This is a genomic window from Methanomicrobia archaeon, from assembly GCA_016930255.1.
In the GTDB taxonomy this organism is placed as follows: domain Archaea; phylum Halobacteriota; class Syntropharchaeia; order Alkanophagales; family Methanospirareceae; genus JACGMN01.
The window spans coordinates 1-57671 of the sequence record JAFGHB010000076.1 but is presented as its reverse complement, the minus strand read 5'-3'; the positions used below and the strand labels follow the sequence as shown (position 1 = coordinate 57671).

The 57671-nt window shown below is 50.5% G+C and carries 53 protein-coding genes and 2 pseudogenes (1 of these 55 running past the window's edge); 27 read left to right on the top strand and 28 right to left on the bottom strand.

Annotation, left to right across the window (positions count from 1 at the left end):
• Window positions 1-439, bottom strand: partial view of a permease gene (locus JW878_10345; protein MBN1763452.1) — the 5' portion only. Its footprint begins 71 nt before the window's first position; the window shows 439 of its 510 coding nt (coding positions 1-439); it begins with the start codon at window positions 437-439; its stop codon lies beyond the left edge, outside the window.
• Complete coding sequence (locus JW878_10340; protein ID MBN1763451.1) at window positions 436-855, bottom strand: hypothetical protein; 420 nt, start codon at window positions 853-855, stop codon at window positions 436-438. Before JW878_10340 ends, JW878_10345 begins: the two co-directional genes overlap by 4 nt.
• 150 nt (window positions 856-1005) lie before the next feature.
• Here JW878_10340 and JW878_10335 point away from each other — a divergent pair.
• Window positions 1006-1083, top strand: a pseudogene (locus JW878_10335) (NAD(P)H:quinone oxidoreductase).
• Between the two features lie 169 nt (window positions 1084-1252).
• Here JW878_10335 and JW878_10330 read toward each other — a convergent pair.
• Window positions 1253-2629 carry an MBL fold metallo-hydrolase gene (locus JW878_10330; GenBank protein ID MBN1763450.1) on the bottom strand — a complete coding sequence of 459 codons (1377 nt, stop codon included), beginning with the start codon at window positions 2627-2629 and terminating at the stop codon, window positions 1253-1255.
• A 133-nt stretch (window positions 2630-2762) separates the two neighbouring features.
• On the bottom strand, window positions 2763-3161 hold the full coding sequence (locus JW878_10325) for a class II SORL domain-containing protein (GenBank protein ID MBN1763449.1): 399 nt from the start codon (window positions 3159-3161) through the stop codon (window positions 2763-2765).
• Between the two features lie 274 nt (window positions 3162-3435).
• Between JW878_10325 and cooS the strand changes: the two genes are divergently transcribed.
• The 5 genes from cooS (at window position 3436) to JW878_10300 (ending at window position 8939) form a co-directional block, all read left to right on the top strand.
• Window positions 3436-5340 (top strand): anaerobic carbon-monoxide dehydrogenase catalytic subunit, encoded by a 1905-nt coding sequence (gene cooS / locus JW878_10320; GenBank protein ID MBN1763448.1) that lies wholly within the window; start codon window positions 3436-3438, stop codon window positions 5338-5340.
• 119 nt (window positions 5341-5459) lie between these two features.
• The gene (locus JW878_10315; protein MBN1763447.1) at window positions 5460-5741 is read left to right on the top strand and encodes a glutaredoxin family protein; all 282 of its coding nucleotides are present in this window, start codon (window positions 5460-5462) and stop codon (window positions 5739-5741) included.
• Complete coding sequence (locus JW878_10310; GenBank protein MBN1763446.1) at window positions 5738-6241, top strand: ferredoxin:glutaredoxin reductase; 504 nt, start codon at window positions 5738-5740, stop codon at window positions 6239-6241. Before JW878_10315 ends, JW878_10310 begins: the two co-directional genes overlap by 4 nt.
• 88 nt (window positions 6242-6329) lie before the next feature.
• Window positions 6330-8777, top strand: coding sequence for a copper-translocating P-type ATPase (locus JW878_10305; GenBank protein MBN1763445.1), 2448 nt, complete (start codon window positions 6330-6332; stop codon window positions 8775-8777).
• Between the two features lie 18 nt (window positions 8778-8795).
• Window positions 8796-8939, top strand: coding sequence for a YHS domain-containing protein (locus tag JW878_10300; protein MBN1763444.1), 144 nt, complete (start codon window positions 8796-8798; stop codon window positions 8937-8939).
• Window positions 8940-9049: 110 nt separating this feature from the next.
• Here the strand turns inward: JW878_10300 and JW878_10295 are convergent, their stop codons facing one another.
• The 3 genes from JW878_10295 to JW878_10285 all read right to left on the bottom strand — a co-directional run bounded on the left by JW878_10295 (window position 9050) and on the right by JW878_10285 (window position 10959).
• A complete protein-coding gene (locus JW878_10295; protein ID MBN1763443.1) occupies window positions 9050-9961 on the bottom strand; it encodes a hypothetical protein in 912 nt (303 codons plus the stop codon).
• A gap of 20 nt (window positions 9962-9981) precedes the next feature.
• On the bottom strand, window positions 9982-10389 hold the full coding sequence (locus tag JW878_10290) for a hypothetical protein (GenBank protein ID MBN1763442.1): 408 nt from the start codon (window positions 10387-10389) through the stop codon (window positions 9982-9984).
• Window positions 10390-10659: 270 nt separating this feature from the next.
• Complete coding sequence (locus tag JW878_10285; protein ID MBN1763441.1) at window positions 10660-10959, bottom strand: hypothetical protein; 300 nt, start codon at window positions 10957-10959, stop codon at window positions 10660-10662.
• Window positions 10960-11184: 225 nt separating this feature from the next.
• Between JW878_10285 and JW878_10280 the strand changes: the two genes are divergently transcribed.
• The 13 genes from JW878_10280 (at window position 11185) to JW878_10220 (ending at window position 20176) form a co-directional block, all read left to right on the top strand.
• Window positions 11185-11427, top strand: coding sequence for a sulfurtransferase TusA family protein (locus tag JW878_10280; protein MBN1763440.1), 243 nt, complete (start codon window positions 11185-11187; stop codon window positions 11425-11427).
• A gap of 57 nt (window positions 11428-11484) precedes the next feature.
• Window positions 11485-11847, top strand: coding sequence for a DsrE/DsrF/DrsH-like family protein (locus JW878_10275; protein MBN1763439.1), 363 nt, complete (start codon window positions 11485-11487; stop codon window positions 11845-11847).
• 28 nt (window positions 11848-11875) lie between these two features.
• Complete coding sequence (locus JW878_10270; GenBank protein ID MBN1763438.1) at window positions 11876-13030, top strand: cysteine desulfurase; 1155 nt, start codon at window positions 11876-11878, stop codon at window positions 13028-13030.
• Window positions 13031-13090: 60 nt separating this feature from the next.
• Complete coding sequence (locus JW878_10265; protein ID MBN1763437.1) at window positions 13091-13348, top strand: pentapeptide repeat-containing protein; 258 nt, start codon at window positions 13091-13093, stop codon at window positions 13346-13348.
• Between the two features lie 48 nt (window positions 13349-13396).
• Entirely contained in the window at window positions 13397-14584 is a 1188-nt protein-coding gene (locus tag JW878_10260; GenBank protein MBN1763436.1) for a pentapeptide repeat-containing protein, read from the top strand.
• Between the two features lie 160 nt (window positions 14585-14744).
• A complete protein-coding gene (gene nifU / locus JW878_10255) occupies window positions 14745-15149 on the top strand; it encodes a Fe-S cluster assembly scaffold protein NifU (GenBank protein MBN1763435.1) in 405 nt (134 codons plus the stop codon).
• A gap of 151 nt (window positions 15150-15300) precedes the next feature.
• Entirely contained in the window at window positions 15301-16110 is an 810-nt protein-coding gene (locus JW878_10250; GenBank protein ID MBN1763434.1) for a ZIP family metal transporter, read from the top strand.
• A 71-nt stretch (window positions 16111-16181) separates the two neighbouring features.
• Complete coding sequence (locus JW878_10245; GenBank protein MBN1763433.1) at window positions 16182-16733, top strand: DNA protection protein DPS; 552 nt, start codon at window positions 16182-16184, stop codon at window positions 16731-16733.
• Window positions 16734-16873: 140 nt separating this feature from the next.
• Window positions 16874-17110 (top strand): cytochrome B5, encoded by a 237-nt coding sequence (locus JW878_10240; protein MBN1763432.1) that lies wholly within the window; start codon window positions 16874-16876, stop codon window positions 17108-17110.
• A 145-nt stretch (window positions 17111-17255) separates the two neighbouring features.
• The gene (locus tag JW878_10235) at window positions 17256-17819 is read left to right on the top strand and encodes a manganese efflux pump (protein MBN1763431.1); all 564 of its coding nucleotides are present in this window, start codon (window positions 17256-17258) and stop codon (window positions 17817-17819) included.
• Window positions 17820-17945: 126 nt separating this feature from the next.
• A complete protein-coding gene (locus JW878_10230; protein MBN1763430.1) occupies window positions 17946-18269 on the top strand; it encodes a hypothetical protein in 324 nt (107 codons plus the stop codon).
• A gap of 504 nt (window positions 18270-18773) precedes the next feature.
• Window positions 18774-19601, top strand: coding sequence for a hypothetical protein (locus JW878_10225; GenBank protein MBN1763429.1), 828 nt, complete (start codon window positions 18774-18776; stop codon window positions 19599-19601).
• Entirely contained in the window at window positions 19598-20176 is a 579-nt protein-coding gene (locus JW878_10220; GenBank protein ID MBN1763428.1) for a hypothetical protein, read from the top strand. The genes JW878_10225 and JW878_10220 overlap by 4 nt, the downstream gene beginning before the upstream one ends.
• 9 nt (window positions 20177-20185) lie before the next feature.
• Here the strand turns inward: JW878_10220 and sfsA are convergent, their stop codons facing one another.
• Entirely contained in the window at window positions 20186-20923 is a 738-nt protein-coding gene (sfsA, locus tag JW878_10215) for a DNA/RNA nuclease SfsA (protein MBN1763427.1), read from the bottom strand.
• Between the two features lie 297 nt (window positions 20924-21220).
• Between sfsA and JW878_10210 the strand changes: the two genes are divergently transcribed.
• The gene (locus JW878_10210; GenBank protein ID MBN1763426.1) at window positions 21221-22228 is read left to right on the top strand and encodes a hypothetical protein; all 1008 of its coding nucleotides are present in this window, start codon (window positions 21221-21223) and stop codon (window positions 22226-22228) included.
• A gap of 25 nt (window positions 22229-22253) precedes the next feature.
• Here the strand turns inward: JW878_10210 and JW878_10205 are convergent, their stop codons facing one another.
• The 13 genes from JW878_10205 to JW878_10145 all read right to left on the bottom strand — a co-directional run bounded on the left by JW878_10205 (window position 22254) and on the right by JW878_10145 (window position 36882).
• Complete coding sequence (locus tag JW878_10205) at window positions 22254-23282, bottom strand: prenyltransferase (protein MBN1763425.1); 1029 nt, start codon at window positions 23280-23282, stop codon at window positions 22254-22256.
• A gap of 150 nt (window positions 23283-23432) precedes the next feature.
• A complete protein-coding gene (gene leuS / locus JW878_10200; GenBank protein ID MBN1763424.1) occupies window positions 23433-26255 on the bottom strand; it encodes a leucine--tRNA ligase in 2823 nt (940 codons plus the stop codon).
• 284 nt (window positions 26256-26539) lie between these two features.
• Window positions 26540-27082, bottom strand: a complete 543-nt coding sequence (locus JW878_10195; GenBank protein MBN1763423.1) for an adenylyl-sulfate kinase — start codon at window positions 27080-27082, stop codon at window positions 26540-26542.
• A 30-nt stretch (window positions 27083-27112) separates the two neighbouring features.
• A complete protein-coding gene (locus JW878_10190) occupies window positions 27113-28540 on the bottom strand; it encodes an acetyl-CoA decarbonylase/synthase complex subunit gamma (GenBank protein MBN1763422.1) in 1428 nt (475 codons plus the stop codon).
• Window positions 28537-29814 carry a CO dehydrogenase/acetyl-CoA synthase subunit delta gene (gene cdhD, locus JW878_10185; protein ID MBN1763421.1) on the bottom strand — a complete coding sequence of 426 codons (1278 nt, stop codon included), beginning with the start codon at window positions 29812-29814 and terminating at the stop codon, window positions 28537-28539. The genes JW878_10190 and cdhD overlap by 4 nt, the downstream gene beginning before the upstream one ends.
• A gap of 37 nt (window positions 29815-29851) precedes the next feature.
• On the bottom strand, window positions 29852-30682 hold the full coding sequence (locus JW878_10180) for an isopentenyl phosphate kinase family protein (GenBank protein MBN1763420.1): 831 nt from the start codon (window positions 30680-30682) through the stop codon (window positions 29852-29854).
• Window positions 30669-31268 (bottom strand): UbiX family flavin prenyltransferase, encoded by a 600-nt coding sequence (locus JW878_10175; protein MBN1763419.1) that lies wholly within the window; start codon window positions 31266-31268, stop codon window positions 30669-30671. The genes JW878_10180 and JW878_10175 overlap by 14 nt, the downstream gene beginning before the upstream one ends.
• A gap of 125 nt (window positions 31269-31393) precedes the next feature.
• Complete coding sequence (locus tag JW878_10170; protein ID MBN1763418.1) at window positions 31394-32404, bottom strand: polyprenyl synthetase family protein; 1011 nt, start codon at window positions 32402-32404, stop codon at window positions 31394-31396.
• Window positions 32405-32557: 153 nt separating this feature from the next.
• Window positions 32558-34033 carry a CO dehydrogenase/CO-methylating acetyl-CoA synthase complex subunit beta gene (gene cdhC / locus JW878_10165; GenBank protein ID MBN1763417.1) on the bottom strand — a complete coding sequence of 492 codons (1476 nt, stop codon included), beginning with the start codon at window positions 34031-34033 and terminating at the stop codon, window positions 32558-32560.
• A gap of 107 nt (window positions 34034-34140) precedes the next feature.
• On the bottom strand, window positions 34141-35055 hold the full coding sequence (gene argF / locus JW878_10160; GenBank protein ID MBN1763416.1) for an ornithine carbamoyltransferase: 915 nt from the start codon (window positions 35053-35055) through the stop codon (window positions 34141-34143).
• A gap of 82 nt (window positions 35056-35137) precedes the next feature.
• Window positions 35138-36037 (bottom strand): nitrogenase cofactor biosynthesis protein NifB, encoded by a 900-nt coding sequence (gene nifB / locus JW878_10155; GenBank protein MBN1763415.1) that lies wholly within the window; start codon window positions 36035-36037, stop codon window positions 35138-35140.
• Between the two features lie 172 nt (window positions 36038-36209).
• Window positions 36210-36536: a desulfoferrodoxin gene (locus JW878_10150; protein MBN1763414.1), complete on the bottom strand. Its 327-nt coding sequence runs from the start codon at window positions 36534-36536 to the stop codon at window positions 36210-36212.
• Between the two features lie 64 nt (window positions 36537-36600).
• Window positions 36601-36882: a rubrerythrin gene (locus tag JW878_10145; GenBank protein MBN1763413.1), complete on the bottom strand. Its 282-nt coding sequence runs from the start codon at window positions 36880-36882 to the stop codon at window positions 36601-36603.
• Window positions 36883-37110: 228 nt separating this feature from the next.
• On the opposite strand from JW878_10145, the gene JW878_10140 reads away from it, so the two are divergent.
• The 4 genes from JW878_10140 to JW878_10125 all read left to right on the top strand — a co-directional run bounded on the left by JW878_10140 (window position 37111) and on the right by JW878_10125 (window position 42730).
• The gene (locus tag JW878_10140) at window positions 37111-38499 is read left to right on the top strand and encodes a DUF2254 domain-containing protein (GenBank protein MBN1763412.1); all 1389 of its coding nucleotides are present in this window, start codon (window positions 37111-37113) and stop codon (window positions 38497-38499) included.
• Window positions 38496-38897, top strand: coding sequence for a hypothetical protein (locus tag JW878_10135; protein MBN1763411.1), 402 nt, complete (start codon window positions 38496-38498; stop codon window positions 38895-38897). Before JW878_10140 ends, JW878_10135 begins: the two co-directional genes overlap by 4 nt.
• A 263-nt stretch (window positions 38898-39160) precedes the next feature.
• Window positions 39161-41353, top strand: a complete 2193-nt coding sequence (locus JW878_10130; GenBank protein ID MBN1763410.1) for a hypothetical protein — start codon at window positions 39161-39163, stop codon at window positions 41351-41353.
• 48 nt (window positions 41354-41401) lie between these two features.
• Window positions 41402-42730 carry a hypothetical protein gene (locus tag JW878_10125; protein MBN1763409.1) on the top strand — a complete coding sequence of 443 codons (1329 nt, stop codon included), beginning with the start codon at window positions 41402-41404 and terminating at the stop codon, window positions 42728-42730.
• Between the two features lie 263 nt (window positions 42731-42993).
• On the opposite strand, the gene JW878_10120 is transcribed toward JW878_10125, so the two are convergent.
• The gene (locus tag JW878_10120; protein ID MBN1763408.1) at window positions 42994-44145 is read right to left on the bottom strand and encodes an isocitrate/isopropylmalate dehydrogenase family protein; all 1152 of its coding nucleotides are present in this window, start codon (window positions 44143-44145) and stop codon (window positions 42994-42996) included.
• A gap of 258 nt (window positions 44146-44403) precedes the next feature.
• On the opposite strand from JW878_10120, the gene JW878_10115 reads away from it, so the two are divergent.
• Window positions 44404-45228 (top strand): hypothetical protein, encoded by an 825-nt coding sequence (locus JW878_10115; GenBank protein ID MBN1763407.1) that lies wholly within the window; start codon window positions 44404-44406, stop codon window positions 45226-45228.
• A gap of 56 nt (window positions 45229-45284) precedes the next feature.
• Here the strand turns inward: JW878_10115 and JW878_10110 are convergent, their stop codons facing one another.
• The 3 genes from JW878_10110 to pfkA are packed head-to-tail and all read right to left on the bottom strand — an operon-like array spanning window position 45285 to window position 48430.
• Entirely contained in the window at window positions 45285-46166 is an 882-nt protein-coding gene (locus JW878_10110; protein MBN1763406.1) for a formylmethanofuran--tetrahydromethanopterin N-formyltransferase, read from the bottom strand.
• Between the two features lie 20 nt (window positions 46167-46186).
• The gene (locus JW878_10105; GenBank protein MBN1763405.1) at window positions 46187-47449 is read right to left on the bottom strand and encodes a class II fructose-bisphosphate aldolase; all 1263 of its coding nucleotides are present in this window, start codon (window positions 47447-47449) and stop codon (window positions 46187-46189) included.
• Window positions 47450-47467: 18 nt separating this feature from the next.
• Window positions 47468-48430, bottom strand: coding sequence for a 6-phosphofructokinase (gene pfkA, locus JW878_10100; GenBank protein ID MBN1763404.1), 963 nt, complete (start codon window positions 48428-48430; stop codon window positions 47468-47470).
• Window positions 48431-48669: 239 nt separating this feature from the next.
• On the opposite strand from pfkA, the gene JW878_10095 reads away from it, so the two are divergent.
• Window positions 48670-50340, top strand: a complete 1671-nt coding sequence (locus tag JW878_10095) for a site-2 protease family protein (GenBank protein ID MBN1763403.1) — start codon at window positions 48670-48672, stop codon at window positions 50338-50340.
• Between the two features lie 50 nt (window positions 50341-50390).
• Here the strand turns inward: JW878_10095 and JW878_10090 are convergent, their stop codons facing one another.
• Both JW878_10090 and JW878_10085 read right to left on the bottom strand, forming a co-directional pair.
• On the bottom strand, window positions 50391-50873 hold the full coding sequence (locus JW878_10090) for a CBS domain-containing protein (GenBank protein ID MBN1763402.1): 483 nt from the start codon (window positions 50871-50873) through the stop codon (window positions 50391-50393).
• A gap of 37 nt (window positions 50874-50910) precedes the next feature.
• Window positions 50911-51381 carry a CBS domain-containing protein gene (locus JW878_10085; protein MBN1763401.1) on the bottom strand — a complete coding sequence of 157 codons (471 nt, stop codon included), beginning with the start codon at window positions 51379-51381 and terminating at the stop codon, window positions 50911-50913.
• 100 nt (window positions 51382-51481) lie between these two features.
• On the opposite strand from JW878_10085, the pseudogene JW878_10080 reads away from it, so the two are divergent.
• Window positions 51482-51971, top strand: a pseudogene (locus tag JW878_10080) (flavodoxin family protein).
• Between the two features lie 11 nt (window positions 51972-51982).
• On the opposite strand, the gene JW878_10075 reads toward JW878_10080, so the two are convergent.
• Window positions 51983-57628 carry a hypothetical protein gene (locus tag JW878_10075; GenBank protein ID MBN1763400.1) on the bottom strand — a complete coding sequence of 1882 codons (5646 nt, stop codon included), beginning with the start codon at window positions 57626-57628 and terminating at the stop codon, window positions 51983-51985.
• Between the last annotated feature and the right edge of the window lie 43 nt (window positions 57629-57671).

Genomic DNA, 57671 nt, shown 5'->3' with positions numbered 1-57671 from the left:
CCACGAACACTGTCCCGAAGTAATAGACCATCAACGGCAGATGCGGCATTTTTATCGCCCTATTATAAAGAAAAGCGGCGACCAACCCGCTTCGCATGCCCTGATCCCGAAGCTCCTTTAATAATGGGTACCAGATATAGATAGGACCATGACTCAGCATTCCAGTGGATATGGCTAAAAGCCAGCCTTTGCTCCCCGATCCCTGCCCAACGTACTTTGAAACCGTTTTTGGATTGAGAAAATAATTCAGAAGCCCCATAACGACGATAATGAGAACCAGTACGGGAACGAGCTGTAAAAACACTTCAGCACTTATTCTTAGCGCTTTCTGGATGCCTTCCGGCGTGACCAAAAACAAAACGATGTAGAAAAGGATAACCGCACCTAAGAAGTAACGCCCGTAGCACCTCTCTTTTTTCCCGCTACGCTTTTCGGTCATAAGATCACCTCTACGGTCGTAACCGTAGCGATTGAAACCACTAGGGCGAGCAAGAAAGCGAGTATATTACGAGCCGCAGCGAATCGTCTGCCAAGAATCGCAGCTTCAGCGGGGAATTGAACAACGCCCACAGTAACCCACGCCACGATGAATGCGGCAATGGCGAAGAGGCTCACCCCTTCTTTGAGAAGTTCCCCACCGATTATGTAACTGGCTATCGCATTTCCCGCAGAGATACTACCAAAGAGCGCCCCGATCACCGTATCGCGAAACACTTCGCCACTGAATACTGCCGAAATCAGCTCGGTTGTGACGAATACGCGAAAAAGACCCAGCAGTAAAATAACACCGAGCACTGCCGGGAGTGCAGCTCCAAAAGTTCTGAGTGTCCTTAAAAATGAGTCGATAAACGTTATTGGAGCCTTTGTATCATTTTTCCTGGATTTCATGGCGTTCCTCCCCCATTCTCCCTACTATCCTCTGAGTTAGTATTATCATGTGGGAGCATAAATTTTTGTGTACTGACGAATTATAGTGATGTACGCCTGAAAAAGGAGGTTGTACCTGTGAAGGTTTTAGTTGTCTACTATTCTCTGTATGGCCATATCCATCGTATGGTCGAGGCAGTTGCAGAAGGCGCTCGGCTTGGCCTGTCTTAATCTCGTTGGTCGGCTTGGTATTTTCAGTCCGCGTCTCGGAACACTGGTCATGTTTGTCTCGCTGCTTAATGAGGGTTGGAATTCTCGTGGGGATTGTCTATGTTCTCGTGCTATTAGGGTGGTAAAAAAACCGTAAGATGAATGGACGATATCGCTATTCCTGAATCGCCGGGAATTGGTTAGCGTTCCAGGCTCGCATACTGCCCAGCACATCGCAGCATACATTGGAAAAGCCCGCACGAAGTAGAATACTCGGGGCAAGACTCGCACGATGACCGATGCTGCAGAGAACTGTTATAGGACGATCGCGCGGTATCTCAGCTAATCGATTCTGGAGATGCCCGACAAAAATATGGTGAGCACCCTCGATATGCCCTGCTTTCCACTCAGTGTTATCGCGCACATCGAGAACCAGGACGTCTTCATGACGGTCAAGCCGATATTTGAGTTCGTGCACCGTCGAGAGCCCCATTTGTTCGACCGTGAAACCTCTGTCATACCATGCCGCTATACCGCCCTTCAAATACCCGATGATGTTATCGTAGCCCAGGCGTAAAAGATAATGGACTGCCGTCTCTAATTGGTCACGGCACTCGAGCACAAGCAGAAGCGGGGTTTCGTAGGGCAAGACCCAGCCAGCATATCCCGGTATACCCTCGAGCCAAATGCTGTAAGCGCTCTTGATATGTGCACCGCCAAATGCGGGAGGGGTTCGGGCATCAACAACCACTGCTCCACGTTCCATCTCGTCTTTAAATTCGCGAGGCGATAAAGGTGGCGGAATCGGGAGCCCTCGAAGTAGTGGTGCACCTTCGAGATTATACTTCTCCATCTGTCTGAAATAGGGCGGTCTTTCATGGTATTCATGAACCTTGCGTGTAACGAAGTCATCCTTGTTTGTCATGTGAAGCAAGGGGTTTTGCAATCGCTCGATACCGAGCGTGCTCTCTTCTCGCGCACTGATATGACTGCCACAGACAGAACCTGCGCCGTGGGCTGGACAGAGGATAACACCGTCGCCGAGCGAAAGTAATTTGTTAAAGATGCTCTCGTAGAGGGCGCTGGCCAACCTCGGAGCTTCTTCAGGCCCATAGAGGTCTGTTCTACCCATGTCACCGATGAAGAGCGCGTCACCTGTGAAGACCATCACCGGCTCCTCTCCTGCCTCACGATCAGCTAAGACATACGACATACTCTCATCAGTATGCCCGGGTGTGTGGAGCACCGTAAGTCGCAACTTACCGATCTGAAAAGTAGCACCGTCACGGAGCGTGGTCCCGTATTTCCATTCCAAACAGGGTCCGTGGTAAATTTCAGCCCCCGTCTGATATGATAGCTCAGCAGAACCAATGACATAGTCCTCATTTCGATGCGTCTCGAAGATGTACTTTATGGTCACTTCATCTTGCTGGGCTTGCTTTATATAAACATCACAATCGCGACGCGGGTCAATCACCGCTGCTGTGTCTTCCGAGCCAATGAAATACGAATGATGTGCCAATCCTGGAGATTTAATCCGTTGAAAGATCATGATTCACTTACCACTCCTCCGGTTACTTATCCTTCTTAACCACATTTCACCTCATCCCACTATACGATAAAAAAAAGCATGAGGACGCTTACTCCCCGCTCTCCATCCCCTCCCTTTCCTTCACCGAAGGCCATTAGAGCAGTTTTATCTCTTTCGCACTTTCCCACAAGCCATGGATGTTGCAGAGTGCCAGCGCGTAGAGCGTTCCCGGCTTGGACATTTTCAGAGCGAAGGCGGCCTCGTGATGTGTATAGACCGGTCCTGTGTTCGGGCCATCCGTGGATTCACCGTGCGCGCAGAACTCAAACTGTCCCACCTGATAGCTGAACTTCCCGCCATCCGGATGGAAAAAGACCTGTATCCACCGGATATGATGCTCGGTTGTATTAGGGTGGGCTATCTCCTTCCCAATGGTCACTTTTACCTCGAACAGTTCTCCCGCCCTCACCTCAGATGGACATTCGATTACCGGCACGTGTTTCTCCTTCTTCCAATCCGCAGATTGAAAATGCTCTCCTAATTTCTCAGGCATAATTTTTCACCTCCTCTTTATTAGATTGAATTTGATCCTTAAAGTACTTTCCCGCGCCGCGTTTTTCACGGTAAAAAATCCCGAACACACACGGATTACCAGCCATTTAATGCCCTCATTCGTCAGTTTTACCATGCCATCCGAAGGCTGGTTGACGAAATATTTCTGTGCTCCACAGTCAGTCAGAGGTTAGAAAACTTGTTTTTGGAATAATACAAAGATCTAACAGTAGCACATCAGTTTAGAGGATAGATACGAGGAGGGAGAGGTTGAAATGGAGGAAAATAGAATTTCGTACTATGATTCGATTCGGAGGATGTACCTCCGGATAAAAGAGGATAGCATGGACAATATCTGGGATCGCTATGAGGCGCAGGGCATGGGTGGCGATCCTGATCGACGATGCCCATTCTGTCAGGCAGGGGCACGCTGCGACCTCTGTTCAAATGGGCCGTGTCGAGCAGACGCATTGCAGAATAAGAAGGGAGTTTGCGGCATTACGGCCGATGGCATGGCGATGCGCATGATGCTGCTGCGAAACATCATGGGTGCATCCACGTACCACTACCATACAGATCAGACGATCAGGACCCTTCGGGCTACCGCAAAGGGTCAAACACCCTTCAAAATTCGCGAGTACGAGAAGTTGAAGGATTTTGCTGAACGATTGGGGATCAACACGTCGGGTTCGAAAAATGAACTTGCACTACGCCTCTGTGAATTTGTAGAAGTAGATTTTAACCGAAAGTACTACGAGCCAAGTCAGATCGTAGAGACTTTAGCTCCTCAGGAGCGCAAAGCCCGTTGGAAAGAACTGGCTATTTTCCCCGGTGGAATCTATGGCGAAATGATGCTCGCCACAAGTTCGTGTCTCACCAATGTCGACGGCTATTACGCGAGCCTGGCCCTCAAGGCGATGCGGCTAGGGGTGGCAATGGCATATCAAAGTCAAATTGTGAACGAGTTTTGTCAGGATATCCTCTACGGAATACCCAAGCCGCATATGATGCACGTAGACCTTGGTGTATTGGATCCAGATTATATCAATGTACTCCCGAACGGCCACGAACCATTTCTCGGGTTTGCGATGGTTCAACTGGCCAGAGAGCAGAAATGGCAGGACAAAGCAAAAGCGGTGGGCGCCAAAGGGTTACGGGTCATTGCGAACATTGAGACAGGCCAGGAGATGATCCAACGCTGGGAGATGGATGACGCATTTTACGGCTTTACGGGAAACTGGATCATGCAGGAGGCGATTCTGGCCAGTGGCTGCGTGGATCTCTTCGTAGCGGATATGAACTGCTCGATGCCCATTGACCCGCTATACGCCGAACGATACAAGTTCCGACTCGTGCCTGTGAGTGAACTGGTTGCTTTTGACGGCATAAGCGATCGAGTCAACTACGAGCCGGAAAAGGTTGAAGAGCAGGCGGCACAACTCCTGCAGATGGCGATCGATAACTTCAAAGACCGCAGAGCCTCTACCGAGCCGGCTACGCATTTACCTATGCGAGAAGCCGTGGTAGGCTTCTCTACGGAGAGTATCCTACAAGCTCTTGGCGGCACACTCGATCCGCTCTTAAAGGCTATCAAGGACGGGGCCTTGCGAGGGATCGCCGGTCTCGTTTCGTGCACCACGCTGAGAGATACGGGTCAGGATGTACACAGCGTCCGTATAGCAAAAGAGCTGATTAAACGCGACATTCTAGTGCTCTCGATGGGCTGTGGCAACGGCGCCATGCAGGTTGCAGGTCTCTGTAGTCCCGAGGCAAAAGAACTGGCGGGTACTGGCCTGAAAGAGCTTTGTGAGAATCTGAATTTACCACCAGTCCTCAGCTTTGGCACGTGCACGGATACCGGACGTTTAGCGGACCTGCTGGCTGCAATTTCAGATGCGCTAGGAGGCGTACCACTTCCTGATCTTCCGGTTGTTGCCGCTGCACCAGAATATATGGAACAGAAAGCTACCATTGATGCCGTATTCGCTCTGGCATTAGGGCTATTCACCTATGTTAATCCGGTACCGACGATCACGGGAGCACCACAATTGGTAAAACTCTTAACTCAAGATTGTAAACAGGTGACCGGTGGCCGGCTCAACGTAGAAACAGATCCAGTCAAAGCCGTTGATGCCATGCTGTCCCACATCGAAGCCAATCGCGAGAAACTGGGCATTTAACTCACTCAGACTAACGTGGTGGTAAGAAGGAATGCGGTGGTCGATTAAAAGTAAGGCACATATTTATCCAGTTCGCTTACCTTCTTTTTATACTGTTGAGTTAAGTGGGGGATGATCCTATGTCTCAAGTGCACGTCAAAGGGCAGAATAAAGGGAAGATAATACTCTACGCGTTAAGTACCTGTGTCTGGTGCAAAAAGACGAAGAAACTGCTCACAGAGCTTGGTGTGGATTTCTCTTACGTCTATGTTGACTTATTGAAGGGCGAAGAGCAAGCGAAAGTGATGGCAGAAGTGAGCCGTTTTAATTCCTTACGGTCTTTTCCCACGCTCGTCATTGATGATGAAAAGGTCATCGTGGGCTATCAGGAGAAGAAGATTCGGGAGGTCTTAGGAACATGATGGATACTGAAATAACGGATGAAAAGGTAGAAAAGCTTTATGCACGTTTAGATAGCGAGGCTGAGGCGGCGGGTTACCATCTGAATCCTGATGTTGAACACACCAAAGAACTGGTCAGGGGGCTACTCACCAACGAGGGGCGGTACGGCTACTGGGCCTGCCCGTGCAGGCTGGCATCAGGCGAAAGAGAGGAAGATCTGGATATCATCTGTCCCTGCGATTATCGCGATCAGGATATAGAAGAGTACGGCGCCTGCTATTGCGGCCTCTACGTGTCGGAGCGCGTCTTTAAGGGCGAGGAAGAAGCAGGGTCCATACCGGAACGGAGGCCACCACCTGAAGCGAGGAAGAAGATCGCGCAGGAACCCCTTGCGTTATCAACGCTCTCGCTCCCCGTGTGGCGCTGCCGTGTTTGCGGCTACTTATGCGCACGAGAAGGCCCGCCCGGGGTGTGTCCGATCTGCAAGGCGAAAAAGGACCGGTTCGAACGATTCTTGTAGTATAGCATAGCCTCGTGAAGGGGAGGCACGAGTCTTCATCCATATAGTGCGAGCGGTTCTCGTAACTAACGGTAATTGTACAAGAAAAATGGCGGCAGAAGAGCGTAGTAAAAAAAAGGCGGAATTCAAGATTGCCGGCATGACCTGCGCAACCTGCGCAACGACTATAGAAAAATCGCTGCTGGGCCAAGAGGGCGTTGCTGATGCGCAGGTGAATCTCGGTACCGAGACGGCTACGGTGGACTATGACGCTACGAAAGTAAACCTTGTGGACCTGGAGAACGCAGTAGTCGGCGCGGGCTACGAGGTAATCCACGAGAAGGCAACGCTGAAGATCGGCAGCATGACCTGTGCGATGTGCGTGAAGACCATTGAGAACGCCCTCGGCAGCCTGGATGGCGTCGTCAGTGTGACCGCCAATATCGGCGCGGAGAAGGCGTACGTGACCTATAATCAGCGGATAGTAACGATCGCCGATATGAAAAAGGCTGTTGAAGATATGGGCTATCAGTATCTCGGCGTAGCGGGTGAAGAGGCAGAAGATTTAGAAACCGCAGCACGGGAAAAGGATCTACGAGAAAAACGCAATCGGTTTATTGTTGGATTTGCCGTCAGTATTCCGCTCATGATTCTCATGTACGCCCCGGTCACTCTACCGTTTTCCATGGCGTATTTCATGCTCGTTGTTTCAACTCCTGCTTTTGTGTACGTCAGCCATCCGATATTCAGCGCGGCCTATCGTGCGCTGAAGAATAAGAACCTCAACATGGACGTGATGTACTCGATGGGGATCGGTGTGGCGTTTGGATCGAGCCTGCTGGGCACCTTTGGCATTATACTTACGGGCGAATTTCTCTTTTACGAAACGGCGCTCATGCTCGCTGCATTTCTCATGGTGGGTCGGTACATGGAGTCCCGGGCGAAAGGGAAGACGTCCGAGGCGATTAAGCGATTGATAGGGCTGCAACCAAAGACCGCAACGGTTCTCCGTGATGATCAGGAGCTGGAAATACTGATCGAAGACGTCCAGATAGACGACCTGATACGCGTTAAACCGGGCGAAAAAATACCCGTGGATGGTGAAGTGATCGACGGTGAAAGCTACGTCGATGAAGCAATGATTACCGGGGAGCCGATTCCCGCATTGAAGCAGAAAGGAGCTGGTGTTGTGGGCGGCACCCTGAACAAGAACAGCGTGCTCACCTTTCGCGCTACCAAAATCGGGAAAGATACCGTCCTCTCGCAGATCATTCAGCTTGTGGAAGAGGCGCAGGGCTCGCGACCGCCGGTGCAACGCATTGCGGATAGGGCGGTGAGCTATTTCATCCCAACGGTCTTAAGCATCGCGCTCCTCGCCTTTGCGGTATGGTATTTTATCATCGACAATACGCTCCTCTTTTCGCTCACGGCCCTCATTTCGGTGCTCGTTATCGCGTGTCCCTGCGCACTTGGGCTTGCCACACCGACTGCGGTAACGGTGGGCGTTGGCAGGGGTGCAGAACTGGGCGTGCTCATTAAGAACGGCGAGGCGCTTGAAATCGCGGAGAAACTGACCACGATCGTCTTTGACAAAACAGGCACGTTGACGAAGGGAAAGCCGGAGGTGACGGATATCATCGGATTCAGCATCGGGGATCGCGCACTGCTGACGTTGGCAGCGAGCGTCGAGAAGGATTCACAGCATCCGCTTGCAGAGGCGATCGTGCGAAGAGCAGCGGAAAAAGGCATTGAATTGAAGGGAAGCACGAATTTCGACACCTTCAGCGGCAAAGGTGTAATCGCAACCGTTGAGGGAAACGAGGTGCTCATCGGGAATCGAATTCTCTTTGAAGAGCGCAGTAATTCGTACCCGGAATCGAGGGGGGAGCAGGTCGTTCAGCTTGAGAACGAGGGAAAGACCGCCATCCTCATCGCGCGCGATACCAAAATCGTAGGCGTCATCGCAGTAGCGGATACGCTCAAGGAAAGCACAGAAGAGGCTATTAAGGCGTTCAAAGCGATGAAGCTGAACGTCGTCATGATCACGGGCGACAATGCACGGACGGCGCATGCGATCGCGGAGCAAATCGGCATCGACCGGGTGTTAGCGGAAGTGTTGCCGCAGGATAAAGCGGAAGAGGTGAAACGACTGCAAATGAGAGGCGAGGTCGTCGGCTTCGTGGGCGACGGCATCAACGATGCCCCGGCACTGGCGCAGGCGGATGTCGGTATCGCAATAGGCAGTGGGACGGACGTGGCGATCGAGAGCGGCGAGATCGTCCTGGTAAAAGACGATTTGATGGACGCCGTTGCCGCGGTGCAGCTCAGTAAGAAAGTGATGTCACGGATAAAACAAAATATCTTCTGGGCGTTCGCGTACAATACGGCGCTCATTCCCATGGCTGCGGGCATACTCTACCCCTTTTTTGGCATCACGTTCAAGCCGGAACTTGCGGGGCTTGCAATGGCACTGAGTTCCGTAACGGTCGTCACGCTTTCTCTGATGTTGAAGAGCTATATACCACCTGCAAAGCAAAGCGGGTTGAAAAACCACTAATAGGAGGTGAATAAAAACATGGCAATAGATCCGGTCTGTAAAATGACCGTAGACGAGAAGACGGCGCGATTTAAGACCGAGTACAAAGGTGAAACCTATTACTTCTGTGCGCCCGGCTGCAAGAAGGCGTTCGAGGAGAATCCTGACGAGTACCTGAAATAGAACGGTGCAGTTGTGACGATCAATGAACCACATCAAAGGGCTAGCCAATGCTAAGGATGTTGCTAGTGATTACTAATAAGCCAACTTTACCAAAAATGATTAAGTAAGGGTCAGTGATCAGATGTTTCTTCACTTATGATTACTACCACCAATTCCCCTTCTTTCACTTCGGGGGAATTACCAATATTAATCGAATATTTAATTTTAAATGTATTTATTGCGTTAACTGAGGAATACCAAACATATAGGGGTTTTAGTTCTATTTCCATGCCATGCTTTAAATTTCCAAGCCAATAGTGTACAGACATCTTTGATTTATCGATTTCGGGGCCGATCTGATTAACAGGCTTCCTTTCTGCATAGGGTGAGATGGTTGGTATAGCCCTCAACTCCGATAGAGTTTGAATACCACCCCAGATCGATGCAATATCTGTTTTTGGCAGGTTGGGTCTGGCAGGCTTTTCGGGAAATCCAAGAAGCTCTGATTCTTCCAATAGTTCAATATCATTAGGAAAATCGACCCAATCGTTAGGAAATTGGAGAAAAATATCAACGTTCTCGGCGGGAGAATTTCCCTTATTGTCCAAGACAGGGGATAGTTCCATTGTTAAACATAGCTCTTGAATTCCTTTAACATCATTAAGATACTTACGATATTCCTCCATATATTCGCGTACTGCACTATTATAAATCCTAATTTCTTTTTTGGATATAAATCCAGTGTTTATAGTATTGACGGTTCCTATTGGCTTTACTTCTTTATGTTCTTGTTCCAATTTTGCTTCAATATCTTCATCAGTAAGGATACCTTCCAAAAGTTTATTCTTATCTATTTTGAGAACGGGTACCAAATTATCCTCTGTGAAAAATAATAGTTGAACATCAGGTAGCGCATTCTGGGATTTCTGAAGTTCTGCTTTTAGGGATGCGATTTCTTTATCGCGAGAATCCTTAGTTTCTCTTATCCAGTCATCTGGCGGAAGTACAACTTTGACACCATGGCTTTTTGCTTTAAGTTGCATCCCAAAATCAGCAGAAATGATTAATACCTTTCATCAGCATTTTGTTCTCTAAAGGCAAGAGTCGCGGCTATAATTTTGTCATCACTGTTATCGGGGTTTAGATGTAGGTCTCTCAAAGCCTTTTCCTCGATAATTGACTCTAGAAAGTTTATTTGGAATCCACAAGGTATAGATTTACCTTCGCTGATATCCCGGAATTTTGAGATTACTTCTTGAGCTCTTCTTTTTATTCGTGAGTTGGGAGCAGAAAATTTTTTATCGTCAAGTTCTTTTATGACGGTTGGAGGCACTATCAATATTAGATTATTACATCCCAACAGTGACTTCCAATCAAGTTCTGTAAAAAGCTTATAATGGAGGTAAAAGTTTGTATCCAACACAAAATTTTTATTGCAAGCGTTCTCATTCTCTTTTTTTGTATTGCTCATAACTCCGGTTATATTTTAAACCATTGAGGTTGATCACATAAAAAATTTTGTCATATTCAATGCGTATTAATTTGGTTTTCACTAGAGGGCCCCCTCTGATTTTGAGTATGCACGGGCTAAGTCAATTTATCTCTCAATCCTCGCGGATTTACCCGTTTAACGTTTTTCTGTGGTTAGATGTTCCGGGAAAAACGGTACTACTGATCGAGCTACTAAAAAAGAAAAAGGGAAACGTAGTATCTCCCCACGCCCCGTCTCCAGAGCACCGTTTCACGCTTGTGAGAGCGCCTTCATACCTTCCAGGGTTTGGCTCACTGAGATGACCGGGTGCGTTTCGAACCGCACGAAGGGTACATATTTTTCTGTACCAGTAAGGACATCCAGCTCGGTGCCTTCCATGATGGCATAGCCGGCATACTCGCCCGGGAACTCTCCCCAGTCTTTAAGTCTGCCGCTCTCTACGTCATCCTTAACCATGTTCAGCAGCGTAGTCCACCCCTTAAGTCGTTCTTTCTGATCAAGCGGCACTCTACTAATATCAGCCTCCCAAAGCAAGAGAAACTTTGTCATTCTATCACCTCCATACGTCTTAGTAGCATTCACGTACACATAAAAGTCACGCTCAATCCTTTTTAGTAGTACTAAAAAAAACACCTGAGATTCTTGTTTTGCTTTACTTATGGCTCTGTGGTTACCTCAGGATACTGCCCTTCTCAGTATTACACGAATCGCACGGGATCGAAAAGTTTTTTTACTATGAAGTATGAGGTAATAAGCGGAGGTTTTGACGTGACGATGGATTCTGATATCGTTCCGGATGCGGAACTGGACTGTGTGGGGCTCTACTGCCCGATGCCAATTGCGATGACGAAGGAGGAGATAGAAAAGATCGAAGTGGGGCAGGTGTTGAGGGTGGAGGCGGACGACCCCGCGGCTGAAGAGGACATCAAACGCTGGGCGAAGCGAACCGGGCATGAGATTTTGAAATTTGAGAAAGAGGGGACAATTTTGACCTTCTTCATACGAAGGACGAAATGAGATGAGGTGTGGTAGGTGTGGTAAATTGAGAACTATGTAAGGGGGTGTAGGAGTAATATGAAAGATGAGAACTCGATCTTGTATGTGCAGACGAGCGACGCTCCAGAACGACAGTATTCGCCACTGGTTTTGGCCCAGACGGCGAAGGCCATGGATCTGAAACCGATGGTGTACTATCTGGGAATGGGTTTGAAGATCTTGCTTCCGGGCGAGGCAGAGAAGATCAAACTCGGAACTTTCCCGAGCGTTGCGGAAATGCTCCAGAAGACTCTGGAGATGGGAATTGAGATCTATGTGTGTGAGGCGTCAAAGCAGATGCTCGGATGGGAGAAAGTGGAGCTAATACCAGGAGTCAAGATTGTCGGTGCCGCGACCCTGAACGATCTGGTCTTAGAGGCCGGTGCGACAATGTGGTTTTAGTAGTTTGAAGATAGGAGGGCGTTCATTCATGGAACGGATCTACCTGGACCACGCCGCGGCGATGCCCGTTGACCCGCGGGTATTGTCGTTCGCCGACCGGTATCTGAGAGCGGACTTTGGCAATCCGTTCGCGCTCTATTCGGTCGGCTTGGAGGCGAAACGGGCAGTCGAAGAGGCACGGAAGAAGGTCGCGGAGCTGATAAACGCAGAGAGCCCGGCCCGTATTATCTTTACCGGCAGCGCAACGGAATCCAACAATCTCGCTATCAAGGGCACGGCGCTTCGGAACGTGGGGAAAGGCAAGAAGGTCGCGGCAAGCGCGATCGAGCACATGTCGGTGCTCAACCCGATGAAAGAGCTGCAGAAAAGTGGATTTGAATTTGCTCTTATTCCGGTTGATAGTACAGGTCTCGTTGATCTTGAGAACGTGAACGAATTCGTGACCAAAGAGACGACAGTGACCTCGATCATGTATGCCAATAATGAGATCGGAACCATTGAGCCGATCAAGGCGATCAGCGAGCTTGTGCACGAAAAGGGTCTGTATCTGCACGTGGATGCGACTGTTGCGGCTGGACGCATCCCGATCGATGTCCAAAACGACGGCATCGATCTCTTGACCCTGTCTTCAAACGATCTGTACGGGCCACGAGGTGCCGGTGCTTTGTATATGAAACCAGGAGTAAAGCTCCAATCGATCCTGCCTGGCGGCGGGCAGGAACGCGGCCTCCGGTCCGGCACGGAGAACGTCTTCGCGATTGCGGGCATGGGCGAAGCGGCACGGATAATGAAGGCTGAAATGGCAGAGGAGAGCACGAGACTCGCGAGAATACGGGATGAACTCGTCAAAGAGATACTGCTAATAGAAGAGGCGTATCTCACGGGACACCCCACGCAACGGCTCCCGCACCATGCCAGTTTCCGGTTCAGCCGCATAGAAGGTGAAAGCATCCAGTTGAATATGGATACGCTGTACCACATACAGGTATCCACGGGTTCCGCGTGCTCGTCCAAGACCCTCGAGCCATCGCACGTGCTCCTGGCAATCGGCTTGAAACATGAAGAGGCGCACGGGTCTATGGTTATAACACTCGGCCGTTCGAATACGCCCGAACAGATACTGCATATCACCAAAGCGGTTAAAGAGACGGTTCAGCGGCTGCGAGCGCTTTCGCCGCTGTAACATCTGTTTTAGGGCTATAGGATTTAAGGTCAACTGTTGAGTAAGTATAAGCATACGACAATGGCAAAATGTAGCTACGAAATATTATTGTCTACCACTGAAATGTGGGAATACCCTCGTAAAGCTCTCCCGGGAGAAGAGCGCTGCTACTGGCACAAAGAAGTGGAGGGAAAAGAACCCACTCAGGAGATGCTCAACGAGCTGAAGGAAAGAGCAATTTTCGGTGCTTACCTAAAGAAGGCTAAACTGCAGAATAAGGACCTAATAGGGGTAAAAATGCGTAACGCGAACCTAAAGATGGCTGAACTGCAAAATTAAGAGCTATTTGGAGCTGAAATGAGCAGCTCAAACCTATGGTTTGCTAAAATGCGTAATTCTGATCTAAGATCGTCTAAACTGCAGAATTCAAATCTAGAATTAGCTGAACTGCAGAATGCATACCTATGGATGGCTATACTGCAGAATGCAAACCTATCGAGGGCTTTAATTCAGAATGCAAACCTAAAATCAGCTGAACTGCAGAACACAAACCCATCGAATGCGAATCTGCAGAACGCAGACCTAATGTGGGCAAACCTCCGGAAAGCAAACTTAAAAGAAGCCTTTCTTCAAGGAACTAATCTTCATGGTGCACGATTCGACTCAGAAACCGCTTTTGAAGATGCTCGATTATTTGACGCCAACCTTTTCCGCTCTTATTTCGACGAAGCGAAGAGCTTCAGACATGCGAAGCTTTTTCGTACTGAAAACGGCAAAGAGATCAACGAGCTTATTGGAGATGCGCTCGGTGCTGAGACCATATCTGTCCTTGACCTGGATAAGATTGAAGAAGCAAATCCCGATGTTGCGGCAGCGATTTTGGATAACGACGGATTGGCAAGGTATGCGCGTGATGGCACCCGAATCGTTTTCTTCGATCGACCATCCGGGGGTCTTCGTAAAAATCTCGAAAACCGGAGAAGACGCAAAGACGACACCGTCATTATAGACGGGCTCTCAGACCTAATCCACCGGGGTATAGAGATACAATCAGAATACCTCTACGAAGGCAGCCGTGCCGAGCAATTCGAAGCGTCCTACGAGGTTTATAATAACCTTTACAATTTTTACATTGCTAACGGTAGCCGTGATCAAGCCGGGCGCGTTCACTACCGGAGAGGCGAGGCATACAGGAAGTTACTGCGAGAGAAAGGCAGATTTTACTGGTTGAAGTCCTGGATTTTTGACTTCTTCGTCTTGCGAACCCTCACCGGCTATGGCGATAAAATTGAACGACCGATAGGTGCTTCTGCAACAATAATCGCCCTTTTCGCCGTCCTCTTCTGGTTAACAAACGGCATTGTCAAGACCGTGAACGGCGAAACGGTTTCCCCTGGATGGCTCGATTACGTTTATCACAGCATCACGACCTTCACGAGCCTTGGCTATTCCAATATCCAGCCCAACCTCGCAGTTGGACCCGTGCCGCAGATCTTAGTGGCTGCGGAATCCGTACTGGGTATTCTGTTGATGGCGTTAATCATCTTCGTGGTCACCTACCAGGTCTCACGTTAGATTTTCTCTAAAACGCAAACGTCTTCGCTTCGTTCGGGTTTAGGCTACAGTGTATGAATTGCGAGTCGCATCAGCAACCGGAAGAACCCCACCCAGGCAAGCACAATTTTTATATCGACGGAGAAACTACCAGAGATTATTAGGTAGGTGAGGAAATACTATGGGAGATTTAGATGTGGAACAGATCGGCTACACTGAAAAGGTAATGGAGCATTTCATGCACCCGCGGAACGTCGGTGTTATAGAGAATCCCGACGGCTACGGGAAGGTGGGGAATCCAGTCTGCGGCGATCTCATGGAGATGTTCATCAAAGTAGAGAACGATATTATCACGGATATCAAGTTCAGAACCTTCGGCTGCGGCTCTGCGATCGCAACGAGCAGCATGGTGACCGAGATGGCGAAAGGGATGCACGTCGACGAGGCGATGAAGATAACCCGTGGTGACGTCGCGGACGAGCTCGAGGGTCTGCCGCCCCGGAAGATGCATTGCTCCAATCTGGCATCGAACGCTCTGCAAGAGGCGATCAAAGATTACAAGAAGAAAAAGGCTGCGAAAGAATAAGTGACAGCAGTGTGCACGAGACCTTTTGCGTTACCTGTGGTGAGCAGTCTGCAAACGTACGGGAGTTAGGTAGGGGTGTATGGACCACGATTAAAGTGCCTGTACACATAACAGCGTAAAGGTAGGGGTTACAAGGAGATAATATGATATGATAGACACGTTACGGCAGCTTCATCCGGTGCTGCAGGCGCTGCTTGCAACATTATTTACGTGGGCTCTGACCGCTCTTGGGGCGGCGACGGTATTCATGGCCCGAGACGTGAGCAGGAAGGTACTCGATGGGATGCTTGGTTTTGCCGGTGGCGTCATGATCGCAGCCAGTTTTTGGTCGCTCCTTGCACCGGCTATTGAGATGTCCTCAGGTGGCGCTATGCCGGCATGGTTTCCGGCTGCGGCTGGCTTCCTTATTGGGGGTGCCTTCCTCCTGGTTGTTGATAACGTACTGCCGCACCTCCATATCGGCTTTCCGGTAGAGGAAGCAGAAGGGATCAAGACCTCCTGGCAGCGGAGCACCTTGCTCATTCTTGCTATTACGCTGCACAACATTCCCGAGGGTCTTGCCGTTGGCGTTGCCTTCGGCGCCGTCGTTGCCGGGTTGCCTGCCGCTACGCTTGCAGCAGCAATCGCGCTGGCTATCGGTATTGGGATACAGAATTTCCCGGAAGGGCTCGCAGTCTCTATGCCGCTGCGGCGCGAAGGGCTGTCCAGGTTGAGAAGCTTCTGGTACGGCCAGTTATCAGGCATTGTCGAGCCAGTCGCCGGTGTTATTGGCGCGGCAGCGGTTATTTTCGCACGACCACTCCTGCCGTACGCATTGGGCTTTGCCGCAGGCGCCATGATCTTCGTTGTGGTCGAAGAAGTCGTTCCAGAGTCACAACGCGGCGGGAATACCGATTTAGCCACCATGGGTGCTATGATCGGGTTTGCAGTCATGATGGTGCTCGATGTTGCATTTGGTTAGGCAGAATTTCGTGGTAAGTGGCCATAATCTTATATTCCAAAATATCTTTGTTACTAATAGGAGGTGATAATATGGCTAAGGTAACACGTGAAATGGTAGAGAGGTCCGGGGTCAATGTTGACGAATTGGTAGAACTCCTCGTTAAGAATGCAGCAGCAGAACTCACGACGTATTACTACTACACTATCCTTCGGTTCAATCTCATTGGATTAGAGGGCGAAGGGATTAAGGAGATTGCCGAGACCGCTCGCATTGAAGACCGAAACCACTTCGAAGCGCTCGTGCCGCGCATCTATGAACTTGATGGACGTCTGCCCAAGGATATGAAGGAGTTCCATGACATCTCAGGATGCCCACCCGCATATTTACCCAAAGATATAAGCGATGTGAACACAATTCTGGAGGTGCTCGTGGAAGCGGAACGGTGCGCGGTTCGCGCCTATACGCATATCTGCAATCTAACAGCGGGCAAGGATCACCGAACCTACGACTTAGCGCTCGCGATCCTGAACGAAGAGATCGAGCATGAGTCCTGGTTTTCGGAGTTCCTCGGCGAAGGGCCGTCCGGGCATTTCTTACGCCGGGGTGAGACCTCTCCATTCGTGTCAAAGTTCCTGAGGTAGGTAGATTAATCAATTCAGACAGAATTGGGCGTCCGTTCAGGATTGTTTAAGACGCCCTCATTTTCTTTCTCCTCTTTCGTACCATGAGGCACGTGTTTAATTAGTGAGGACGTTAGTTGGTTAGTTAGTGAGTGAGAACGATGCGGACGTTTACCAGGGAAGAACTTGCCCGCTATAACGGCAGGAACGGAGCGCCAGCATACGTCGCCTTCGAGGGGAATGTCTACGACGTATCTGGGAGTTTTCTCTGGCGGGAAGGGAAGCATCAAGTCATACACCACGCGGGTGAGGATCTGACCGGTAGCCTTGACCACGCGCCGCATGGCGCTGAACTGCTCGACCGGTTCCCTGTAGTTGGGACGTTAGAAGAAGAGTAATTGTGATTAGTGATAGGGGTTATAGTCATGGTTATAGGTCGTGCACCGTGCGTAACCAACCGTAAGAGGGGCGGATCGGTGCACAAACACACAAACCGTTAAGCACATAAGCACCTATACAAAAGTGGGTGAGTACTACAACGAGATGAGCATGATCACCATCCTACTGATCGCAATCGGACTGGCAATGGATGCGCTTGCCGTATCGATCACCAGCGGTCTGACAATAAACGACCTCAGGCTCAGGAACGCGGCAACGATCGCGCTCTTTTTCGGCTCGTTTCAGGCCGTTATGCCGCTCTTAGGCTGGTTCGGCGGCGTCAGCGCGCGAGCGGTGATTACGGATATCGACCACTGGATAGCGTTTGGGCTGCTGTGTCTGATCGGGTGTAAAATGATCTATGAATCGACCAGGCTCGATTCGGACGACAAAAAGATGAACCCCCAGGATCTCCACGTGTTAGTGCTCTTGGCGATTGCCACGAGCATTGATGCGCTGGCCGTGGGGATAAGCTTCGCCTTCTTGCAGATGGCCATTATTACGCCTGCGATCATAATTGGCGTGACGACGTTCGCACTGTCGTTCCTCGGCGTTTATCTCGGCAACGTTTCAGGGCACTTCTTCGAGAAGAAGATCGAAGTTCTGGGCGGGCTCATCTTGATCGGTATCGGGCTGAAGATCCTGATTGAGCATACGGTGCTCATGTAACGTAGCGGCCACCCGTTAGTTGTACGGACCCTTACTCGGCAAACAGAACCACATCCGATTTTAAAAAGTTTTTATAGCATAAAATTATAAAATTAACTGAGGAGTTGATCTGACAGGACGGAACAGATGGCGACGGAAGCGCAGCAAACCGGAGAAGACGAACTACTGTACGAGCGGTTCGTCAAGAAGAAGAAGTCGCTTATGGATGAGTTCCAGGCGCGGGGTATTGAAGCCCATGAACGCGGTGAGGGTGACCTGACCTATTCAGATTTCTGCATGAAGAAGCTCGCCGAGGCCGGGCTGACTGATGACCAACAGATTCTGGCGAACTCGCTCATCGATCTTGCAATCGGCATCGGGCGGCTGCAGGTGCTCACGGATTTGGCTGCGGAACACAAACGGAATCGTGATTTTATCGTGGGGTTTGAACAGCCCGCGGTATCTGCCTGATACGTGAGTTCGCTTTTAATGTGAAGGAATTTTTGTTCGTTTGCAACTCGTGGTCATGATGACCTTTACAGGGTAAGTGAGATTGTGGATGAGCGGCAGCAAGCAGTACGGAGATCGTTAAAGATAAGTCAACAAGCTATGAAAACAAGATCACGATCGACCACGGGTTTGATACACGCATCGGGTGGTTCAAGTCAGGCTATCGCGAAAACCGATCTGCTGCGAAGGAATTGCTGAAAAGGCTGCCGTTTGGAGTTATCTACATCGATGATCTGTATCTGAGGCTGGTGGTTTTGAACGGCGAAGTTAATTTCATAATCCTATTCTAATACACTTTTTTCTGACCGTCAAATCAGAAAAGAAAAATTTAATGGAATAGAAAAACATATATATGAATTCATAGTTATATGAAAGATAATCTCTACGTCAGAGGTATCTGCCATAAGAGATCGGATCCTATCACAGGGTGAAGAATCAGGGCTGAGGTTGGGAGGATCTATAGGGATGAGTGACTCAAAAAAGGGCGAACCCGAAAAACGTTCGGTAGATGTGCTTGAAGCAGAAGAAATAAAGGCTAAAAAAATACAGACTGAAACAGTAGAAGCTGGTAAAATTCAAGTTGGGAAGTTACAAAAATTTGATTGGAAATGTCCTGCAATTGTGTGTGTAGCTATTGCTATTGTTATTGTTTTTGCTATTATTGCGTGCGCAGCTGATTACAATCAGGTAAGTTTAGTTATCATTGCAGGTATCGCTAGTTTCCTTCTTCCCTTAATATTGTCTTACCATCCAAAATGTAATTTTGGGACTAGATTAAGCAAAGGTGAGGTTAGAAAATCGATTGTGATATCGTTTACTATCATGTTCATAATTCTACTGTCAATCTCTTTTTTCCAGACCTCAGAAGAATTAAAGAATAATACAGTTTCTTCAGTAGTTCCATCTAATAGCTCTGCAACGATACCTTTGCAGGCAATTGGAAGCTTTACTCAAAACTTCCTCTATATCTACGTTATTATTATCGGCTTTTACTTTGGCTCACGATTGACGGAACAGATACAAACAACTAAAGCATATAAGAACTTAAAGCCACTGGATATTCTACTAAAGCGATACGCACTGGGAGAAATTGGCGTTAAGGTTTTTGGTGATACAAAAACGGAACTTGAAAAATTGGAAAGAGATGAGAAAAAAGAGGCCGAAGATCAAAGAGAAATAAAATTTTTACACGGGCTCGTAAAAGATAAAATAATAACTTACGATGATTATAAAAAAGAAAAAGAGTCTAAACAAAAGAGCGATAGTAATAACCTCCAGAATCAGAAAAAATGATTGAAGATTTAATTTTGATTATTAGCCCAATAATCGCAATAATCGCTTTGGGAATTTCTTATTATCTCTATGTTACAACGAAAAGAAATTTGATGTATCAGGTTATTGTAGAGTTACAAATGGAATATCGCAAACCAGAGATGCAATACGCGCTCTGGATATTATGGGGTCTTTATGACGAGGTTAATGAGGATGAAGAAGCACTCATGAAAAAATATGGTGAAAAATACTATGAAGAAAAGAAAATACTTCAAAAAGTGCAGGAAAACTATTATAAAAAAACAAAAATGCACGGAAAACCACAGGAGAAACCCATTGAGACTCTTAAAACAACATTAGATCATCAGAGAAGATTAGTCTCGCAATATTATCATCATTTAGCCGTTCTTACTGTTAATAACATAGTCCCAAAAAACACCATTTATAAAATCTGGGATGAAGAAGCCCTAAAGATTATTCCTGAAATTCTTATCCCCATGCATCAGAAACTGTTGGAAATTCACCACAAGGAACCTAAAGATAAAGAATACAGTGACATGCGTCAGCTCTATATCGATTCGAAAGATTATAAATGAGTAAAAGGCTCAGTGATTGGCGATGATAACCGCAAGATCCTGCTCAAACAGATACACCCACCCGTCTTCTGGATTGTAGTACAACCCAAGAGCTCTTACGTCTACCCCTGATGACTGTGCCACCACAAGCGCATCGGAGAGCTTCGGATCCGCAGCTCTATTCGGTTTGAACGCTCGAACATACGGCAGCGCCGCCACAAACACCACAATCCCCGTTCCTCCTGCTCTCACATAATTCGTCAGTTCGCGTACGTGTTTTCGCCCGCGCTCAGTCGGGCAATCGGGATACATGGCGTACGCACCGTCCCGTAACACTGCGCTCTTTACCTCCAGATACACCTGCTTATCATGGCACTCTAAAAGATAATCGATGCGTGATCGTGATGCACCCAACGCTGCGTTCCGCTTCCGCATGCGGCAGCCCGCGAGCCATGGAATGAGGTTTCGCAGCAAAGCGTCTTCAAACGCTTTCATCTGCAGCCAGGTATCGATGAGCGCCCCTAACCCCCGCTCCTCGATTGCAAACAGCCTGCAATCCGTTTTGCCCCGATGGTGCTGCTGCGGCGTTTTGAAGCAGAACGCTTTTTGGCCTTTGACCATGAATTCCAAGAGCCTGCCGGTGTTCGTTATGTGCGCTCGATAGACCGTTCCGTCTCGCTCTATCAGCACCACGAAGCGATTCAGCCGCTCGATTATGCGGCATTCCTGCGGGTTCTCGATCCTGATAAGCCTCGTCGATTCCTTCATCGGTACGGGTGAGTGGGTTTTACTGCGCTCAGTATAAATGGATAACCAGAAGATGCTCCGAGAGCATAAAAGTGTCGTTTCCGATAACCTCTCTCCAACAAAGTCAAACAAACCGCGAAGGTGGAGAGATGCAGAGCATCTTTGGAAGAAGAAAGAGCGTTTGAAAAAACTGCAACATTTATCACGGGTACGTCTTAAAATATTCAACCAGCTTCACGTCACAAAAAGTGATACCGGGTAGTGAAGTGAAGCAAAGCAAATGCACGCTATTTCTCAATCGTGAACAAACCGAACCCTATGGTACTCGCAAACCTTCGAAAGATATGGAACCCCGAGCTGTTTCAGGGTAAGAAAACGTATAAGAACTATTTTGAGGGCTGGTACTTCAAGCTCGTCGATACCGCTGAAGCGCATATACTCGCCGTTATTCCGGGGATCTCGCTTGGCAAGGATAAAGAGAACTCACACGCGTTCATCCAGGTTTTTAACGGTAAAACCGGCGACTTCGAGTACTTCACGTTCCCCGTTGCTGCCTTCATTCCGTCGTCCCGGAACTTCGCCGTAACCATCGGGAAAAACCAGTTCTCTACCGCGTCGCTCACCGTGGACCTCGATCAATCAGGGCAGAGCATTCGCGGCGAGCTACACTTCGAGAACGTCATCTCGTATCCCAAGCGATTCTTCGCGCCTGGACTTATGGGCTGGGGTTCTTTCGTTCCCTTCATGCAGTGTAAACACGGTATCGTAAGCATGAACCACACACTCCGGGGCACCTTAGAAATCGACGGTGAGCAGATAGCGTTCGATAACGGAAAAGGCTACATCGAGAAAGATTGGGGGCACAGCTTCCCCAGCTCCTACATCTGGATGCAGTCGAATCATTTTACGGACGAAGGAATATCCTTTATGCTTGCACTTGCTCGAATACCGTGGTTGCACACGAATTTCTCTGGCTTTGCCGGACTCCTCAGGTATAACGGTCGTTTTTACACGTTCGCGACCTATGCCGGCGCTCGAATAACACAGTTCGAAAAAACAGAACGAAACCTCGTGCGAATCACCCTCGAAGACCGGCATTTCAAAGCCGATATTGAAGCGATACAGGGCCGCGTATGGGCACTCAAAAGTCCCCATGAGGGCACAATGACGCATAACACCTTTGAAAGTCTCACGTCAACAATAAACCTGAAAGTGTACGAGAAGACGAGCGGTGGGAATCGACTGCTTTTTGAAGATCGCGGCAGGAACGCCGGTCTGGAAATTATGGACGATACCGATGAGCTCTTCCACGATCTGACTAAATAAATCTCGCTGTCTACGAAAGGGCTGCTTATTCGGGCTTTGGAACTCGGAATATCGAAAGCGCCGCGGGTACGTAAAAAACGAGTAAGACCAGAAGGAGACCGAGCAGTTGCATACCATCCGCACCGTTCGTGAGCCCTTCGAGGGCGTACGCACTAATGATCAATAATGAGGTGACACTGTGCGCCCGTATCATGTCCAGGTTTGCCGGCGCCATCGCTCGTGGATCGTCATAGTGCGTAAACAGACTCTTTATTGATCGGTAGGTCAAGGGAAACGAGAGGAGTACAATTACCATGAAGGGGGATAGCACGTGAAACGCTGCACCCAGTACGATCACGAGATACGTCGCAGCCCAGCTTCCCACATAGAGCTTAATGCCTGTTTGCGTTCCATACCGCGCGACGAGCGTTATCTTTCCTGCCTGCTTGTCCTCTTCGAGGTCCGGGATTTCATTGATGATAATCATCGAGAAGAGCATGATGCCGCAGGGCAGTGTTGCTAATAACGACTCGGTACTCAACTGCTGGGCTTGCACAAAATAGGCGCCGAGGCCAATGATGGGCCCGAAGTTGAGGAGCAATCCCAGTTCGCCCAGGCAACGGTGCGAGAACTTGATTGGGGGTGCCGTGTAACAGATAGAGCAAAAAACGCCGATGGATCCAAACAACACAACGAGAAGTCCTCGTACGATCCCGAGATAAATGCCGATGGCGGCAACAATGAGATAGAGCAGTGTAAACGCTCTGAACATGTCGGGGGGCGCGATCAACCCGCTGGTAAGTGTGCCGCTGCCGCCGGTATACGGGTTCTTCTCGCCGGGCTTTAGCTGATCAACGGAATATTTAAAGTCGAAATAGTCATCGGTCATATTCAATGCAATATGATTGATAGTGACGCCAACGAGAACCAGGAAGAAATACCAGAGCGAAAACGTATGGATGACAGCCCAACTGACCAGCGCGCCGATCGTAGCGGGGAAAATGCTCGGCGGCACGAAATGATAGCGAAACGCCTGCCACCAACTTGTTGGCCTGCATGAAGGCGGTTTATCCATGGCGTAGAATAAATTATCCGAAGTTACTTAAAAAACCTTCGCGCCGACACTAAAAGTAGCTTACGCTATTTCGGTCGGTGCCTTCAGTAATTTGCCTTCGAGAGGATGGAACAATACCCGAGCGTTACAGGATTCTCAGGCCTAACCCGTTCACTCCACGTAAATCGCGGGCTTCAGGGGAATCGCGAACGTCTTCTTCCCCTTCGGGTCGTACTCATCGTTTATGCCTATCTCGCAGCCGAACGCCTTCTTTAAGTACTCCGTCTCACGTGTCAGAGTCTCCGCTTCACGCACCTCGCTGTATTCGAGATTGCTCTTCAGCAAAAGCTTGACGAAATTCACCGTGCTCTTATCCTTCCGTATCTGCATCGCCTCTTTTATCTTCTCCCTATCCGGCACGTCCTTGAGCGCTTTGAAGAGCTCCCACTTCCACTGCTCCGTTCCGGTGTCTGCGGTATACAGGTAGATTTTAGTGGGTGTAATCCGTGCGACCTTCAGGATCTCCTGTATGTCCTCCACAAGCGAGACCATGTACTCCTCCTCGCGCTCCACCTGCTCGTCGATAAGCTCCGTTTTTATCGCCGGCAGCGTTTGCAGCGAGATAAATGTGTTGTATCGTCTGTGCCAGAGCTCTTCACAGATATGCGGCACGAACGGCGAGAGAATAATGAGCCACTCGTCCAGCACGTTCCGGACGATTCGCCTGCGTCGTTCCACGCTCTCCCGCTTCTCGTAATACCTCAGGTCGTTCATCATGTTGAAGACCACGTTGATGCCCGCTTCGCGTATTCTAAAGCCTTCGAATCGCTCGATGGATTCCTGTAACCGGCTGTAGAACTTGGAGAGCAGCCAGCGATCGGTATGCGTGAACTCGGCTTCCGGCAACGGATCCACGTCTGCGCTCTCCTCGAATACCGTGACCAGTGCGTTGAACCGTTTCCGCAGCGCATCGGTATCCTGCTCACGCCAGTTAACCACACTGGCGAAATCCGCATTGAGCGCGCAATAGAGCCGGTACAAATCCACACCGTAGAGTTCGGAGACGTGCGCCAGCGGAATGACGTTCCCCTTACTCTTCGAGATCTTTGCCCCTTCCCGAATCATCAATTCGTTCAGCGTTATCGCTCGTGGCCAGCATTCTTTGGGGAATATCGCGGCATGATGCATCAAGAAGAAGACCAGATGGTTAGAGAGGTGCGGTGGCGCCGTGTGCCGCTGATCGTTCGGATACCAGTAGGTAAACTCCGCTCGCAGCCGTTTCAAAACGGCCGCATCAACGTGAACCTCATTTGCTACGGCTTCGGGATCGTCGATGCCCAGAAACACGTAGTCAAAGAACTGCTCTTGCAACGCATCAACCGGCACGTCCCGGAGCAGGTGCGCGATGGTGTACAACGCCATGTAAATGGTGGAATCGCTCAGTGATTCGATTATCCATTCCTTTTCGAACGGGAACCGTGTGCCCAGGCCGCGTTTCCGCGCGCAGGGTCTAAACGCTAACCAATCAACAATGTCCTGCATATAGCTCTGGTACTTCTCTGGATAGAACGTCATACTACCTACGAGTTTATGCCCCATATCCTTCCACCATTGCGGCGTATAGTCGATGAACCACTGGTCCTGCAGCACGGCCACGATCACCTTGCTCCCGCCGCGCGTTACCGCCTTTCGCGACGTCTCGTAAAAAGTATCAGAGATATTCTCGGCCTTTAACCAGTCCTTGACCTCATCCTTTATCTGCGCGATCTTGATACCCGCAAACGCCTTGCAGCGCTCGTTCAAGACGCCACGGTAAAATTCGTCCTTATAAATGATCCGTGTGGCTTCTTCCAGACGCTCATCATCCTGGCTCTCTATCAGCATCTTCTCGCAGATCTCCTTCGCCGGCAAGTCATAGCCCTCAATGTCAATGATCTTTATGAGCTCTGTTTCGATGCCTTCCGCCTTCTTCAGGTCCACCACACCCATGTAATCATAAGGCGCATGTGCAGGCACCGAATAGACCACGCCCGTGCCCACATCTTCATCAACGAGGCTCGCTGGGAAGATCGGAATCTCACGGCCGTCAACAAGCTCCTGGGCATTTCGCCACAGCAGATCGTCACCCTTCAGTTCGCCGTCCAAGACCTCGACGTCCTCACGCTGGTAACTCAGCTTCTCCGCCGCTTCCTTTGAGACGATCCAGACTTCAGTTCCGACCTTCGCTCGAACATACGTTGCCTCGGGCTTTATCCAGAGGTTGGTGATCCCGAAGATGGTCTCAGGTCGCAGCGTCGCGGCAAGTAAGTACGCGTCCTCGTCACTCAGCTTGAATTTTATCGCGGTATATTCGGTAATCGAGACCTTATCGGTGTCTCCCTCGCCAATATCATCCTCGCCAACCGCGCAGCCGTCTTCGCAGGAATACGTAATGGGATACTTGCCCTTCCTGATGACGCCCCGGTCATAAAGCTTCTTGAACTGCCATTCGATGAACCGATTGTACAGCGGCTCGGTGGTATTGAACCGTCTGCGCCAATCAATGGAATACCCCATTCGTTTGAAATCCTCGGAGATTCGATTCGCGAAGAAATCTGCCACGTTCTCCGGTGTATCAAAGGACTTGACGATTGCGTCAACCCGCTCGGCATCTTCATAAATCGAGACGTACTCTTTAAATCGTTCTACAACCTCCGCTTCCCCCCGTGCAATGCTGTCTGCGATCGCTAAGATCGGCGTGCCCGTAACATGAAACGCCATAGGGAAAAGGACGTTATAGCCCTGCAACCGCTTGAAACGCGCGATTATGTCCCCTATAGTGTACGTACGTCCATGACCGATGTGCAACGGTCCCGAAGTGTATGGATACGGAACGGTCAAGAAGAACTTTTCCCGCTGGTCGATTTCCGCATCAAATATCCTGCTCTCTTCCCAGATCCGCTGCCACTTCTCCTCTATTTCCTTGAACGTTAAGTCCTGCGTTGTAGATCTCATAGTATCGCGTCCCTCTCAGCACCTTGCTCATCTGTGCATGAGATAACCGTATGTATGATATTGTTGTAAGGAGCAGAGGTTTAAAAGATGCGGGTTTTTGCCGTTCTCCTGTTGTCCTCCCATGGTTGAAGGAATGCTCGAGTAATCCGTCTATTATGTCATTATGCGTTCGTATCCCGACCTGATGGTGACGAGCTTTGAGCGGTATTCTGGGATTGCTGACGAGCGATTAAGCGAATCCGGCAGGAATAAAAGATAACTAGAAGGTATTCAGTCAGAAACTGTTACGTTTCATATTCGTTGAGTAAGAACTCCACCACCCGCTCCGCGCACTTTTTGATCGTCATAGTTTCGCTATCTACCTCTACTTCGGGCTTCACAGGTTCCTCGTACGGCACGTTCACGCCAGGTACCGTCGCGCCTTCCTCCTGCGACCTCTTGTAAATGCCCGCAGGCGCATGTCTCGCTCTTCTACGCCGTTCTCGTGCCATGCAGGTCTCCAACGAGCACTTAACGTACACTTCCGCGAATTTCGGTATAGCCGCACGCGCTCTATCGCGGTATCGCCTTCGATTCGCCGTTGCGTCTATGATAACCGGTGTGCCGCAGTCCACGAGGAGCTTCGCCATGTACACCAACGAAGCATAAACAATCTCCCGTTCCTCATCCGAATAGGTCGGCTGTGGCGTGATGAACTTCCGTATCTCGTCAAGTTCGAGCTCCCTCACGTTAGCTACGCCCTGATCTTTGAGGATGGTTCGTACTTTCCGTGCTATTGCGGTCTTACCACTGCTGGGTAAACCGGTTATCCAGACTGCCCAGGTCATTTTATCATACGCTCACTCTCACATAAACACTCACGCGGAAACGGTTTTAGGCGGCCAATTCCCTTCCATCCAGCCTGGGATTCTTCCGCTGTCGCGTGGACCGACCAGCACGTTCCAGCCGGTAACGTCTTCTGTCTCGCCCGAGAGTCGTGCTGCGAGGCCCGGGATCACCAAGGTTTTATGATGTAGTTTCTTTTCCGCTTCGTTCGATTCCAGAGCATCTTTTATCAGTCCCGCCGTGAGCTGCCCACCGGCAACTGAGGCTTCGACGCCGATCCCATCAGTGTCAACCACCATCAAGTAGGAATCGATTTTGTTCGAGCTGAGGTCGCTCTCGACCGTATAGTAGGTCAACGCGAAATTAGTGGTGAGGAAAAGCGGTGAATCAGCCGTTGGCGTGCCTATCTTGCGCAAGCCCGGCTCTACGCTTACCGGGCGGCGTGGATCAGTGTATATATTTGCCACAAGTGTCCGCTCCGCGATCAGCGAATGCGGCTCGATCGAGTGCAGAATCAGTATATCCGCGTATTTTATGCTGCCCATGGCTGCGAGCATTGCTTCCCAGTATGACGCATCCAGCGCGTCTTCTTCGCTTTCAACTTCACCGTAAATCAACCATGCGGTCATCGGCACGGCCATCAAGGGATAGGCAACGCTCTTATTTGCCTCGACTATTCCCGCACGCCGTAGCCGTACCAATCGGGAAAAGGTACCTGCAAGCCCTTCACCCGTTGGATACGTGCCAGGATCAAGTACGATATCTTCGACGCCGGCGGACGAGAACGTCATCGCGAGACTGGTGAGTTTATCGAGGTCTGGCGAGAATAACGTAACAGGAACGCTGTAGCGCTGTGCGAGTTCCAGAACCTCTTTCCAGTTGGCGTTGTTCGCGGCGTATACCAGCGACTTTCGATCCGTAACCTCTTGCAAGCCCGCTTCTAGCACCTCTGTATCAAAGGAGCAGAGCACCAGCGGTAGATCCGTATACTCAGCAACGGCATTCACACACGCCGCAAACGTGCCTGGATCGCCCGATACCGATCGGACCGCAATTGCATCGACCGTCAAAAAATCACCAACGTAAAATTTACGCCAGTTCGTTATTCGCTCTACGCGCGCTCGCAACTCGTTCGCGTCCAGCGTGTCCCAGACATCATAAGCTAACGCCGTTCGGTTGAAGAACGTGAGTTCATGCCGGTGCAGAACATCCTCACCACCGAGTTTCAACGCCCGGGCGCCTACGCCGATCTCCACTTCTCGTATCTCGGGCGCTAACAAATCCGCTAATTGTTTAGCTTTCTCGCTGTACCGAGCTTCACGAAGTGGTATGCACTCCTCCAAGGTTCTCTTTCGTTCTTTCAGGAGCGATGCGAACGCCAGACACGTCTTCTCACCGCAGTCGCCACAATTTGTGCCCGGAAGATACTTCCAGATCTCCATTGGACTGCTGAGTTTCATTGCTTTGACGCACCTCCCGTCCACGAGACCCAATTGGGCAGCTCCTTTTTCTCGCCCTCACCCGTACCCAGAACTTCTCCTGGTGCTCCGAACAGCATCTGTGTTATGTCCTTGATAGCAGCCGCAGCCTTCGGATGCATCATCATAAACAAATCGCCACCGGCAAGACCCAGGGTCAGTCCGGTTATAATCTCATAAATCGGACCCCTGTACGCCGCCGGCCCCCAATCAGAATCCTCCTTAATGGGCGAGTCCTTCATCCAGGCTTCTCGCGCACCCCATGCATTCGTGATTCCACAGGAGATAGGGAATGCCAGATCGGTATCGCCCTTCAGCGCTGCTATTCTCATCCGTTCTATATTCGTGAACGCATAATCCAGTCCGTAACCAAGTGCAGCCGTGGTTGGGTCGATGACGATATCTTCCCTCGGCACGCCCAGTTTGAAGAGATACCGGTTCAGTGTTTTCTGCGCGTTTATGTCCAGCTGCGTCCACGAGAGGATAACATGCCCGTATTTCTGCGCTGCTTGTGCTATTCGCTCGTAGTCCATGTTCAGGTTCGCCGATGCGATTAAGCACCGCTCTCCCTCGGCAGCTGCAGCCGCAGCCTCGAGTATCGCGGGGTCTTTCTCCGGATTGCCCGACCCGCCAATGACGATGGGGACTTTTACCGCCTGCAGCACTTCCTCTACGGTCTTTGCCGCTTCCCGTGCCGGAGTATCCTTGATCGTCGGATCCGTGCTGATAAGATGAATTGTGACCATGTCTGCACCGAATTCGTGCACGTTCTTCTTCGCCCATTCGCCCGGATCTTCCATCACATCCTCGTAATAGCCCCGTACCGCTCTCGCCAGGGGGATGGGCATATCAAAGCAATCTACGGAGATCACGGGTGGATGTGGCATTTGCGCGTCGAAATTATAGAACTGCAAGGCTTTCTCGCCCCCGATTGTTACCGCGCGCTCCCGTGTGCCACCGTCCGCAGCAGTAGCACCAATGGTAACCTCTTCTATCTGCCCCCTCCAGTCGGCCTGCGCACCTTCAAAGGTCGCAGGGAGTAATTCGGCTATCCGTGCCTCCTCAGGAGCTGCAGGCAATTCGCGAGCGCCCAACGCGGAACGCAGAATCTCGACGAGCGCAGGCGGAAGCGCCACGCCTCTCGAAGCCCCGAATTCTAAGGTGATATCCCCTTTTATCGTGACATCTTCTAACTCAACGATATCATACCGCTCCAACAGCTTCGCTAAATCCGCTAGGGTTCGTTTCTTCTCCATCTCTCGTAACTCATTTAAGCGCTTCGTTTTTATAGCTTTATTCAACTGCGGTGGAGACCGATTTTATACGCGTTCCCAGACCTCTCTGCCCCGCCAATGCCTTTCTTATGTTGCCTGACGCGCCGCTCAAGATCTCACATTCAATATCCTGCTTCGCGATCTCCACCAGCTCTTTGACTTTCGTTACCATCCCGCCGGTAACGTCAACCGAATAAGAGCCGCTGAGGTACGATTCGACACTGCTGAACTGTTCCACCTTGATGGTAGGAACGAGCCGTGCGTTCGCATCTTTTTGCGGATCCGCGGTATAAACGCCGTCAACCAGGCCAACCACAAGCACTCGTGAGGGGTGTAGCGCGCCGCTCAAGTGAGAAAAGATTTGTTCCGTCGACACGATTGAACAGCCCTTTACCGCATCAAATACGCAGTCGCCAAAGACAACGGGGACGAGTCCGGCGGCTATCGCCGCTTCTATCGGTTTGGTAAAGAAATCCGTAATCTTACCGTCTGAAGTTACGCAGCATGCGGACGGCTGGATCGAGACCGCGTCAATCGCGTAATCAGTCATCAAATCGACGATAATCCTGTTCAATGTCGATGCAGCGTTTTGGCACAGTGCGAACCCGCGTACACTGGTATCCTGGACGAATCCTTCCGCGGTTCTGAAAGCTTGAGCGACTGGGTGCGGAAACGACCCGCCACCGTGCCCCAGTACCAACTGCAACTGCGAATCGTTATCGATCGCTTCTTTCAGTTCCTTTATGATGCGCGTTAGTACCTGGTAGTTGATCGTGTAAGGTGCGTTCTTCTCAGTAATGAGCGACCCACCTAACTTGACGAAGATCATATTTCCTTCACGTCCGCTCATCTTCCGTCCTCTCCTGCGTCGTTTCAACTTCCGGCTTTTTCCAGCGCGCGATCAGAGCATTCGGTATGTTAAATTGGTCAAGGATTTTGGCTATTATAAAATCCACCATGTCCATTACAGTCTGAGGCTTGTGATAGAACGAGGTCATGGGTGGTATGATCGTTACGCCCAATCGCCGCAACCGCAGCAGATTTTCAAGATGCGTCGCGTGTAACGGCGTCTCCCGGGGTACGATAATGATCTTCCGATTTTCTTTCAGCATCACGTCAAAGCAGCGTAAAAGCAGATTGTCCGAGATGCCATGCGCCATCTTTGCCACGGCATCCATCGTGCAGGGAATGACAACCAAACCGTCTCTTGGTTGTGAGCCGCTTGCAACGTCCGCGGCTATGTCTGCAATGTCCCAGGCGGCTGTTGCGAGTTCTCCCAATTCCTTGCTCGTAAGCCCCAGTTCGTTTTGCATAATGTATTCCGCAGGTGCGGTAACGATCAAATCGACTTCGACGTTCTTTTCCTTGAGCACCTCTAACAGCCGTTTCGCATAAATGGCACCGCTTGCCCCCGTCACTCCCACGACCAATCGCATCATTTCACAACACCCTACCTACTTACATACTAAGTACATCAATCCAAGTTAAGTAAGACGCTCTTTCGCAGTCTACAGTGGCTTTAGACCACCAACCACATATGGAGAGGTCTGTTTATGGACCTCTAATACTCCCGATTCCCTATAAAATCCGCTATGTTAATAAGGAACTCCTTCGCTTCTGCCCGGAAATCGGATGTTTTAATAGCCTGAACCGCCTTATCCGTCATCTCTGTAACCAAGCGTTTCGAATACTCGAGCGAGCCCGTTCTTCGCACGATCTCTCGAACCTTATCCACGTCCGCTGCTGTAATCTGTTCATTGCCCAGCGCGTTAAAAATAAACGCTTTCTCATCTCCCGTGCAGCTTTTCAGAGCATGTAGGATCAGGAGCGTCTTTTTACCTTCTTGAACATCGGAGCCCACTGGTTTGCCTGTTTTCTCTTCCGAGCCGAACAAGCCCAGTATATCATCATGGATCTGGAATGCTAACCCTAAAGGAATGCCGTAGTCACTCAAAATCTGCAAATCCGCTTCGTTCGCACCAGCTAAAAGCGCACCGATGTGCAGCGGGCCTTCGATGGTATAACTCGCGGTCTTCAGTTTGTGGATCGTAAGAATTTCATCCTCGTTAAAACCGCCTTTTCGCTCAGCGGTGATGTCCAAAATTTGGCCGTAGCCCACATTCTCGACGATTGCCGCATACTTGGCTAACGCCTTCCTGACGTATTCGCTGTTAAACGGTGAGTTCGCCACTATCTCCTCGCCGTACGCCTCTAACAAATCGCCCGCCACGATCGCGATACTTTCGCCGAATTTGAGTGACTTCGTCGTTCCAAATTCGCGTTCACACAGATCCTTACAGATGATATGAAACGTCGTTTTACCCCTGCGAAGTTCGTCTTCGTCCATTATATCGTCATGAATCAGGAGGTAGCTCTGCATCAATTCGAGCGAGATGGAGGCTTTGACGATCGCGTCGATATTCGTATCACTCAGGCATTGGTAGCCGTAGATACAGAAGATCGGTCTGAGTCGTTTGCCGCCTCGTAAGGTGTACTCTTTCGCCGCAACGACGATTTCGCCGGTATGGCTAGAGATCCGCGAAGCCTCCGCTATCTTCTTATCGAAGAGCAATGCCAAATGCTCATTTATCTGCGTTTGATACGGAGCCAGTAGATCACCTATATCTGCTGATATCGTCCTCCCCTCCTAACTACCTTTATTCTAAGCTTATCGTCATTTATATCATGCACGGCGGCACGATATGTTACTTTGGATGAGCGTCAGTTACTTCTCTTCTTTCCTCTTTATGATTATCTTGCCTATACGAATATCAGCGTCCTTTAATATTAGTGTTACCGGTGAGGTGCTTCCCGATGCCAGCATCTGCGTAAGGGGAACCTGTGTTACGGGTTCTACCCCCGCAGGAACGGCCGTTTCCACGCCAGCAGTCGAAATAACTGCTTCAACCTTCTCGGCTTCGCCTGCTGCCGCAGTCCAGCCTACGGTTAGTTGCGCACCGTCAGCTTCTCGGATAACGCCAGTCACAACCGGATGGTCCACCCTTTTTAAGAATGCACGCAGTTCATCGACGCTTTTCACGTCCTGCTCGGTTGCTATCTTGTCCCACATCCCATCGGGAATGGCATCCCTTATTCGCTCTTTCAAATCGGACGCTATCCAGACCACGCGACGCCAGCCGCCATCGTACTGTATGAACTTGGGGCTGTAGAAGTATTGCAGTCCAATTCCGAGGAACCCAGTTACTTGCTTCCCGCCCCCGACCGAACTCGCGATCGTGGAGAACGGCAAGCCAATCGGCGTATCGGAGACTTTTGACCCGCGATGCACCCAGCCGATTCCATCAACTTCCGGTATGTAAAAGCCTGCGACCTCAAAGCATCCGCAACTGGTATGCGGCCGTTCGAGGAATGAATGCAGCTTTATAGAATCGTATTCGCCGCCAGAAAGCTTTACTGCAGCCGCATTTACGCCGGTGTACTCACCACCGATAGGGTCCGTGCACTCGCCTTTCGGTATGGGTGCGTTCGGCCCCTCGGGGTCAACCCGCGCGGCAGCCCGCGAGTCGAACCAGTTCATGGCACCGCACAGAGCGGTCCTATCAGGCGCAACGACGCACACGTTCGTCGGTGCAAATGACTGACAGAGCGTGCATTGATAAAATTCATCCACATCCTCGTCGTGAAGCCCGCGCACACGCACATCCCGCGCCTCGTAAATCGTGTTCGCTTCTTCGAGCCTGCGTGTCACCTCGTCCTCATCGGTGATGTAGGTTGCTTCCATCTTCTCGATAAACGGTAGTTCTGCCTTGAACAGCATTATCGTCGCCTTTCCGATCTGTTTAAACGATTTCAGCCCCTTCTTTACCGCTTCCTTGCTTATTCGCACCCAAATTTCCGCGCGCTGGTTGAGGTGCATATAGCCCTGGAGGTAACCCTGATACTCATGATTCCGCCGCTCGATCACCGGCTCGAGGTCCTTCTCTATCTGTTCACCGTAGACCCGGTAAATCATTGCGTACGGATACGTGCCACCCTCCTCCATCTCCTTTAGATCAGGTCCGATAAGTGTAACCTCGCCGTCCGTTATCTTCGTGGGATCCGGCTCAAAGAGAACAAGCTCGAAGCCCGGCTCATTTTGGCCGCCCAACTCCACGTACAAACCTGCTTTTCTTATCCGCTCACCCTCGTACATAGGGTTTATATCAAAAGGAAACTCCTCCTCCGCTTCTGGTTCTCCCATTTTTCTCTCTTATCTTTCTTGATTATTTTTAAAGAGGGGGCGTTTTAAAAAGGTTTCAAGCAACCAATTTCTTATGGGGAAGAGGCTCCGAAAGATACTACTTATTCTTATTTCACAGACGTGAGGAGATGCACTAAGAGCGCTTTCTGCGCGTGCAGCCGGTTCTCCGCTTGCTCGAAGATAACGGAGTTGTCGGAATTCAGTACCGCCTCGGTCATTTCCTCGCCGATGTGCACGGGCATGCAGTGCATTATGATGGCGTCGTCCTTCGCCCAGGTTACGGCCTCTTCGTTGAGCTGATACCGTTGTAAATCAGTCAGCCGCTGCTCTCGTTCAGCTTCGTCACCCATTGAGACCCAGACATCGGTGTATAACACATCGGCGTCAGCAGCGGCTTCCTCTGCATTTGTCGTTATAAGAACCTCGCAGCCCCTCTTCTCAGCCTCTTCCACTATCTCCCGAGCCGGCTCATAGCCCTTCGGGCATGCGACACGGATGTTCATGCCGGTGAGCGCGGCACCGCCAATGAGCGAGTTACAGACGTTGTTCCCGTCACCGAACCATGCGATGGTGACGCCCTTGAGTTTGTGCTTGTACTCCTGTATCGTCTGCAGATCAGCCAGTATCTGACAGGGGTGCTCGAAATCGGTTAACCCGTTGATCACGGGGATCGAAGCATGGCGCGCAAGTTCCTCTACTGCAGCATGGCTGTACGCGCGAATCATCACCGCGTCGACATACGACGAGAGCACCTTTGCCGTCTCCCGTATTCGTTCGCCGCGGCCCAGTTGGAGTTCGTCACGATTTAAGCGAATCACGTGCCCTCCGAGTTCCAGCATTGCCACCTCAAAGGAGACCCGAGTGCGTGTGGACGGTTTCTCGAAGATCAGTGCTAAGGTCTGCCCTGCACACTCAGTGCGCACCTTTACGCCTGCTCGGCGCTCGCGTTTCAGTTCTTCCGCGCGCTTGAGTAAAGCTTCTATCTCCGCAGACGAGAGGTCAAAGATCGAGATGAGATCCATAGTAAGGATAAAGGAGCGGAAAGTATAAATAAAAGACGAGTTTCTTTGCCTCGCAGTACAAGCAAGCGATGTAAAGTCGTTATCAATCCGAGAACTGATCTTGAATATCGTGCCCGAGTCGCCCGATCGCATCGGACCGGCAGTGACGGCAGTGTGTCATCTGTCGCGTGTAGTTACTGCATGCGTCCTGTATCGCCTTCTTCTCCTGCGGTGTTGGCGGCGAGATATGCGCGAACTTGGACTGCGGGATGAGCGGTATGATATTTTGCAGATAAACGCCCATCTCGCCTACCGTCTTCGCTACCTCAACAACGTGCTTGTCATTCACCGTGGGAATGAGCACCGTATTCACCTTGATCAGAATTTTTCGCTTCACCGCCTCGCGAATACCTTCTAACTGGTTTCTGAGCAGGATCTCAGCCGCTTCCTTACCCCTGTAGATTGTATCGTGATAATTGACGAACGAATAGATCTCCTTGCCGATTTTCGGGTCGACGGCATTGAGCGTCACCGTTACGGTACCAATGCCTAACTCCTCAATGTCATCTACTCGCTCTGGTAAGAGTAATCCATTCGTGCTCAAGCATCGCATGAGATTCGGGAACTCATTCTTAACGAGTCGGAACGTTTCAAATGTCTCCTCATTAAACAACGGCTCGCCGGGGCCCGCCACGGCGATCACCTTGATGTAATGCACCTTCTCCAGCACTTCCCCTACCCGTTCCAGCGCTTCCTGCGGGGTGAGCACCTTGCTCGTTACGCCGGGCCGCGATTCGTTCACACAATCGAATTTCCGCACGCAGTAGTTACACTGGATATTGCACTTCGGCGCCACGGCGAGATGCATCCGCCCAAAGAGATGGCAGGCGTCCTTACTGAAGCAGGGATGTTCCTGGATCTTTCTGAGCTGTGCGGGGTCCCACGGGACCTTTTTGCCTTCTACTTCAGTCGTGTATGGATATTTTGCCTCTTCTTCACTCATCCATTATACCCCCTTTCTTCTCTGTCTGCCTCCATCATTGTGGTTACTCTATACGTCGTAGTGCCTTTTAAGGCTTATTCTATATTTATGATGCTTATCCTTCGCTCGCCACGGATAACAAATTGTAACCTCGTCGCGCTTAGCTTAGTATACCTTCACGCTCCGCTTCTGACTATACCTCTACGCAGTTCTCCCACACACCGTGGATATTGCAATATTCAAGCGCACATAACGTCTTGAAGTCCGCGACCGGCACTTTAAATTCCGCTTTGGGCTTGGTGTACGTCGGTGCGAACTCGGCCCGGCCGAGATTCACTACCTGCCCGTTCGCCTTCACGCCGTACAGCTCTAGCCATTCGATGTGATGCTCGACCGTATTGGGATGCGGCACCTCCTTACCCACGATGACACGCACAGTGTCCGCACCTATCTCGATTTCAGGCACATGCTTCTCCTTACCTTCCGCTTCCGCGCCCTTCAACAACGCGCCAAATTTCATGGTTCGATTACAACACCCCCCTTCTTTTTTTCACCCAACTTTCCTTTCTTCCTTACCTACTTACTTACTCGAACAGCTCCTCCACTTCCTCTTTGCCCTTCGCCAATTCCTCGACCTGCTCCTTGTCTTTTCGCAGCAGCAAGGTCTGGAATTCGCCCATGTGCGTCTTCTCCTCTTTCGCGATATCCAGGAGCACCGCCTTGATCATTTCATCATCGGCCATGGCCGCGAGCTGCTCATACAAATTCACCGCGTCGAGTTCTGCTATCATGCCAACACGCAAAATCTCCCGATCTCGCATCTCCTTATCCACATTTTCCACATCCGTCGGTATTTCGGACAACATCTTTTCTCAGCACCTCCATAACTCATCCTCAGCAGCCCACTGTGGTTATGTATGTCTGCAAGCGGGCTCGCTAATCCAGTGCGTGCTATCCATTATCGTTCATCACTTAAAAGATTTTCTACTCCCCTCTTAGAGTGGTGCAGCCATGCTCAACAAGTGAGAATACGTGAAGCAGCCGCACCACATCAGGGTAAGATTTAAATAGTATGTTACGAGTATGGTGTTCATATGCAAGATGCGAAAGTGGCTTTAAAGAACCTTGTCACCCAGGCCAAAGAGACATACCACAAGTGGGAAATCAGACACCTCTGGCCTGCACGGATTCTTGAATATTTCCTTCTTTCACTGCTAGTTTCATTAGTTGGGGCCATCTTTTTCAAATATTTCAATCTTTTTCAAACCAATGTCGACAGTGCCCGCTACATGCTTAGTGCACTCGTTCAAACTCAAGCGGCCATTGTCGCTATTGTTGTCACGCTGACCTTGATCGCCGTGCAGCTTACCGCACAAGCGTATTCGCCACGGGTCATTCGAATTTTCAGGGATAATCCTGATATGTGGATTCTTTTGCTCTTTTATGTAGTCTCAATATTGTACGGCCTCTTAGTTTTGAAAATGATACAAACCGGGAATTTAAGACAAATCACTCTTTTTGGGAGCTATCTTGAGTACCATCTTTTTTCCGCCTATATCGCAGTTGCGTTTACTTTTTTCATGTTGTTTCCCTATATGTGGAACATCATCAATCTTCTGAATCCTGCTACTATTATAAACCGCTTGGCAGCCGAGATTACCAAGGACAGCCTCTTAAAATCAGAAGAAGATCCAATCCAGCCCATCATGGACATCGTGCATGGTTCGATTATGAAGTATGACATTGCGACGACGAGGGATGGGTTAAGAGCAGTTACTGATCGGGTAATTGAACTTATTGATTCAGATAACGATGAGAAAATATCAAAGCTTTTTTGCGATCATTTAAAGCGAGTTTGTCGATTGGCAATACGCAGGGATGATGAAGAATCTGCCATAGAAGTTATTAAGAATTTAGAGATATTCGGCAAATCAACCGCAGAAAAGAAACTCTCAGAGGCAACAAGGTTAGCGGTAACTTCACTTGGGATGATTGGAGAAGCTGCGGCGGAAAAAGGATTTGAGGTCGCGGCTATTCAAGCGGCGATATCTCTTGAAAAGGTTGGGGTAGCTTCTGCAGAAAAAATTTTGAAGGACGCGACAAAGATATCAGTCGAGTTCCTCTTCCTCATAGGGTGTATTACCGTAGAAAAAGATTTTGAAGATGCAACAGGTCATGTAGTCGTTTCTTTAGGGACGATTGGAATTAGAGTAGCGAAAAATGACCTTGAAGATGCGGTAAAAAGGGCCGCAGTATCTCTTTTGACGATCGGGATACAAGCTACGAAAAAGAAATTTGAAGTTGTGAGAGGTGAAGTGGCAGACTATCTTGCACAACTAACAATTTTACGCGAAAACGTCGTTAAAACTGTGATTAGAAATATCCAATCAATCTTAACTGAAGAACAACGCGATCCGTTCTCAAAAATTATGGATTTGTATAAACCGGAACTCCAAAAGCTTCGCGCTGAGCAACAGCAATGACTCTCCATGAAGAAGGCAAACTCCTACTAAAAGCTCAGGTGTACCTGAACGATGTCGAGTTAGCCGATGCTCGGGTTTGTATACACCGCAAAGGGTTTGCGCGGGCGACCGTCACACACTTAGATATCGAGCATCCTTCTCTTGTCGGATTGATCCCGCCGAAGACAAGAACGTTCAGCTGGATCATCGGCATCGAGAACGGGCTTGTAATTCGTACGGAGCACGATGATACGATTAAGGTTATTTGTCCTTTGCTCAATCACGTGCTACCACAGGGCACAAAGACGAAGACGTGCGTTGGCGGAAAACCCACCGGACTTTTTATCGGCTTCCGGCGAAGAGAGCTGAGCAAGCTGAAAAGAATAGCAGAGCAGCTCCTTTTGGAGTCCACAACGTAGCATAACTGGCTCGATCTGGTAAGAGCAGAAAAACTCAAAAGCCGATGCCTGCTGCTTCGAAGTCCGAATCAAAATCTGAATAACCTTCTTCTTTGAGCATCACGAAGCGGGGAAGGCGTAGCTCAAATCGAGCAAGTAATGCATAATCGAGCAACGTTTTCAGGCATTAACTATATAAGCGCTCTCCGAGCTCTGTTAGTACTAATAACCACGCCGTGGCGTTTATTCTTGCCACTCAGGGCGCACTGACGTCAAACTCGGAAATGATGCGGAAAAAAGGGATAAGGAGCTTCTTAGCAGCGGAAAAGGCAGTCTCTGTAGTTATCGGCTTCGTGCTCATCATGGGTATTGTGCTCTCTGCCACTGCGATCCTCTTTGCGCAGCAGGTTCCGGAATTGACGAAGGAGTTCGAAGCCGAGCACGCGTCCAAAGTGATCCAGGACTTCGCGGATCTCGGTGCTACCATCGACATGGCCGTGTTAAGCGAAGATCCTACGTCATCGGCCGCCTGTCCGCTCGGAATGGAATCAAGAAGCATTCCGCTCGTCGGCGTGTATAGTACCGGCGGCTCACTTCGCTTCGACTCGGGTGAAGAAGGTTTCGAGTGCCTGGCGTGTGCACCTGATGCGACAGAAGACTCAGGAACGGGCTCCTGGAATACCACCAATTTCTTGCCCTTCGAGAATGACAGCTTCCATGTCAAAGTAACCGCATGGGACGCCACCCTGGAGCCCGAGATAAAAGAGGACAGGATCATCGAGAATGATACCATCCTCCTGGTCAATTGTTACGATTGCTATTACGATTGGTTCATTGTGCGGAATAATGCAACCCTGACGATCAAAGGGGGCGCAATAAAGATTCATGCCTCAAACCTCGTTGTGGAAGCTGGTTCTGAGATAACCGCAAGTAGTGAAGGCTGGCCTGGTGGCGCCGCGGGAGAAAATGGATCCGGCGACGGTGGCGGACTGGGTGGTGTCGATTTTGAGTTAGGGGGCGGCGGTGGCGGATACGGTGGAACAGGTGGCGCGGGGGGCAATAACCCGGGCTCTGGTGGAAGCGCACCCGGTCTGGTTGAGGCTATGGGTTCTGGTGGCGGTGGCGGTGGCGATTGGAGAGAACCGCAAGGTCAGCCGACACTCGGCTCCGGGGGGACTGGCGGCGACGGTGGCGGGCTCATCTGGCTCGAAGCAACCTTTATAGACCTGAGTGGTATCATCTCCGCCAACGGCTCAATCGGTGAGGGCAAGGAGCAGTATCAGGGTAAGGGCGGCTTCTTCAAAGGTGCCGGTGGCGGTGGCGGAAGTGGCGGATACATTCTCATAAAGGGCGATGCCGTCAACATCACCGGAAGGCTCTATGCCGTGGGCGGTAAAGGCGGCGAGGGTGAAACTAACTTCGGTGCTGGAGGTGGTGGCGGCGGCGGTGGAATTGTTGAGGTAACCTACGACGAGAGTTTAGCTCCTGGTGTCGATGCGATAAACAACAGTCTATACGTGGGTAATGGAACCGGTGGAGCGGGCTCCTCGTACGGCGATCCCGGAAACGTGGGTCAAAAAAGCGTGTATCGAGCGCCATTTATCCCCACCATATTATACCACTCTTCTGGGTACCTCGTCTCCAACATGACACCATCCCAGGGACAGATCGGGTACGATACCCAGCACTATCTCGTCCACTACGGTAATCTCACCTATGATGCTTCCATTCCGATTGGCACCGATGTAATCGTGAAAGTGCGGTCTTCCCTGGATCCGAATATGAAGAACGCCCTCCCCTGGGAGAAATGCCCGCCCGTCGTATCGGGCCAGGCCATCTCTGATCTATCTTCGGTCTCAGATGGGCATCGCTATCTGCAATGGCGAGCAGAACTCATTACCTTCAATCCCAGTAGAACGCCGGTACTCCACGCGATTAATATCTCCTACGAGTACGGGAAACTACCCGTCCTTGCAAGCTCTTCCGGCTGCATCGAATTTAACAGCCGTTATCTGTATCTTCCCAATTTCAAACTCATCTATGCGCACGGTGCGACGATACGAAACCAGACGGCGGGTGGCAACTTCCTTATCTTCGCTCCACCCATTTCGGTGAGCAAACAGGGCAATCTCACCTCGCTCAAAGTTACTGATATTGGTCTCACAGGTGGCAACAGAACCATCAGTGGCGGATTGAGCTCAACCATACATGCTTCTTACGACGATGCTGCCCTGGTCACCGACGGTTTGATCTTCTATAATCTCACCCTCAGTGTCACTACCCGTTATCCAACCGCGTGGGAAAATTGGTTTAACGAGACGTGCAAAGAGGCAGGCCTGACCTGGGGCACCGCGCCGGGAAACTACTATATCAGGCGTGATGGATCCACGCGACAACTAATATTCTATGGTGATGAATCGAGACCTACGAGTTTATGGCTAAAGAAATCCGCAGCGCAGATAGGAATCGAAAAATAGCTTTACTCTCCTCCTTTTCACGATCTCGAGAGGTGCTTGCTGAATAAGATGAAACGGAAAAGAAAAGGATCGCTTGTCGGATCTGAGGAGGCGCTCTCCATAGCGTTAGGTGCATACCTCCTCATCTCGACCGCACTTGTCATGACGGCTTTGTATCTTCCACTTCAGGTGCCTATTGCCACACGGACGTGCGAGTTTAACCACGCAAACGCCGTATTCGAAGATTTTATCGTGCTCAATGCGGGTATCCAGGATCTCTCACGTGCTCAATCGGGAGGTGCATCTACATCAGCGCCCATCCAAATGACCCCTCTTAAGGATTCCAGGCTTTCATTACCGCTTGCATCAGGCTCATTGAACTTCTCACCAAATTTCGGGACCGTTACGGTGAAATTGAACGAAACAGGAACGGGCAACTCCGGCAGGTGGACTGATGAAGATTTCAATGCTACTACGCTCAACAACGTTAAGGTTTCTTCTGGTAATGTGACTCTTCTTGGGCCTCCGTATTCACGTGGTGATCTTGAATCCAACTTCAGTGCCCTTACCGGGCAGATTGGAAAAGACATCGGCAGCAACAACGTCAAGTATGGTGGCTTCTCGTGGTACACACAGCTCCCGTTCAATACTCAAATCACCCTGAAGCTCAGATCCGATATGTTCCCCAACATGACGCATGCGAAAGACTGGTATGACTGCCCGGCTATTGAATCAAATGATGGTGTAAATACGATTTCGCTCTCTGACGTGCCTTCTGTTTCCGATGGGCATCGGTATATTCAATACCGCGCTGAGTTCAAAACGTGGAATCCAATGCTAACACCCACGTTACTGAATACAAGCGTGAATTTCTCGTCTCCATCAGAAAACGTGGTGCTCACCAACTCGTTGGGCGCTCTCACCTTCGCGAGCAATTATTACTACCTCCCGGACCATGCGCTCACGTATGAAAATGGAGCGGTTATCAAGAGCCAGGAGGAAGGAGGTTTCGTTGTTTCTAATTCGGTTTTCTCCTTCAACAAAACGAACGGGAGTACGAGCGTGAGAATATCTCTTATCAATTTGACAGGATCTCCGGCTGCACTCATCGGAGCACCTGTGAATGTTGTCCGATTATTCCAGAGCAATAGCGATGATGAACTTATTGCTGATAACCTCTCGTACCCGAATCTAACCGTTACGATTACGACCAATTATCCCGCAATCTGGGGTGCCTGGCTTAATCAGACGCTTGAAACATCAGGGTTAATCGAATCTTACGATTATGCCGTTACCCGTTCAGCAAATAACTCAGTGATCGTGGATTTTTACGGGCATGAGGACGGCGTTCGGCTATATTTAGAAAAGAACACGGTGCTGGTAGATCTACAGGAATAATCTGTAAACTCCCAAAAAAGGTGCTGCCACGCAGTGCGAAGACAAAGACGTGCGTTGGCGGTAAACCCCCCGAGCTCTTTATCGGGTTCCGGCGAAGAGAGCTGAGCAGGCTGGAAAGGATAGCTGAGCAGCTCCTTTTGGAGTCCACAACGTAGCATAACTGGCTCGATCTGGTAGGGAGGATCAGAGCAGAAAAAAAGCAGGCTTTTTTAAGAACTCGCTCGTGCCGTTCTGCTCTCAAACCGCCTGTACTTGAACGATACTCAAGCCTGTGCCCGGATCTTCGCAACGATCGCGTCGCCGACCTCGCTCGTCTTCGAGCTGCCGCCGAGGTCGTAGGTGCGCACCTTGCCTTCTCGCAAGACCGTTTCAATCGCTGCTATGACCTGTTCAGCAGCAGGCTTTTCGCCGATTGTGTCTAACAGCATCGCGCCGGCCCAGATCGTTGCAATCGGGTTCGAGACGTTTTTGCCCTTATATTTTGGTGCGGAGCCGTGAATGGGCTCGAACATGGACACGCCGTCGGGATTGATGTTCCCGCCCGGTGCGAGGCCCAGGCCGCCCTGAATCATCGCGCCGAGGTCCGTGATAATATCGCCAAACATGTTCGGCGTCACGACAACCTGATACCACTCGGGATTCTTCACGAACCACATGGTGATCGCGTCGACGAAATTGAACTCGGTCTCCATCTCTGGGTAGCCCTTCGCCACGCCGGTGAACACCTCGCGCCAGAACCCGTAGCAGTGCGTCAGGACGTTCGCCTTGTCCACGCTCGTCACCTTCGTCTTACCCGTCGCACGCGCGAGTTCAAAGGCGAACCGTATCACGCGTTCGCAGCCCTCATTCGTCACCACGCCGATTTGGTACGCGAGCTCGTCCGAATCGGTCTCGATGTCCAGATCGAACTTGACCTGATAGAGCGTCCGCATGATCTCCAAGACGTCGTGCGTTTTGCCGCTGCTACCACTGCCACTGCCTTTTGCACGGCCGCCAATGCCGATATAGAAATCCTCGGTGTTCTCACGCACCACGGTTATATCAATATCTGCGGGTCCTTTGTCCGCCAGCGGTGTGCGAACACCTTCCAGAAGCTTCACCGGTCTCAAATTCACGTACTGATCGAAATAGAACCGGAGCGCGAGCAGTATCCCCTGCTCCAGGACGCCGGGCTCCAGCCGCGGATCGCCGATGCAGCCGAAATAGATCGCCGCGTACCGCTCCAACTCCTTTAACGTCTCCTCACTCAACAACTCGCCGGTCTCCATATAATGATCCGCACCGTGCGGATATTCCACCCAGTCGAGTTCAAAATTCTCGCGCTCGGAGACCGCATCGAGCACCTTCAGCCCTTCTTCTATTATCTCCGGCCCGATCCCGTCGCCACGCATGACCGCAATCTTATAGCTCTTCATTTTTCTTTTCGTCTACCTCGTGGGTTCGCTCGTTCTAAATAAACAAAGCGAAGAACAATGATTCTTTCTCCCGGTACTTCAAACCACCTACGGAGATAAAAATGTTCGTGAAACGACCACCAACACGAACCGAAAAAGGTGCTCACTCACATCAAGACGAGAGGGGAGAGAGACGTAAAGATTTGAGTGGTAATTGAATGAAAGGAAGAAACCGGAATCTTTAACTTTATCAAAGCAGTTGACGATTTCTGATCACTGATGAAACTAAGGCAGTGTAGAAGAGCGGTGGGAAAAGATAGTTGCGCCACGGGCTCGAAGGTGGTGGTGATTGCAGTTGCTTTCGTAATGATTGTCGCTCTCTTATCGACCTCCGTTACACTTGCGAATGCTGATGATATCAGACTCACAGGCACGGTAACCGATCGCTACCCGGAAGGTTTGATTGGAACAAAATGGTGGGATGTAACCGTTGAGGGGGTGATAAGTGGACCCACACCGTGCCCGGAACTGGAAGTTCGTCTGGTTTCTGGGCCGCCATTCCCATGGGGATATTTCGATGATGACATCGCCATTGGTGATACGGTAGAAGTGTACGGGAGCTATAATGCGACGGACTGTCGCGTCTCCCTAAACGGCAATGAGGAGTATCACATCACAAGAATCCCCATTCAAGAACCCGTATTGGACACTGGCCCTTTAGCTAATCCATATCCCAGCATCTCAGGCATCCATACCGGCACCATCACTCCCTTCGTTGACATTAACGTCTCAAAAATGTACACCTATTCCTGCCCTGGAACCGGTGGCCATACCGAATACGCAAAGATATGGAGTGACACCGAATGGAATGTGACGGCGACATGGAATGGCTATTCGGGAGACTGGCGTAACATAACGTTCAACGACTCATTTACCCTTTATGCGGGAACTACGTACAATTATAGCATTCGCACGGGCTCTTATCCGCAGATTCACCATAATAGGACACTGTCAACCGAAAGCGGCTGGATAAATTGCACTCAATTTACGGATACGAACGGAAAAACCTACTATGACTGGATACAGGCGATAAGGCTATTCTAAGACGGGATAAGCGTTCAAGAGTATTTTCACCGTAAGTTTGTACAAAGCTCTCCCTTTCACTCCACCAGCTCTTTCAAATAGATCTTAGACTTACCTAATTTACCACCGTAATTACCCGCGGAGATCTTCACCACCCCCTTAACATCCCGTACGCTCGCGATCGCTGCGCGCATCGCATCCTTTACCGAATCGAGCGATAAGCCGTTAATCACGATTTCCGGAATGCACTGCACACCGTCCGGTACTTTCGAATCGCTTATCTGCCGCGTTAAAGTCGGGCAGTACCAATGGTTCGTCGTCGGCCCGATCTCGGGATAGTTCGTCTCAGGTTTCGAGCCTGCGGAGCAGATACCGAACGGCGTCACGGCACCTTCTACGTTTTCTATCGCGGCTATAGCTCTTTCACCTGATTCTAATGCCGATTTCATACTGTCACAGAGGAACCACACGTTGCCGCCCATCACGCCCTTCTTATAGCCTAAAGAGCGCTCGATCACGAACTCGCCCATCATGATCGGCACCGCGATGACCTCTCTTCCATACCGACGCTCAACGGTCTCGTAACCATCACCGCAGTGCCCTATTTGCTCCATCGTCTCGAACGTATCGGGAGAAGCAAGCGCATTGAAGACTGACGTCGTCGGCACGACCAGGATTCCCTGCCGTATCCGTTTCGACACCTCGTATTCCAGCTTCTGGGGTGCGTCCGCCGCACCGTAATTCACCCAGAGTTGAATCAAAGCGCCTTTTCGGCCGTCTGGCGTCTTATCTCCCAGCAGCCACTGCTCGATTCCGCCTTCTGACTCGCCAAAGACCGTGCAGGGCAGTGCCGTGGCATTATACGCCGCTTGCTTCAACCTCCGCTCGTCACGCGCGGTAACGCAGACTCGTGCAACCAACCCATCAAACGCCTCACAATACGTGTCTTCTATCTCCATTTCCTTGTTCCTCACATTTTCTACACGGTTATATACCGATTAACAACCGATAGCGTATTTACTACCTTCAACTCCTTAAAGAGGAAATTGAGTTTCGCCTCGACCTCTGCCGCAATCGCGTCCCGTATTTCCGGTTCGAGGCCCACAATCTCTCTTTTAAAGGGCCCCAGCGCTTTTTTGCGCGTCTTATAAATAAACTGCTCCTCCGTCTGCCCTTCGTGCCATTCATCCCGATGGTTCTCTTTGAGCCACGCATACACCTTCTCCTTTAACTCAGGAGGGAAATAAGCGCTTTCGTATACCATATTCTGGAACTGCGTGGCCAAGTGCACCTCAGCCGTGTCGACTTCCGGGAATGTATGAAACGCTTCCGCCGGTAACGTCGAAGCGCCGTGCTGCACCGCACCCGCTAGCGCGAATTTCTCGCGTGCCAATCGCGAAAGTGTCTTTAACGTTTCAAAGTCCAGCTTCACACTGGCAATGCGCCCGTCCGGTAAAACCACCCCACCGTGGGACGTCCCGGTTTGCACACTGATCTTACTTATTCCTGTCAATGACGGCCCTAATGCTTCTTGATAGCCGTCCATAAACGCCTCTAGCTCTTCGGGCGTCGAGTTCTCCTTTCCTATCTCGCCGATCTCACCGCCAACAGAAACCTCGACACCCTCCGGCTGGATCGCCCGAATAAACGTAGTCAAATCAGCACAGACGGTATAATTTAACTTCTGCTGCTCTTTCAGTCCCTTCTTGCTCAAGTCCACCAGGGTGGAGCTGTCAATATCGATATTATAAAAGCCCGCTGCTATCGCCTCCCGGATAAGATCGCGCAGTTTTGCTATTTCTTCCTCGGAATTCTGGCGATAGTTCTTCGAATTCACCTGGAAATGATCCCCTTGAAGAAATACCGCGCCGTGCCACTTCTCTTTTAGCGCCGCAGCCAGGCACACGCCGGCATATTCCAGAGGACGCTGCGCCGTGTACCCGATCTCACTTCTGGCGATCTCGAAGATGAAAGCGCCTGCGTGGTTCCGCTTGGCAACCCGGAAAATGGTGCGTGCTAGATCGTACGTAAGCGTCCTCAAATTTATTGCGGGCACTGTGAAGCCGCTAAAATCCCCCCGGCCCCGTGCGCGATACAGGGGAAGGATAGAAGCGGGGAAGATCCCCTGCGCTTCTGCTACGTGCGAAATCGTAGAAAATACCTCTGATTTCGTCTTTAGCGTTTCGGTTAGCACCAATTCGCGTACCAGTTCATCCAGATCCAATTCTCCCTCTTCCGTCATGGTACTCGGCTCTTCATCTTATGTCAAATTCCTCAATAGTTGATAGAACGAATCGATCGTATTCGTCTCCTTCACCTTTATCGCGAGCTGGAACTCCACGGCCGTAACTCTACCATCCTGTACGCCCACTGCTTTGCAAAACTCACCGTTTAAAAGTAAATCGACCGCGGCTGCACCCAACCGGGTTGCCAAGATGCGATCCTGCGCGGTGGGATTTCCTCCTCGTTGAATATGGCCTAATACCGCCACTCGTGTCTCTAATCCCGTCATATCGGTGATCATCTTCGCAATATCGTCTGCCTTCGCTTCGCCTTCCGCAACGATAATAATCCAGCTCTTTTTTCCTTTGAGACTCCCTTTGGCAATATCCTGGGCCATGTCCTCTAACTCATAACTCAATTCAGGAACCAGCACCTCTTCGGCGCCGCTCGCCAACGCAACCTGGATCGCAATGTAGCCGCTCTCTCTACCCATGACTTCGACCACAAAAATCCGCTCCATGCTCGTGCCGGTATCCCGAATCTTATCGGTTGCTTCCAAGGCGGTATTTATCGCGGTGTCCGCACCAATAGTGATATCGGTGCCACTAACATCGTTATCAATCGTTGCCGGTACACCGACGCACGGGATATGCCACTTCTCCCAGAGCTGAATCCCCCCTCGATACGTGCCATCTCCTCCAATCAGAACTAACGCATCGATATTATTCCGTTTTACGACCTCTACCGCCTTTCGCTGCCCCGCTTCCGTTAAAAATTCGTCACAGCGGGCGGTCTCCAGAATCGTCCCGCCCCTGTTAATAATACCCGAAACCGAGCGGTGGTCCAACGCCTTCACTTCTCCGTCAATCAACCCCGCGTAGCCGCGAAAGATCCCGATCACCTCGACGTTATGATGCACGCCGTATCGTACCACACTCCGAATCGCCGCATTCATTCCAGGCGCATCGCCACCGCTCGTTAACACACCAATACGCTTTATCATCGATTCCTACGTTTCCTTTCCTTATTGCGTTCTACTTAGAGAAATCATCTCATCCTTTAAGTATGTACGTTAGCGCTCAGAGATTAATGCCAGCCCTGTACCCAGAGAGTGTCGGGGAGCGTTAAATAACGGTTCGCGTAACGCTTTCCCGGTTAACGAAACGGCTGCTGCCACGCTCATCACTCGAAATTATTTATACCTCTACGTGTATTCTCACTTACGCTAAGGAAACGAAAATGGACGTGTTTTATCTGACGGTGATGCTGTACCTATTTCTGATTTACTGGCTTATCGTCTTGGCACTTGATAGGAAGGGCATTCTGGAGCGGTATAATATCTCCGCGGTCGGGCCCGTCTTGATGATACGGACGAAACGGGGGGAGCGCTTATTGGAACGGTTGTCTACCGGTACGAGACGGGAGCGATTCTGGCGTGTCTACGCGAATATCGGCACGGTTTTAGTGCTTATTGCCATGGTCTTCATGTTCGTCCTTGTCGCGTACGGCACGTATGCAACGTTCATGGCGCACCCGGAACCCACGGAGATAAACGAGCCGAGGAATTGGCTGCTTATACCGGGATTGAACGAGTTCATACCGCTCAGTGCATGGGTGGGCTTCGTGATCGCTTTGGTCGTGCATGAACTCTCGCATGCCGTCCTGAGCACGGTAGAGAAGATCAAAGTGAAGTCCATGGGGCTTCTGGTGGCCTTGGTGCCGATCGGCGCATTCGCAGAGCCTGACAGTGAGCAGCTCTTTGGCGAGAAAGAAAAGGAAAAGAAGAAGAGGGGTGAACCGGGGAAAGAAGGGATTGAGGCGCGTGAGTCGAAAGGGACGGTGAAGAAAGTAGCAACGTCTCGTGAGCGGACGCGTATACTGTCCGCAGGTGTGACCAGCAACTTCTGCGTGGCGTTCGTTGCGTTTAGCTTGTTCTTTGCTATTCTCTTTTCTGTACAGCCGATTAGCGATAACGTGCTGTATGTGTACGACGTTGCCGAGGGGAGTCTTGCGGCTAGCGTAGGCCTAGAGTCTGAAATGTTCATCACCATGGTTGACGGCTCACCGGTTACGCGTCTGGAGGAGCTGAACACCGCGCTGCGCACACAAGATGAGACGCAGATCACGGTACTGGATAGGGGCGGAGCAGAAAGGACACTCGTCGTGTCCGATGGTTCCGGAAGCACGGGTGTCTACATCGTCGGCGTTGAGGACGGCTTGCCTGCAGCGAACGAGGGTTTAACCGGTGGCATGCGCATAATACGGATGGATTCCGTGCGCATAACCAGCTACGAGGATTTCAGCGCGTTCATGGACACGACAACGCCGGCACAGGTGATAGAAATAGAAACAGATAAAAAAACGGTTACTGTGGAGTTGGCAGAGTCGCCGTACACCGAGCAGATCGGGTTCTTAGGCGTGCTCGTCGCCAATAGCCCTTTAGGAACAACAATCGTGAATTTCCCCACACAGGACTATCTTGACGGGCTGCGGAACCTGCCTCGGTCATTTATTACGTTCTCACCTGGCCAATGGTTGAATGGCTGGATTTGGCTGACCATTATGCCCATCGCGCCGTTACCTACGGGCTTCGGCGGTTTCAACCCGCTGCTCGCGCATTTGTACGAGCCGGTCAGTGGTGCGGCACTCCTCGGCAGTGGTATCTTCTGGACGGCCGATATCCTGTTCTGGACGGGCTGGATAAACTTCTACGTCGGCCTGTTCAACTGCCTTCCGGCCATTCCGCTTGACGGCGGCTACGTATTCCGCGAGATGCTGAACCCCGTGTTGCAGCTCGGCATAAAGGAGGAGAAGCGCAAAGAAAAAGTCGCAAAGGCCATTGCATCCTTTATCGCTCTTTTCATCTTCTCCTCAATCGTCATCATGCTCGCCGGCCCGTATGTGCTCTGAACTCTGTAGAGTTCCCGCAAATGCTCTGGGGGACGGCTTACGTAACTTACTTACCGTGCAAAAACACCGATAATATCGTCCCGTGCAATCAACCCTACCAATTTCCCGTCGGCGTCCACCACGGGAATCCGGTTGAAATCGTTTTTACGCATTATCCGCGCAGCATTGGAGATCGAGTCTTCAGGAGAAATCGTTACCGGTTTTCTCGACATCACGTCCTTCACCTCGCCTTCGAACAGTGTGGCAATTTCTTCTTGAATATCCCTTACCTGTTTCATGTATGCAGATAGCGAGAAGACGGGAAACGGATTAAGCGGGTCTATATCGGGAAAGGGGATCGTTGCGGTCAGTTTCATGATGTCCGCTTCACTGATCACGCCAATGACTCGGCGTTGGTCGTCAATCACCGGCGCACCGCTAATTCTATTCACTCGAAACGTCTCCGCCACCTGCTGGATCTTATCGCTCGGCTTGAATGCGATAACGTCCGTGGTCATCAGCTCTTTGACCTTAACCTTTGCCTTTGTTACCATTCCTTCGTTCCTCCTTTCATTCTAATTAAGGTTCATACTAATGTTCATACAGTGAAGCGAGTATATCCGCTCGCGTAACGATTCCACGCAACGTGCCTGTTTCGTCCACCACGGGCAGCCGATTAAAACCCGTTGCGTGCATAATCTGCGCGGCATCGTCGATTAACGCATCGGGCGGCACCGTTTGCGGATCTTTGGACATTATCTCTTTCGCTTTCAGCGCGTGCGCTTTTGCTACATCCTGCTCTATGCCGTGCGCCTCTTCACCTTCTCCGTAGAGGTGTAAATAGTACAGTGCGGTGAAAATCGGCGTGTACCAGTGCGAATCGTCCAGGATTTTTAAAATATCCGCTTCACTGATCACGCCAACCACTTCCTCCTTGTCATTGAGAACCGGCGCACCTGCGATCTTCTTCGCTTTGAATACCTGTGCAACGTCCAGCACTGAGTCGTTTTCATGCACCGTAATGACATCCCGGTCCATAATCTCCGCAACCTTCTCTTTCATTGCTTTCTCCTATTCTACCTCACTGCCTATCTACCTATCTATGCCCCTTAGTGTTAATCAGTGACCGAAACAGATAAAAGTACTCCTAAATTGACCGCCTATTTGCAGAGGTTCTGAGAGAGCTAATTTTTGCTCTTCGAAGCACCACGGTAATACGAAAAAGATTACGCAGGAAATAGCGGCTCATCTCAATGCGGAATTAGTGAACCTGAGCGAGACCGATATTCCTGACCTTGCAGACTATGACCAGATCGGTTCCGGTATCTATTGGGGCAAACACGACCGGAAGTTGTTGGATCTCGTGAGCGGGTTGCCGCGGGTAAAGGGCAAGAAGGCTCATTTTAGCGACGAGCGGGCTACGAGCGGGTCGTATTCTTAATCGACGGTTACGGCGGGAATTAGTGAAGAGCGGCTTTAACATTGTTGGCGAATTCTCGTGCCGTGGATTTGATAGTGCAGGGCCATTAAAACTCCTTGGCGGAATAAACAGGGGCAGGCCCAATGCTACTGATTTAGAAGCTGCCGCTCAAGCTCATTCGTTGAGCGCAAGAAACGCCCTGACGCTGGTGAATAAACAGGGACAACCGTGATCTCGCGCTTTTCAGTACAACCGTATCGCTGGTATCCAATCGGTGTACACTCGCCCATTGACGTCCGTGAAGGTCGTGCAATTGATGAACGAGTCATCCAGGGTGGGATGGGTCTGTTTGTGGATGATCTGCGGATACGAGCCGGTGCGAATGGTGTAATAATAGGTAACCCCCTCATGTAAGGTAAATGGCTCGGGAAATTCGAGGGACTGATATCCATCCTGATAGCCGTTCCAAGTGGCACTCGCATTAACACCAGCACCATGAATCCACACATATTCGGTATGCCCTCCTGTGCCAGGGCAGGGATACGTGTAGAGCGTCGATACGTTAATCTCGTGACTTGGCTTTATGACTCCTGTATGGATACCAGCTATGCTCGGATAGCCCCCGGAGCCCGTATCTAATGTATCCTCGTAGAGACCTGATTGCGAGATCATAATCGTGCTTGTCGCCGTGTGGTTCGCATCATCGTTCGCAACCACCTCGAAAGCGAAATCTTTCTGCGTGCCGTACGTGAGATCTACAGAGATATTCTTCTGCTCGCCGGCCGATAGAGTGCCGAGAGCATGCGTTACGACGGTGGAGGTCGCATGCGCGGGCAAAATGAGCTGAACTTGAACATTCTGTGCGGGCAAATCGCCCCAGTTTTGAACGGTGAGATTCAAGAAGATGGTCTTATTTGTGCCGGGGTCAGGAGCACTTGTTCGGTTGATAACAGTCGGTATCCATAGGATCGGTGGTGAGAGTGCGGTTACAGAGGTGCTTACGGTATCGCTACCGCCATCATCTGAAGTTGCCAGTACCTCAATGGGCAGTTCTCCAGAAGAGGTAGCCGTCAGTTGCCAACTGACCGCCCGGGTTTCGTTCAGGAGAAGCGTGCCAAGCTGCTTCTCTACGGGCTCTGAGGTATTGAAGCTATAGTAAAGCTCAACGGAGACATTAACGTCATGCACGGCGGTATCCCACGTGTTCGTGACGGTTGCGTTGAAGACGAAGATCGAATCCTGCAATACGGTGAGGTTCTGCGTGCAAGTGAGGTCAAACGCATCCGCTACGGTAAACGCTGCTTCTGCTCCAATGCCTTTATCCGTGTCCACGTTGATGTTCCAAACGCCGATCTCCGTATCGGTGGGTATATCGACCGAATAGGTCACATTCTTTGCGGAGTTCGGAGAGACCGAGACGGTTGTTGTATTTGTATAGATGATCTCGGGGGTGTAGGAATAGCGGGCAGTTTTCGATACGTTTAGCGTGAGATCCATTGTCTCTTTCACAACACCGCCATTACCCACGGTCACCGTGATGGGAACGGATTCGCCAACTCGTACGCTCTCCGGTGCACTCACCTCTAAATTCAAGAGACTATCATTATGCGTAACGATCTCATCCGCAAACGTGGCATGTATCTCAGAGAAATTGAATTCAGCAGCGGCTACTCGGTGAGCTGCAGGTTTGAGTTCCGTGAGCTTCTTTGACGCTGCTTCGTGCTCTGAAACCGAAAGTCCCCCCGGGCTCTGGCTAGCCGGCGGAGCCGAGAAGAGTATCTCAGACCACCAGACCTCATAGTAGCCCGTGCTATCTCCATATCCTTCTATTTTTATGTAGTAGGTTCCCGGATCCACGTCGATTGTACAGGTTTCGTTCGCATCCGCTTCGAGCGGCGCGCATAAGGGCTCCGTGGCAGTGCAGGAGTCATACACGTAGAGATCGAAATCTTCACCCGCTGGTCCGTATAAATTTACTTCCAGGTCCCCTCCATACGGCTCCACTTTCCACCAGTCGCGATCACCTGCGGGATCAATCCACGCGCAGCCATGATATCCCAGGGGTATAAGCATGGCACCACAGCAGTAGTCAGCGTTCGGCGCAATAGACGTATAGATCGTATAGTTACCCGTGCTATTGTCATAGCCCTCTATTTTGATATAGTACGTTCCGGGCGTGGCATTTATAAAACAGGTCTCATGAGAACCATATAACCAGGGAGCGGAAATGTACTCTGAGTCGCAAGTAGCATACACATAAAGGTCAAGGTCTTGATCCTCAGGTCCGTCCAGGGTGACGTTCAGGATTTGGGGACAATCCGTAGTTGGCACGTCCACTTTCCACCAATCCAGATCACCAACTGGGTCAATCGCGCCGGATGATGCGATACCGAGCGTGAGCGGTGTTGCATTGGCACAGGTGTCGTCGTCAGAAGGTGCGGTAATGTTTGCAGGTCTCGTTGAAGAATAAACGCTGAATTCATATGAAGAACCCGGTGATAAGGTTATGTTCCAGCATGCATCAGCCTTCACGAGCGGAACGCTGTCATGCTCGAAGAGCTCGACGGCCAGTATCGTCGCCTCTTCTGAGAATGCATAGATCGAGACGTTGGCGTCATCATCCGACGAGTAGTTATACATAATAACGTGACCCGCCTTGGCGTTTAACGTGGTATTTGACGCTATCGTCCCGGTCCCTGGCACATAAGCGGCATCCCCAAGCCCGTAGAGCGGCATGGAGAAGGTATAGACATGCGATGCGTCATCGGGGTTTTCGATCGTGACAATGGTCTTCGAGTAGTTGCGATCCGCGTTAAGCTCGCTGTACAGGTCAACGGCGACCGGCACTTCATCCCACACGTAACTATCCCGGATAAACGCCGTTTCGTTGCTCGCGTTCGACTCGAAGAAGGTGCCGTTGAACCGCTGGAAGGTCTGCTTAAGGCCATCTACCTCAATGGAATAGAGCGGAGCGATACTCATTCCCGGAATTCTGACGCGGTAAAAAGAGGTGGTATAGGCTTTCTTTGTACCCCAGGGCGTGTAAGGTTTTGCAACAATATAAACCTCCGTATAAGACTTTTTAGGAGGAACGACTCCACTCACCGTCTTATTTTCCTGCTGGCCTGGTGCAAGGCTAGCCGCAACGTCGATATCGGCGAACGGTTTATAAAAAGAGATGGAGCCGGTTGTTGTGTCCCCGACGTAGCTCTCGGTCAATATCTTCACTTCCAAACGCGGGCTGGGAATGGTGATCTCACCGGTGTTCTTAACGGCGATCTCAATATTCATCGCGTCACCCGGTTTGTAGCTGGCTTTATCAAACCGTAAACCCACAACGTCAAGATTGTAGTTATACCGTTTGTAGATGTTCTCTGGTGGAGTGTTTCCAGGAACGCTTTGCGACGTTATCACCCAGTAGCCGTTGTTCTTTAACCCAAAACCCTCAGGTCTGTATTGCGTCCCTTCTTGCGTGTATTCGTTGGTCCCAACGGTTCCCGCATCTTCCCCTCCGTAATTGGTCGGATCGAACCAGTGCCAGTCCCCATCATACCAAGCCTCAAAGAACGAGTGAGTCTGATCCTGATAATTTGGACCCAATCCCCCTTTACCCTGGATATTCGTGATTCGCGCCGGGATGCCGACCGCCCGTAACATTCCTATTGATAACGAGGATTGATCGGTGCAAGTGCCCGTTCCTTCATCCAAAGCTTTTATATTATCGTACCACAGGTTGTTTCTCCCAGGCCAGTGATCATCTATTTCCGAGGGATATGAGATATAATTGGTGATAAAGCTCATATCTCCCAATGCTCTTGCCACACGCGCTCTACTGGTTAAATCAATGCCTCTAAATGCAGCCGTTTTGGAATTTGAAAGTTCTTTTAGCGCTTCTTTCCATATCCGCTCATCGTACATGTGGAGTTTGTATCCAACCCCTCCATACCCAAAATATGAGGGATAGTTGTAAAAAACATAGGCATTGTCGTTGGTAATAAAGTCCTTATGGGTGGAATCCCAGTCGAAGATGACGTAAAATTCTTTTGTATAACTCTGTTGAACAATTTTTATTTTATTGTTTGTCTTATTGATGAGCTGTGCCTGCGCCTTATACACGCCGATTGGAATACTGTTCACACCCCTCGTGCCGGAATTATCCGACCAATCCCATTCGCCCACCACCTTGTCATCAGTCCACCCGTCGGATATCGTGAGATTTTTCACGACGTGGTATTGTCCTCGGCCTTCGGGCTCTTCGATCACCACCCGCAACTCGTAACCTTCGGGCACTCCTGTTAACCCTTTAACCTCAAATTGTGGCTTCTCAACGCCTCTTTGAAAAACGGGAGCGTTTTCGTAACGACTTTGAGGAAGTGCGATAACATACTCTTTATATGGGTGAACGTTTGCGAATGACGCGGGGATAGTTAAGAGTAGGAAACTACTGACGATCCCCTTCACCTCGTCTTCTCCGTCTTTCAGTTCGCTCTTCTTCGCTGTTACCTTAATCGTGTACTCTTTGGTCTCCGTCGGCGTCCAGATGCCCGCATAGAGGCCGTCATCCTCCGTGCCAGCGCCTTTTCCGGTATCTAGTAAAGTTATGGTAGAGCCGTCAACTTCTGCCTCGATCGAGTCAAGTTCGTCGTGCTTCACGACACCACCGAGTTCCTTGGTGCTCGTGGTATAATAGTTCACCTGGGCACTGATTACCACCTCGTTATCTTTTTGCTCGACAAAATTATCCTCCGGCTTTTTGATCTCAACCATGAGCGCATCAGGTGCGGAGATCTTCACCTTTCGGGTTGCCTCCCCACTTGCTTCACACGTCGCGGCTCGCACCGTGATTGTGCACTCACCGGTAGGAGAAGCACTCGCATTGGTGACGGTCCACTGCCCCGTGTAGGCACCGCTACCCGCACTCGAGAGCATAACGTTGCTATCGCCGTTGCTGAAGGACGCGGTTACCGCGAGATCATCTGCCGAGGAGCCATCACCGGTCACCTGTGCGCTTATAGTCACGGTCTTGGTCTTCTGCACCTCCTGATTTTCCGCGGGCTCCGCTATGCTTACCGTGATCGAAGAGAGCGAAGGTTCGAGAACACTCATTTGTTTCGCCCGGTTCAGCGCCTCTTCTTGACTGGGCGCGCAGACGCACAGTGTAAGGTTGTCAACACAGACCTGAATCACCGCATTCGATGCAACCGCATAATGGCCACCGTTCAGATGCGTTGTCCTCAATTCGATTTTGTTATCCGCTTTACCGGCACTCGCATAGGCCAGATAAGAAGGAGTCAGGTCAAACTCCGAGACACCGCGTGGGATCGTATTCGATAAGCTCCCCACTTTATGCCCGTTGAGATAGACGTCAACGTCGTGTTTCTCAAGTTCATGAAGCCCGAAAAAAGGATTGAAATCTATTCTTAGCGTCGCTTTCTTCACATTTGCACTCTCGAATCCCGCGGGAACATCAAATTTAAGGTTGATATTGGGGCGGTTCGTACAATACCAATCATTCACCTTTCTTAAAATACCCACGTTGTTCAGGGTAACGCACCGGACTTGCTCTCCTTCCGGGCATGAAAAGGTTGCAGATGCGCTTTTGGAAACACCAGCGCCCTTTGCATTGATGGTACCACTCAAGCCACCCGCCCCAAGGCCCGCGAGACAGCTCGGACAACTGCCGAGTGTTGGGGGTGACTCCGGGGAGAAGATGGGTAGAACGTCAAACTCAACCACGGCACCACGGTAAAGATTGTAATGGTTCATCGCCGGCTGGAACATCACGTTATTCTTTATACTGTCGTCGGCGTAAACGGTAAAATCAGTGAGCGTATCACCATAATTATGCACTCTATACCGCTTAATAAGTGTTACCGGATCGGTACTCACCTCAACGATACTGAAATTGACGTCCGGTATGTGGATATGGATC

Bases quoted from the DNA above. Each gene is read 5' to 3' on its own strand.
- JW878_10195 (MBN1763423.1), bottom strand. From the start codon at position 27,082: ATGACCTGGGCAGTCTGGATAACCGGTTTACCCAGCAGTGGTAAGACC.
- JW878_10245 (MBN1763433.1), top strand. From the start codon at position 16,182: ATGGCTAAGGTAACACGTGAAATGGTAGAGAGGTCCGGGGTCAATGTT.
- nifU (MBN1763435.1), top strand. From the start codon at position 14,745: ATGGGAGATTTAGATGTGGAACAGATCGGCTACACTGAAAAGGTAATG.
- JW878_10310 (MBN1763446.1), top strand. From the start codon at position 5,738: ATGATGGATACTGAAATAACGGATGAAAAGGTAGAAAAGCTTTATGCA.
- JW878_10205 (MBN1763425.1), bottom strand. From the start codon at position 23,282: ATGGATAAACCGCCTTCATGCAGGCCAACAAGTTGGTGGCAGGCGTTT.
- JW878_10120 (MBN1763408.1), bottom strand. From the start codon at position 44,145: ATGAAGAGCTATAAGATTGCGGTCATGCGTGGCGACGGGATCGGGCCG.
- JW878_10330 (MBN1763450.1), bottom strand. From the start codon at position 2,629: ATGATCTTTCAACGGATTAAATCTCCAGGATTGGCACATCATTCGTAT.
- JW878_10190 (MBN1763422.1), bottom strand. From the start codon at position 28,540: ATGAAACTCAGCAGTCCAATGGAGATCTGGAAGTATCTTCCGGGCACA.
- nifB (MBN1763415.1), bottom strand. From the start codon at position 36,037: ATGAGTGAAGAAGAGGCAAAATATCCATACACGACTGAAGTAGAAGGC.
- argF (MBN1763416.1), bottom strand. From the start codon at position 35,055: ATGGATCTCATCTCGATCTTTGACCTCTCGTCTGCGGAGATAGAAGCT.
- JW878_10225 (MBN1763429.1), top strand. From the start codon at position 18,774: ATGAGTGACTCAAAAAAGGGCGAACCCGAAAAACGTTCGGTAGATGTG.
- JW878_10295 (MBN1763443.1), bottom strand. From the start codon at position 9,961: ATGCAACTTAAAGCAAAAAGCCATGGTGTCAAAGTTGTACTTCCGCCA.
- JW878_10140 (MBN1763412.1), top strand. From the start codon at position 37,111: ATGCAAGATGCGAAAGTGGCTTTAAAGAACCTTGTCACCCAGGCCAAA.
- sfsA (MBN1763427.1), bottom strand. From the start codon at position 20,923: ATGAAGGAATCGACGAGGCTTATCAGGATCGAGAACCCGCAGGAATGC.
- JW878_10145 (MBN1763413.1), bottom strand. From the start codon at position 36,882: ATGTTGTCCGAAATACCGACGGATGTGGAAAATGTGGATAAGGAGATG.
- JW878_10265 (MBN1763437.1), top strand. From the start codon at position 13,091: ATGGCAAAATGTAGCTACGAAATATTATTGTCTACCACTGAAATGTGG.
- JW878_10135 (MBN1763411.1), top strand. From the start codon at position 38,496: ATGACTCTCCATGAAGAAGGCAAACTCCTACTAAAAGCTCAGGTGTAC.
- JW878_10300 (MBN1763444.1), top strand. From the start codon at position 8,796: ATGGCAATAGATCCGGTCTGTAAAATGACCGTAGACGAGAAGACGGCG.
- JW878_10285 (MBN1763441.1), bottom strand. From the start codon at position 10,959: ATGACAAAGTTTCTCTTGCTTTGGGAGGCTGATATTAGTAGAGTGCCG.
- JW878_10260 (MBN1763436.1), top strand. From the start codon at position 13,397: ATGCGTAATTCTGATCTAAGATCGTCTAAACTGCAGAATTCAAATCTA.
- JW878_10085 (MBN1763401.1), bottom strand. From the start codon at position 51,381: ATGAAAGAGAAGGTTGCGGAGATTATGGACCGGGATGTCATTACGGTG.
- JW878_10275 (MBN1763439.1), top strand. From the start codon at position 11,485: ATGAAAGATGAGAACTCGATCTTGTATGTGCAGACGAGCGACGCTCCA.
- JW878_10110 (MBN1763406.1), bottom strand. From the start codon at position 46,166: ATGGAGATAGAAGACACGTATTGTGAGGCGTTTGATGGGTTGGTTGCA.
- cooS (MBN1763448.1), top strand. From the start codon at position 3,436: ATGGAGGAAAATAGAATTTCGTACTATGATTCGATTCGGAGGATGTAC.
- JW878_10270 (MBN1763438.1), top strand. From the start codon at position 11,876: ATGGAACGGATCTACCTGGACCACGCCGCGGCGATGCCCGTTGACCCG.
- JW878_10325 (MBN1763449.1), bottom strand. From the start codon at position 3,161: ATGCCTGAGAAATTAGGAGAGCATTTTCAATCTGCGGATTGGAAGAAG.
- JW878_10305 (MBN1763445.1), top strand. From the start codon at position 6,330: ATGGCGGCAGAAGAGCGTAGTAAAAAAAAGGCGGAATTCAAGATTGCC.
- JW878_10105 (MBN1763405.1), bottom strand. From the start codon at position 47,449: ATGACGGAAGAGGGAGAATTGGATCTGGATGAACTGGTACGCGAATTG.
- JW878_10280 (MBN1763440.1), top strand. From the start codon at position 11,185: ATGGATTCTGATATCGTTCCGGATGCGGAACTGGACTGTGTGGGGCTC.
- JW878_10210 (MBN1763426.1), top strand. From the start codon at position 21,221: ATGGTACTCGCAAACCTTCGAAAGATATGGAACCCCGAGCTGTTTCAG.
- JW878_10315 (MBN1763447.1), top strand. From the start codon at position 5,460: ATGTCTCAAGTGCACGTCAAAGGGCAGAATAAAGGGAAGATAATACTC.
- JW878_10130 (MBN1763410.1), top strand. From the start codon at position 39,161: ATGATGCGGAAAAAAGGGATAAGGAGCTTCTTAGCAGCGGAAAAGGCA.
- cdhC (MBN1763417.1), bottom strand. From the start codon at position 34,033: ATGGGAGAACCAGAAGCGGAGGAGGAGTTTCCTTTTGATATAAACCCT.
- JW878_10220 (MBN1763428.1), top strand. From the start codon at position 19,598: ATGATTGAAGATTTAATTTTGATTATTAGCCCAATAATCGCAATAATC.
- JW878_10240 (MBN1763432.1), top strand. From the start codon at position 16,874: ATGCGGACGTTTACCAGGGAAGAACTTGCCCGCTATAACGGCAGGAAC.
- JW878_10150 (MBN1763414.1), bottom strand. From the start codon at position 36,536: ATGAAATTTGGCGCGTTGTTGAAGGGCGCGGAAGCGGAAGGTAAGGAG.
- JW878_10115 (MBN1763407.1), top strand. From the start codon at position 44,404: ATGAAACTAAGGCAGTGTAGAAGAGCGGTGGGAAAAGATAGTTGCGCC.
- JW878_10175 (MBN1763419.1), bottom strand. From the start codon at position 31,268: ATGCGATTGGTCGTGGGAGTGACGGGGGCAAGCGGTGCCATTTATGCG.
- JW878_10230 (MBN1763430.1), top strand. From the start codon at position 17,946: ATGGCGACGGAAGCGCAGCAAACCGGAGAAGACGAACTACTGTACGAG.
- JW878_10090 (MBN1763402.1), bottom strand. From the start codon at position 50,873: ATGGTAACAAAGGCAAAGGTTAAGGTCAAAGAGCTGATGACCACGGAC.
- JW878_10290 (MBN1763442.1), bottom strand. From the start codon at position 10,389: ATGAGCAATACAAAAAAAGAGAATGAGAACGCTTGCAATAAAAATTTT.
- JW878_10125 (MBN1763409.1), top strand. From the start codon at position 41,402: ATGAAACGGAAAAGAAAAGGATCGCTTGTCGGATCTGAGGAGGCGCTC.
- JW878_10095 (MBN1763403.1), top strand. From the start codon at position 48,670: ATGGACGTGTTTTATCTGACGGTGATGCTGTACCTATTTCTGATTTAC.
- JW878_10180 (MBN1763420.1), bottom strand. From the start codon at position 30,682: ATGAGCGGACGTGAAGGAAATATGATCTTCGTCAAGTTAGGTGGGTCG.
- JW878_10235 (MBN1763431.1), top strand. From the start codon at position 17,256: ATGAGCATGATCACCATCCTACTGATCGCAATCGGACTGGCAATGGAT.
- cdhD (MBN1763421.1), bottom strand. From the start codon at position 29,814: ATGGAGAAGAAACGAACCCTAGCGGATTTAGCGAAGCTGTTGGAGCGG.
- leuS (MBN1763424.1), bottom strand. From the start codon at position 26,255: ATGAGATCTACAACGCAGGACTTAACGTTCAAGGAAATAGAGGAGAAG.